This is a genomic window from Actinomadura chokoriensis, assembly GCF_039529475.1.
Taxonomy (GTDB): domain Bacteria; phylum Actinomycetota; class Actinomycetes; order Streptosporangiales; family Streptosporangiaceae; genus Spirillospora; species Spirillospora bangladeshensis.
Genome location: NZ_BAAAMW010000003.1, coordinates 1 through 57,397, shown reverse-complemented (window position 1 = coordinate 57,397; position 57,397 = coordinate 1). Strand labels below are relative to the sequence as shown.

The 57,397-nt window shown below is 68.9% G+C and carries 46 protein-coding genes and 2 pseudogenes; 18 read left to right on the top strand and 30 right to left on the bottom strand.

Annotated elements, in window-relative coordinates:
- Window positions 1–60 precede the first annotated feature (60 nt).
- On the top strand, window positions 61–1,692 hold the full coding sequence (locus ABFX46_RS08205; protein WP_346040747.1) for a glycoside hydrolase family 27 protein: 1,632 nt from the start codon (window positions 61–63) through the stop codon (window positions 1,690–1,692).
- Between the two features lie 220 nt (window positions 1,693–1,912).
- On the opposite strand, the gene ABFX46_RS08200 is transcribed toward ABFX46_RS08205, so the two are convergent.
- The 6 genes from ABFX46_RS08200 to ABFX46_RS08175 all read right to left on the bottom strand — a co-directional run bounded on the left by ABFX46_RS08200 (window position 1,913) and on the right by ABFX46_RS08175 (window position 7,131).
- Complete coding sequence (locus ABFX46_RS08200) at window positions 1,913–2,197, bottom strand: hypothetical protein (protein ID WP_346040746.1); 285 nt, start codon at window positions 2,195–2,197, stop codon at window positions 1,913–1,915.
- 162 nt (window positions 2,198–2,359) lie between these two features.
- Complete coding sequence (locus ABFX46_RS08195; protein ID WP_346040745.1) at window positions 2,360–3,595, bottom strand: McrC family protein; 1,236 nt, start codon at window positions 3,593–3,595, stop codon at window positions 2,360–2,362.
- Complete coding sequence (locus ABFX46_RS08190; protein WP_346040744.1) at window positions 3,592–4,617, bottom strand: McrB family protein; 1,026 nt, start codon at window positions 4,615–4,617, stop codon at window positions 3,592–3,594. Before ABFX46_RS08190 ends, ABFX46_RS08195 begins: the two co-directional genes overlap by 4 nt.
- A complete protein-coding gene (locus ABFX46_RS08185; RefSeq protein WP_346040743.1) occupies window positions 4,544–5,290 on the bottom strand; it encodes a DUF4357 domain-containing protein in 747 nt (248 codons plus the stop codon). Before ABFX46_RS08185 ends, ABFX46_RS08190 begins: the two co-directional genes overlap by 74 nt.
- Before the next feature lie 63 nt (window positions 5,291–5,353).
- Window positions 5,354–6,427 carry a thiamine-phosphate kinase gene (gene thiL / locus ABFX46_RS08180; RefSeq protein ID WP_346040742.1) on the bottom strand — a complete coding sequence of 358 codons (1,074 nt, stop codon included), beginning with the start codon at window positions 6,425–6,427 and terminating at the stop codon, window positions 5,354–5,356.
- 32 nt (window positions 6,428–6,459) lie between these two features.
- Window positions 6,460–7,131, bottom strand: a complete 672-nt coding sequence (locus ABFX46_RS08175; protein ID WP_346040741.1) for an HIT family protein — start codon at window positions 7,129–7,131, stop codon at window positions 6,460–6,462.
- A 156-nt stretch (window positions 7,132–7,287) separates the two neighbouring features.
- On the opposite strand from ABFX46_RS08175, the gene ABFX46_RS08170 reads away from it, so the two are divergent.
- Both ABFX46_RS08170 and ABFX46_RS08165 read left to right on the top strand, forming a co-directional pair.
- Complete coding sequence (locus ABFX46_RS08170) at window positions 7,288–8,055, top strand: hypothetical protein (RefSeq protein WP_346040740.1); 768 nt, start codon at window positions 7,288–7,290, stop codon at window positions 8,053–8,055.
- A complete protein-coding gene (locus ABFX46_RS08165) occupies window positions 8,048–8,677 on the top strand; it encodes a class I SAM-dependent methyltransferase (RefSeq protein WP_346040739.1) in 630 nt (209 codons plus the stop codon). The genes ABFX46_RS08170 and ABFX46_RS08165 overlap by 8 nt, the downstream gene beginning before the upstream one ends.
- A gap of 6 nt (window positions 8,678–8,683) precedes the next feature.
- Here the strand turns inward: ABFX46_RS08165 and ABFX46_RS08160 are convergent, their stop codons facing one another.
- The 9 genes from ABFX46_RS08160 to ABFX46_RS08120 all read right to left on the bottom strand — a co-directional run bounded on the left by ABFX46_RS08160 (window position 8,684) and on the right by ABFX46_RS08120 (window position 15,321).
- Window positions 8,684–9,193, bottom strand: coding sequence for an HIT family protein (locus ABFX46_RS08160; protein ID WP_346040738.1), 510 nt, complete (start codon window positions 9,191–9,193; stop codon window positions 8,684–8,686).
- Between the two features lie 260 nt (window positions 9,194–9,453).
- The gene (locus ABFX46_RS08155) at window positions 9,454–9,861 is read right to left on the bottom strand and encodes a hypothetical protein (RefSeq protein WP_346040737.1); all 408 of its coding nucleotides are present in this window, start codon (window positions 9,859–9,861) and stop codon (window positions 9,454–9,456) included.
- 174 nt (window positions 9,862–10,035) lie between these two features.
- Window positions 10,036–10,866: a hypothetical protein gene (locus ABFX46_RS08150; RefSeq protein WP_346040736.1), complete on the bottom strand. Its 831-nt coding sequence runs from the start codon at window positions 10,864–10,866 to the stop codon at window positions 10,036–10,038.
- Window positions 10,863–12,017, bottom strand: a complete 1,155-nt coding sequence (locus ABFX46_RS08145; protein ID WP_346040735.1) for an SMI1/KNR4 family protein — start codon at window positions 12,015–12,017, stop codon at window positions 10,863–10,865. The genes ABFX46_RS08150 and ABFX46_RS08145 overlap by 4 nt, the downstream gene beginning before the upstream one ends.
- 116 nt (window positions 12,018–12,133) lie before the next feature.
- Window positions 12,134–12,586: an ASCH domain-containing protein gene (locus ABFX46_RS08140; protein ID WP_346040734.1), complete on the bottom strand. Its 453-nt coding sequence runs from the start codon at window positions 12,584–12,586 to the stop codon at window positions 12,134–12,136.
- Window positions 12,587–12,758: 172 nt separating this feature from the next.
- Window positions 12,759–13,496, bottom strand: coding sequence for an NIPSNAP family protein (locus ABFX46_RS08135; protein ID WP_346040733.1), 738 nt, complete (start codon window positions 13,494–13,496; stop codon window positions 12,759–12,761).
- An 84-nt stretch (window positions 13,497–13,580) separates the two neighbouring features.
- Window positions 13,581–14,009, bottom strand: coding sequence for an Rrf2 family transcriptional regulator (locus ABFX46_RS08130; protein WP_346040732.1), 429 nt, complete (start codon window positions 14,007–14,009; stop codon window positions 13,581–13,583).
- Between the two features lie 320 nt (window positions 14,010–14,329).
- Window positions 14,330–14,524 carry a DUF397 domain-containing protein gene (locus tag ABFX46_RS08125; protein WP_346040731.1) on the bottom strand — a complete coding sequence of 65 codons (195 nt, stop codon included), beginning with the start codon at window positions 14,522–14,524 and terminating at the stop codon, window positions 14,330–14,332.
- A complete protein-coding gene (locus ABFX46_RS08120; protein ID WP_346040730.1) occupies window positions 14,515–15,321 on the bottom strand; it encodes a helix-turn-helix domain-containing protein in 807 nt (268 codons plus the stop codon). Before ABFX46_RS08120 ends, ABFX46_RS08125 begins: the two co-directional genes overlap by 10 nt.
- A 135-nt stretch (window positions 15,322–15,456) precedes the next feature.
- Here ABFX46_RS08120 and ABFX46_RS08115 point away from each other — a divergent pair, with 135 nt between their 5' ends.
- Entirely contained in the window at window positions 15,457–15,855 is a 399-nt protein-coding gene (locus ABFX46_RS08115; protein ID WP_346040729.1) for an ATP-binding protein, read from the top strand.
- Window positions 15,856–16,044: 189 nt separating this feature from the next.
- On the opposite strand, the gene ABFX46_RS08110 is transcribed toward ABFX46_RS08115, so the two are convergent.
- The 5 genes from ABFX46_RS08110 to ABFX46_RS08090 form a co-directional block, all read right to left on the bottom strand.
- Window positions 16,045–17,616 carry a protein kinase domain-containing protein gene (locus ABFX46_RS08110; RefSeq protein WP_346040728.1) on the bottom strand — a complete coding sequence of 524 codons (1,572 nt, stop codon included), beginning with the start codon at window positions 17,614–17,616 and terminating at the stop codon, window positions 16,045–16,047.
- Window positions 17,617–17,729: 113 nt separating this feature from the next.
- Window positions 17,730–20,885 (bottom strand): type I restriction endonuclease subunit R, encoded by a 3,156-nt coding sequence (locus tag ABFX46_RS08105; RefSeq protein ID WP_346040727.1) that lies wholly within the window; start codon window positions 20,883–20,885, stop codon window positions 17,730–17,732.
- Window positions 20,886–20,888: 3 nt separating this feature from the next.
- Window positions 20,889–22,193, bottom strand: a complete 1,305-nt coding sequence (locus tag ABFX46_RS08100) for a restriction endonuclease subunit S (protein WP_346040726.1) — start codon at window positions 22,191–22,193, stop codon at window positions 20,889–20,891.
- Window positions 22,190–24,193, bottom strand: a complete 2,004-nt coding sequence (locus ABFX46_RS08095) for a type I restriction-modification system subunit M (RefSeq protein ID WP_346040725.1) — start codon at window positions 24,191–24,193, stop codon at window positions 22,190–22,192. The genes ABFX46_RS08100 and ABFX46_RS08095 overlap by 4 nt, the downstream gene beginning before the upstream one ends.
- Window positions 24,194–24,272: 79 nt before the next feature.
- Entirely contained in the window at window positions 24,273–26,327 is a 2,055-nt protein-coding gene (locus ABFX46_RS08090) for an N-6 DNA methylase (RefSeq protein ID WP_346040724.1), read from the bottom strand.
- A gap of 131 nt (window positions 26,328–26,458) precedes the next feature.
- Between ABFX46_RS08090 and ABFX46_RS08085 the strand changes: the two genes are divergently transcribed.
- The 4 genes from ABFX46_RS08085 (at window position 26,459) to ABFX46_RS08070 (ending at window position 32,882) form a co-directional block, all read left to right on the top strand.
- The gene (locus ABFX46_RS08085) at window positions 26,459–27,391 is read left to right on the top strand and encodes an exonuclease domain-containing protein (RefSeq protein WP_346040723.1); all 933 of its coding nucleotides are present in this window, start codon (window positions 26,459–26,461) and stop codon (window positions 27,389–27,391) included.
- A gap of 131 nt (window positions 27,392–27,522) precedes the next feature.
- A complete protein-coding gene (locus ABFX46_RS08080) occupies window positions 27,523–28,005 on the top strand; it encodes a DUF4352 domain-containing protein (RefSeq protein WP_346040722.1) in 483 nt (160 codons plus the stop codon).
- A gap of 177 nt (window positions 28,006–28,182) precedes the next feature.
- The gene (locus ABFX46_RS08075; protein WP_346040721.1) at window positions 28,183–29,421 is read left to right on the top strand and encodes a metallophosphoesterase family protein; all 1,239 of its coding nucleotides are present in this window, start codon (window positions 28,183–28,185) and stop codon (window positions 29,419–29,421) included.
- A 5-nt stretch (window positions 29,422–29,426) separates the two neighbouring features.
- Complete coding sequence (locus ABFX46_RS08070; protein ID WP_346040720.1) at window positions 29,427–32,882, top strand: AAA family ATPase; 3,456 nt, start codon at window positions 29,427–29,429, stop codon at window positions 32,880–32,882.
- Here the strand turns inward: ABFX46_RS08070 and ABFX46_RS43445 are convergent.
- Window positions 32,794–33,246: a helix-turn-helix domain-containing protein gene (locus ABFX46_RS43445; RefSeq protein ID WP_428831231.1), complete on the bottom strand. Its 453-nt coding sequence runs from the start codon at window positions 33,244–33,246 to the stop codon at window positions 32,794–32,796. The genes ABFX46_RS08070 and ABFX46_RS43445 overlap by 89 nt on opposite strands.
- A 257-nt stretch (window positions 33,247–33,503) precedes the next feature.
- Here ABFX46_RS43445 and ABFX46_RS08065 point away from each other — a divergent pair, with 257 nt between their 5' ends.
- Together ABFX46_RS08065 and ABFX46_RS08060 are read left to right on the top strand one after the other, a co-directional pair.
- Window positions 33,504–34,697 (top strand): hypothetical protein, encoded by a 1,194-nt coding sequence (locus tag ABFX46_RS08065; protein WP_346040719.1) that lies wholly within the window; start codon window positions 33,504–33,506, stop codon window positions 34,695–34,697.
- A 221-nt stretch (window positions 34,698–34,918) separates the two neighbouring features.
- Window positions 34,919–36,337: a sensor histidine kinase gene (locus ABFX46_RS08060; protein WP_346040718.1), complete on the top strand. Its 1,419-nt coding sequence runs from the start codon at window positions 34,919–34,921 to the stop codon at window positions 36,335–36,337.
- Between the two features lie 33 nt (window positions 36,338–36,370).
- On the opposite strand, the gene ABFX46_RS08055 is transcribed toward ABFX46_RS08060, so the two are convergent.
- On the bottom strand, window positions 36,371–36,727 hold the full coding sequence (locus tag ABFX46_RS08055) for a response regulator transcription factor (protein WP_346040717.1): 357 nt from the start codon (window positions 36,725–36,727) through the stop codon (window positions 36,371–36,373).
- Window positions 36,728–36,780: 53 nt separating this feature from the next.
- Between ABFX46_RS08055 and ABFX46_RS08050 the strand changes: the two genes are divergently transcribed.
- Window positions 36,781–37,524 carry a response regulator transcription factor gene (locus ABFX46_RS08050; RefSeq protein WP_346040716.1) on the top strand — a complete coding sequence of 248 codons (744 nt, stop codon included), beginning with the start codon at window positions 36,781–36,783 and terminating at the stop codon, window positions 37,522–37,524.
- Here the strand turns inward: ABFX46_RS08050 and ABFX46_RS08045 are convergent.
- Window positions 37,451–38,257: a hypothetical protein gene (locus ABFX46_RS08045; protein WP_346040715.1), complete on the bottom strand. Its 807-nt coding sequence runs from the start codon at window positions 38,255–38,257 to the stop codon at window positions 37,451–37,453. The two genes, ABFX46_RS08050 and ABFX46_RS08045, sit on opposite strands and share 74 nt — an antisense overlap.
- Before the next feature lie 713 nt (window positions 38,258–38,970).
- On the opposite strand from ABFX46_RS08045, the gene ABFX46_RS08040 reads away from it, so the two are divergent.
- The 3 genes from ABFX46_RS08040 to ABFX46_RS08030 all read left to right on the top strand — a co-directional run bounded on the left by ABFX46_RS08040 (window position 38,971) and on the right by ABFX46_RS08030 (window position 42,667).
- The gene (locus ABFX46_RS08040; RefSeq protein WP_346040714.1) at window positions 38,971–39,867 is read left to right on the top strand and encodes a sigma-70 family RNA polymerase sigma factor; all 897 of its coding nucleotides are present in this window, start codon (window positions 38,971–38,973) and stop codon (window positions 39,865–39,867) included.
- A 233-nt stretch (window positions 39,868–40,100) separates the two neighbouring features.
- Window positions 40,101–41,468, top strand: coding sequence for a CpaE/TadZ family protein (locus tag ABFX46_RS08035; RefSeq protein ID WP_346040713.1), 1,368 nt, complete (start codon window positions 40,101–40,103; stop codon window positions 41,466–41,468).
- 41 nt (window positions 41,469–41,509) lie between these two features.
- Window positions 41,510–42,667 carry a hypothetical protein gene (locus ABFX46_RS08030; RefSeq protein WP_346040712.1) on the top strand — a complete coding sequence of 386 codons (1,158 nt, stop codon included), beginning with the start codon at window positions 41,510–41,512 and terminating at the stop codon, window positions 42,665–42,667.
- 16 nt (window positions 42,668–42,683) lie between these two features.
- Here the strand turns inward: ABFX46_RS08030 and ABFX46_RS08025 are convergent, their stop codons facing one another.
- Complete coding sequence (locus ABFX46_RS08025; protein ID WP_346040711.1) at window positions 42,684–43,151, bottom strand: hypothetical protein; 468 nt, start codon at window positions 43,149–43,151, stop codon at window positions 42,684–42,686.
- 605 nt (window positions 43,152–43,756) lie between these two features.
- Here ABFX46_RS08025 and ABFX46_RS08020 point away from each other — a divergent pair.
- On the top strand, window positions 43,757–45,676 hold the full coding sequence (locus ABFX46_RS08020; RefSeq protein ID WP_346040710.1) for a protein kinase domain-containing protein: 1,920 nt from the start codon (window positions 43,757–43,759) through the stop codon (window positions 45,674–45,676).
- 26 nt (window positions 45,677–45,702) lie between these two features.
- On the opposite strand, the gene ABFX46_RS08015 is transcribed toward ABFX46_RS08020, so the two are convergent.
- The 5 genes from ABFX46_RS08015 to ABFX46_RS07995 all read right to left on the bottom strand — a co-directional run bounded on the left by ABFX46_RS08015 (window position 45,703) and on the right by ABFX46_RS07995 (window position 53,646).
- Window positions 45,703–47,856 (bottom strand): transglutaminase TgpA family protein, encoded by a 2,154-nt coding sequence (locus ABFX46_RS08015; RefSeq protein ID WP_346041412.1) that lies wholly within the window; start codon window positions 47,854–47,856, stop codon window positions 45,703–45,705.
- Window positions 47,853–49,052 (bottom strand): DUF58 domain-containing protein, encoded by a 1,200-nt coding sequence (locus ABFX46_RS08010; protein WP_346040709.1) that lies wholly within the window; start codon window positions 49,050–49,052, stop codon window positions 47,853–47,855. Before ABFX46_RS08010 ends, ABFX46_RS08015 begins: the two co-directional genes overlap by 4 nt.
- 5 nt (window positions 49,053–49,057) lie before the next feature.
- Window positions 49,058–50,038 (bottom strand): AAA family ATPase, encoded by a 981-nt coding sequence (locus ABFX46_RS08005; RefSeq protein ID WP_346040708.1) that lies wholly within the window; start codon window positions 50,036–50,038, stop codon window positions 49,058–49,060.
- Between the two features lie 225 nt (window positions 50,039–50,263).
- Window positions 50,264–52,303: a fibronectin type III domain-containing protein gene (locus ABFX46_RS08000; RefSeq protein ID WP_346040707.1), complete on the bottom strand. Its 2,040-nt coding sequence runs from the start codon at window positions 52,301–52,303 to the stop codon at window positions 50,264–50,266.
- 503 nt (window positions 52,304–52,806) lie between these two features.
- On the bottom strand, window positions 52,807–53,646 hold the full coding sequence (locus ABFX46_RS07995; RefSeq protein ID WP_346040706.1) for a right-handed parallel beta-helix repeat-containing protein: 840 nt from the start codon (window positions 53,644–53,646) through the stop codon (window positions 52,807–52,809).
- A 254-nt stretch (window positions 53,647–53,900) separates the two neighbouring features.
- On the opposite strand from ABFX46_RS07995, the pseudogene ABFX46_RS43440 reads away from it, so the two are divergent.
- Window positions 53,901–54,578: pseudogene (locus ABFX46_RS43440) on the top strand (AraC family transcriptional regulator); the annotation flags it as partial.
- 191 nt (window positions 54,579–54,769) lie between these two features.
- Here the strand turns inward: ABFX46_RS43440 and ABFX46_RS43435 are convergent.
- Window positions 54,770–55,534: pseudogene (locus ABFX46_RS43435) on the bottom strand (MFS transporter); the annotation flags it as partial.
- 8 nt (window positions 55,535–55,542) lie between these two features.
- Here ABFX46_RS43435 and ABFX46_RS07985 point away from each other — a divergent pair.
- Both ABFX46_RS07985 and ABFX46_RS07980 read left to right on the top strand, forming a co-directional pair.
- Window positions 55,543–55,815 (top strand): hypothetical protein, encoded by a 273-nt coding sequence (locus ABFX46_RS07985; RefSeq protein WP_346041444.1) that lies wholly within the window; start codon window positions 55,543–55,545, stop codon window positions 55,813–55,815.
- Between the two features lie 978 nt (window positions 55,816–56,793).
- A complete protein-coding gene (locus tag ABFX46_RS07980) occupies window positions 56,794–57,189 on the top strand; it encodes a transposase (protein ID WP_346040705.1) in 396 nt (131 codons plus the stop codon).
- Window positions 57,190–57,397: the final 208 nt, after the last annotated feature.

Genomic DNA, 57,397 nt, shown 5'->3' with positions numbered 1-57,397 from the left:
GGTCACCCGACAGGACGATCCACCCAACGGAACGGGCCTCGACCACTGCGGAGCGAACCCATGAGCAGGAAACGAATCCGCGCGCTACTGACCACCGTGGCCACCGCCGCCGCGATGGCCGTCGCGCTCACCCCCGCCCCCCGAGCCCAGGCGCTGGACAACGGCGTTGGCCGCACCCCGCCGATGGGTTGGAACACCTGGAACTCCTTCGGCTGCAACATCAACGAGACACTGATCCACCAGGCCGCAGACGCGATCGTCAACTCCGGGATGCGCGACCTCGGATACCAGTACGTCGTGGTGGACGACTGCTGGTTCGACCCCAATCGCGACTCGTCCGGCAACCTGCGTGCCAATCCGTCGAGGTTCCCGAGCGGCATGAAGGCGCTCGGCGACTACCTGCACAACAGGGGCCTGAAGTTCGGCCTCTACGAAGTGCCCCTGGACCGCACCTGCGCCCAGTACTTCGGCTCCTATCCGGGCGCCACCGGCAGCCTCGGCCACGAGACCCAGGACGCGCGGCAGTTCGCCGCCTGGGGCGTCGACTACCTCAAATACGACTGGTGCTCTCCCACCGGCAGCATCGACGACCAGGTCCGCACTTTCGCGAAGATGCGCGACGCCCTGGCGTCCACGGGCCGGCCGATCCTCTACAGCATCAACCCGAACAGCATCCACGAGAAGACCGGCCCCCAGCGGAACTGGGGCGACGTCGCCAACATCTGGCGCACAACAGAGGACATCACCAACGTCTGGAACTCCGGCCAGACCAACGGCTACCCGATGGGCATCCAGAACATCGTCAACGTCAACGCGCCTCTCTCCGGCTACGCCAAGCCGGGGCAGTTCAACGACCCCGACATGATGGTGGTCGGGCGCGGTGGCATGACCGACACCGAGATGCGCAGCCATTTCGCCCTGTGGGCCATCATGGCCGCCCCCCTGATCGCGGGCAACGACGTACGGAACATGGACACCGCGACGGCCACGATCCTGAAGAACGAAAATCTGATAGCCATCAACCAAGACCCACTAGGCCGCCAAGCGACCCAGATCAGCAACGACGGCACCCGTCGCATCCTGGCCAAACAACTGAGCAACGGTGACGTCGCGGTCGCGCTCTTCAACCAGAGCGGCGGCACGACGACGATAAGCACCACCGCCTCGGCGATCGGCCTGTCCGGCACCTCCTTCAGCCTTCGCGACGCCTGGACGAACGCCGTCACCTCGACCACCGGCACCATTTTGGCGAGCGTCCCGTCCCATGGCACCGTCGTGTACCGGGTCAGCGGCGGAACGCCCACCCCCTCGTCCCAGATCAGAGGCGTGGGCTCGGGAAGATGCCTGGACGTCACCGAAGCGTCCCAGACCAACGGAACACGGGTCGAAATCTGGGACTGCAACGGCCAGAGCAACCAGCAGTGGACCGCCACCTCAGCCGGCGAACTGCGCGTCTACGGAAGCAAATGCCTAGACGTGAACAACAACGGCACAGCCGACGGCACCAGCGTGATCATCTGGGACTGCAACGGCCAGAACAACCAGAAGTGGCGCCTCAACACCGACGGAAGCATCACCGCAGTCGGCGCGAACAAGTGCCTGGACGTCCCCAACAACGCCACGTCCAACGGCACCTACCTCCAAATCTGGACCTGCAACAACGGCCCCAACCAACACTGGACCCGCCCCTAACCGCCCTCCCCTCGTCCCTCTCAGCCATGAACGGGCCCCTCCTCCAACGGAGGGGCCTTCGCCTGCGAGTTCCGAAAAAGAGGTGCGGAGCCCGATCCTGCTCCGCGCTGGCGCAGAGGGCTGCTCCACCGGTCTGATCGCCGCCCTCGCCTTCCCCGCCCCCACCCTGTCCAGTGAGGGGACGCCCAAGGCCGGCCCACCATCACGGCGACGCGTCCCGCTACAAGGTGACCGTCGAGGTGCTCGATGCCGAGACAAAGCAGCGCATCGGCGAGGCGACGGCCGCTGGCCCCTCCCCTCGCCTGCCGACTCCCCAGACGCCGCCCGGCACGGCGGCGAGATCGTGCACTTCGGCTGGCAACGCGACCATCTCCCAATTGCCGTCGCGGTAGCGGTACGCCGTTCGCGACGGCTCCGCGGCCTCCGCCGGCGCGACCCACGGGATTTTAGACGCGTTTACGGTTAAATCCGCCAGATCCGCGAACTCGCCCGGTGCCGCGATCAAGGTCCAAGCAGAGCCGTTCCAGTGCGCCAGGTGCTTCTGCGTGATGGCCCGGACATTGTCCGCAGCGACCGGGACGGCCTTGAGGAACCACTCAGGACTGGGCAGCGGCTTGGCGGAGGCACGCGGCGCGTCGTCGATCGTGGCCGTAAGGGACCCGTCGGGTCACCGGGTCCCTGAGAAGAGGGGGCTCTGCGTCGGCCGGGAGGTTCGTGGCAGGAGGCGTCCGGCTAGGGCGCGGACGTCGGAGAGAAGGCCGGCCGGGGCCTGGTCCAGGTCAAGGGTGTGCTGGTGGATGGTGATGCCGGTGTGCCGGACGCGGTGGGCGGCGTGTGGGGCGTTGCCTCTGGCGTAGACCAGGTGGCCGTCGGGAAGGCGGAGGGCGGTGCAGTAGGCGAGCATCTGGTACAGGTCGGCGTCGGGGAAACCCGCGGGTTTTTCGGCCTTGTACTTGGCGTCGGCCACGAGCTGCGGGGTTCCGTCATCGGTGTAGTGGACGAAGTCGGGCACGATCCGGATCGCGTGGCCCTCGTCCAGGTGATGTGGGGCTTGGAGCACGGAATAGCCGCTGCTCGCGCTGAGCGCTTCGCGCAGGGCGACCGTGACGAAGTCCTCGAAGATGCCCGCCATATCGAACAGGAAGCCGCTGACGGTGGTGTCTCCGGGCCGGTGCTCGACGGATGCGCCGCGGAGGACGAGTTCGGCGAGGCGCACCGCGGGCTGGTACCGGGCGTTCAACCGCGTGGGCCGCCACCTCGGTGGCTCGTGGCCCCGTCCGATGGGGGTGACGTCGGCCAGCCGGACACGCAGCCGCAGGAGCCGGCCGCGCATGTCCCTGGGAACGCGCGGCAGGCGGAGGAGCCGGTCGGTGGCGGTCCGCAGGAGCCGGTTCTCGGCGATGTCCGTCGTGTACTCGTCGTGGACGATCTCGACGGCGGGAAATTCGCCGTGGTGCCGCCGGATCTGGTCGGCTTCCCGCAGCCGCCCGCGCATGACCAGCGACGTCTCCTCGGTGGTGCGATACCCCTGAAGAAGCCCTTGGCGGAGGGCCCGGTCGGCCTGCCGCTCGAAAAGGCATGCGAGCGCGGGAAGGAGTTCGGGTTCCGTGTCGAGGGACGCGTCGTCGTCCCGCCAGGCCCTGGCGTCGAGCGCGTAGCCGAGCAGGAAGAGCAACCGGCGGATCGGCACTTTCGGGGTGATCCGAATAGTGAGGGTTTCGCCACCGGGTGCGGCCACGGTCGCGACTCCGACCTTGCCTGCGGCCTTCAACCGCCACCGTCCGGGAGCCTCCGGGTCCGGCACGGCCTCGACCACGCGTGCGGTGGCCAGGGCCCGGCCGAGGGCCGAGGACAAGGGCAGCGACAGTGCCGCCCCATGCTCGATGAGTTCGACGTCCGTCATGCCGGAGGTGGAGCGATCGCGTCGCGCAGGGACGCCAGGCCGTACTGCTGCTCGACCTTCACGTCGTCCCCGTAGTGGTACTCCTCCAGCAACGGAAGGATCTTGGTGCGCCAGGCGCGCTCCATCCCTCCCTCGCGGTAGACGCCCGGCTTCATCAGGTAGGACGGCCCGATCTGGAAGTCCGGGTCCGCGATCCGGCGGTTCAGTGCGTCCAGCAGATCGGCGGGTTCGGAGCCGTGCTCCTTGGCGGCGAGCCAGCGGCGCAGCATCCCCTTGGTCGGTTCGGTGCGCGGGGACAGTTCCACGAAGGCGAACCGGCGGCGCATCGCGGCGTCCACAAGGGCGATGGACCGGTCGGCGGTGTTCATTGTGCCGATGACGAACAGGTTGGGCGGCAGCGCGAAGTCGTCGCCGGAGTAGGTCAGCCGCACCGACTTGTTGCGGTACTCCAGCAGGAAGTACAGCTCGCCGAACACCTTAGCCAGGTTGGCCCGGTTGATCTCGTCGACGATCAGGAAATGGGGCACGTGGCGGTTCCCCTCGCTGGAGGCGAGGTCGGCGAGTTCGCGCAGCGGGCCGGCCGTCAGCCGGAACGCGACCTGCCGGGTCTCCGGGTCCTCCTGCGGCCGGAATCCCTCGAAGAAGTCCTCGTAGGCGTAGGACGGATGGAACTGCACCAGCTTGACCTGCTCAGGGCCGCCGCCGAGGAACTCAGCCAGCTTCTGCGCGAGGTAGGTCTTGCCAGTCCCGGGCGGCCCGTAGAAGATGAGCTGCCGCTCGTCCCAGAGCAGGTCGCGCACCTCGCGCAGCCAGGACGCATCGTGGACGAGCAGGTCCTTCGCGAGTTCGTCGCTCGGCTCCGGCAGCTCCAGCTCCCGCCGGGCGGTGATCGCGGCGATCTCCTCGCTCGCATCGCCCCCGTCGTCGGCTGCTTCGTCGGCGAGTTCCTCATTCCACCGGCCGCCGCAGGTTCGACCGGCCGTCCCCCGAGTCTGCCCGGACGGCCTCCCCGGTGATCTCACCCACGTACAGCCTGCCACCCGACAGGGTGCAAACGCCGTCGCCCGGCTTCATCCTGGACAGGAAGGCATGGAGGTCCTCCACCAGCCGCATCCGCTGGTTGTAGGACGAGGTGGACGAGTAGTCCTCCTCAACGAAACCGCGCAGCGCGTCCTTGCTCATCCCCTGTTTGACACCCTCGCGCCGCAGCCGTGTGGCCGCGAGGGTCACTCGTCCCTCTGGGAGCCACATCGCCTTGACGAGGTCGGCCCCGGTCACGTTCGACCCTCGAACCAGCCAAGTGCGCCGTGGGCCCCACGCCTCCTGAGCGATGAAGTCCCCGAGCGGGTGGCCGTCCGTGGTCTTCCAGGATCGGAAGCCGTTGGTGGCGTGGCCCATGACGACCTCGGCGGCGGATGATGGGGAGTTGCAGGTGATGTCCCTGGTCGCCTCCAGCCAGCCGGGCCATTTCGCGGACTGGACGAGGCTGCCATCGTTGATCAGCTGCTGGCGGAGCCCGTAAGAGGACGGGTGGCGTACGGCGAACGAGGGCACGCTCTCGGTACGTGCGGGGCAGCCGGCGAGCAACATGAACTTCTGGCTGCCGTTCGTCCCCCGCTCGGCCAGGAGCCGCCCGTGTGCCAGAGGCCCGCCGTGCGGAAGACGCAACTGGAACTCGGGGTACTCGTCAGCCATCGGACTCCCTTGTCCTCTGGGGTCAGTGCCGGGCGGGGCCAACGTACACCGCCCTGCGGTCGCTCAGGTGGCGTGACGCCAGGGGACCCCGGGAAGCTCTTCCTCTCGGCCGTCGGCGCGCCTCAGCCGTACTTCACGTTCCTCGGTGGCGTAGCCGATGTCGAAGAACTGAAGACCGGCGTTCGCGAAGATCTTGGAGAGCTGCGGCGCTGCGTCTTCCCCGACGGTGAAGACCAGTTGGAAATCCACCGAGTCGCCCAGGAGGACCGAGGTCAGATCACCATCGGTCAGCCGTGCGACCTCGGCCACGATGTCGGCGATGGGGAGCGCGCTCTCCTCGACCACGAAGCCGACGCCACTTGCGGCCGCCAGCGACTGAATGCCCGCCTTCAGGCCGTCCGAGGTGTCCTGGCAACTCGTGACCACACCGCTCGTGCTCAGGCAGCGCCCTTCCCGTACGAGCGCCTGCGGGCGCCGCCAAGCGGATATCAGCGCTTCCTCCTCGCCCGGCGGAAGTGTCGTCGTGCCGGGGCCGAGACCGCCGAAGTAGCGTTGGGCAGATGCCGCCACCCCCGTCGGCCCGGTGACGCAGAGGCGATCTCCCGCGCGGGCACCGGACCGCAGCAGTGATCCACCTCGCTCGACGATGCCCACGGCGGACGCGGACAGGATGATCCTCTCCGCGCTGCCGATATCGCCTCCGACGTTCGGCGCGCCCACCTGCCGGCAGGCATCGCGGATCCCTTCCATGAGGGCCGTGAAGTCATCATCCGGCAGTGACCGCGGATAGCGAACGACCGTCAGGAGTGCGATCGGAAGCGCACCCATGGCGGCGATATCGCTGAGATTGGCCATCGCCAGGTAGTAGCCGATGTCGTAGTTCGACAGGTAACCGAGTTCGTACAGTTGGAACTTCGGTCCGCGGACGTAGTCCGATCCGACGACGATCTCCATGGGCCCGTCGACTCCGAAGACCGCGCAGTCGTCCTGGGCGTCGGCGCCCGCGACGAGTTCGGCCTGGACTCCGTTTCTCAGCCGCTGCGACCATCCTGACTGCCCGCCGAACATGGGCGCGATGATGTCGGCCAGCCGCGTCGGCTCGTCGGAGGCGGTGCCGACGCTCTGCATGGAACCCATCCCATCCTCAACTTTCCGCGGGGTGTCAATGGCTAAGGTAGCGAAAGCCTCCAGTGTGCAGTCTCTTTCATTGTCGCTATTAGGACGTCTTTCCGGACGACGACTGCGTAGTCCCACTCCTGGTCTGCGATGCCCAAAAGTCTCCCGGCCACTGATCGGAGATATTGACGGGGCCTCGCCTGCACCGAAGCGTACACCTGGTGTTCGGTGGCGTCTCCGCAATAGAAGTATGGGAGATCGTCATGCCCGAACTGTTCTAGATCGGCGAGGTCGCCCATGGCCGTCGGTACCAGGCCGTCTCGGGCCATCAGCGCGTTGACCTCGGCGAATGGCAAGGGAAGCAGGTGGATATGAGCGTGGGTGACGCATGCGGACCCTTCCATCCGCATTGTGGAGCCATGCTCAAGAAAGACTGGTTCGCCGAAACTGGCCGCGTACGGTGGAACGATCTGCTTGAGTGCCGTCGCCACCTCTTCGGCGTGCCCGCACATCACAGCGCCAAAGCTGAAGTAGTGGTCGTTGGGCACCAGGAGCAGATGCCCCCGGGTCAGTGGCGACATATCCGCCATTAACGTGAGGGTGCTGCCTCGTCCGATGATCCGTCCCGGAGGAGATCCGCCGTAGATGCGATGGAAGGTGATGTCCTCGGCCCCGGCGAGTTCCTCACAGAAGTCGGACCCGACACAAGAGGCTCGTTCGCCCACGGATCACCTCGACCGCGATTCGGGCTGACACATTCGCCTTCTCTGACTGACCGAAATATGGTCAGCGAAGTTGGCAGTCATATTGTTACTCGTCCGAGGTATAGTTTGGCAAGCCCGTGGCGGGGCCGCGGTGTGGCGAGCGGGGATGAGCGGCAGATGAAGTTGTCGGCGGCGCGTGCCATAGACCGCTTAATCGTGCTGGCGGCGACGGTGACACTTGCCGGCAAGCAGTACGGCTTCCCTTCGGACGAGTTGTGGAGCGATGTCGAGCGCGAATACTCGTACGCCCTGGTCACCTTGATCCTTATCGCCGGCGTCTTCGGTGTCGCCGCCCCCTTCGAGTCGTGGTCTCGGCATCTTCACGTCGAGCGCCGTCTGGTCATGCGCAGGCATGTCCTCACCGCATTCGGGCAACTGATCGAAGTTTGCGCAGCCGTTGCGCCTGCGATCGCGGTGAGTGATCTGGGGTTGCACATCTGGCAGCGGAAACGCAATTACCGGCATCCGCTTCGCGGTGAGCTCACGCGGGCGGCCACGTACCGCCTCGGCGCGTCACCGGCGACTCGACGGATTCGGCCGACGCCGGGTGTCGGTGTTGTGGGGTTATGTTGGAAGCTTGATCAGGAAGTGAGCGTCGATGTGGCGAGGCTTGCCCGAGACCTTGTCGACGAGGACGCATTCGCCTCATTCCGGGCACAGCACGGCGCGGATGCCGTTATGGGGTTCAGTTGGGAGGAGTTCCAGCGTTACCGTCATCGCGGCGCGGTCTTCGCCACCCCGATCAGAAACGGTCGTTCCAGGTTCGTAGGCTGCGTCAGCTTCGATGTCTCACATGGCTACGATGGCCTCAATGTGCAGCGCATCTGGCATATTCTCAATTCATTGAGCTTCGTGGTGGGGGAGGATGGGTTCGAGAATGTCTGAGGCGGGCGAGATCACCCGTGAGACCTGTGGCTGCTATGACGCCAATGCAAACTCCTATGGCGAAGCCTCCGAGGACTACGACAGGTTTCCGGGACTGCGTGCGGAGGTCGTCGAGTTCGCGCGGCACGCTCCTCGCCACCTGCCCGTCCTGGACCTGGGATGCGGCGGTGGCCGGGACGCCCGGCTGCTGGCATCGCTCGGCCGCACGGTGATCGCAGGTGACTACGCCCCGGCCATGCTCGAATGGGCCCGGGACCGGTCGAGAGGGGAAGGGCGCACGCTCGGTTTCCTGCGGCTGAACGCCCTGGCACTGCCACTCCGGGACGCGTCGGTGGCCGGGGTGTGGGCTTCGGGGAGCCTGCTCCACATCCCATCGGCCGGGATGGCACGCGCGCTGGCCGAGGTCGGCCGCGTCCTGGCCCCGGCGGGCATCGCGGCGATAAGCATGCGGATCGGGGACGGCGAGGGCTGGAGGAAAGGCGGATCGCTGGACGGGCGGCGCTGGTTCACGTTCGTCGATCCGGACGCGTTCACGGGCTGCATGGAGGCGGCCGGTTTCTCCGGCGTTCGCGTCCGCTTCGCCGGCCGTGCGGGCTGGTTCATCGCCATCGGTACGCGATAGTTCGCGTCATTGCCAGGCGTCCGGGTCGGAGTTGGGAGCGGCGCGGCGTATGCCTCCGCGTGGGTCATCGACATCGCCATGGTGCCGGGGGATCAGATGGATGTGCAAATGATCGATGCTCCGTCCGGCCGCCTTCCCATCGTTGATACCGATCGTGTAGGCCTCGGGAAAGTACTTCTCGTCGATGAGGTCCCGTGCGGCGCACATCAGGGTGTAGGCGCTGAGGACCTCGTGATCGTCCAGATCGAAGAACGAGACGACATGCCTTCTGGGAACTATTTCGACATGCCCGGGATTGGCAGGGAAGTTATCGAAGCGCGCATAGAATAAGTCGTTCTCGCAGAGGATCTTGTTGAGTGACGGGTTGTCCGCCTGACAGAAGAGGCAGTCTGTGGCGATCTCGAGGGGCCGGGATCGGGGCCGGCCCTCCACGTGCCGACGGCGTCCCAGGAGGAGGGCGATCAGGTGTCGAAATCCCCTGCTCGGCCCTTCTCTCGACGTATGCCCGATGACCATGTGCTTCGAGTCTCCCCTATAGCCCAAATGTATGGGTATGCGACCGATCATTGATCAATTGCGCAGCGGGTGCGCGGTCGAGACTTCGCAGATCGTAGCGGCTGGTATCGCTGTCCGAAGGCGAACGGTCACAGGAGTCTTCGGGGTCACGGTAGATCCTGACAGTTGGCTATGTCACAAATGTCGTATCCGCCCACTAGAGCACGTTACGACTCTGGCGTTTCAGACTGCAAGCTTTCGGCGGGCGAAATTGACCGTTTTCAGGTGTTCGGTCGGTGACGGCAGGGTCGGCGCGATCGGCGTCTGACGTGGTCAGGGAGACCCCTCTTCTTGCTGAGGCGGCAGCGCTTTGCGCTCGAGCGATCTTGTGTCCGGGGTCGGCCGCCGGAGGCAGCGCCGTCGGCGGGGAGCACGGCACGCAGCCGTGCGGCGAAGGCGGGGTCCTGAGCGGCCGCCCGCTCAGTCGCCGCCGCCGCGTCCGACCGGGCGGCCTGCCCCGCGTCACCGGTGTTCTTCGCCTCGTTGATCCGCCGCTGGATCGCCGGATCGGCTACCAGCTCGCTGGAGATCACCTGCCATCCCCGAGCGATCATCTCGTCGGTGAGCCCGTCGATCTTGCGGGCCACCCGTCCGCCCTTCCGCGCCGCCCAGACGATGACGATTCCCACGGCGATTCCGAGATCTACGTGCCGGCCCCCACATGATCAACCAACATTGACCTTGCGTGTTGATCCACTTAAAAAGCCATGGAGGCGCACGACAATCGGATGGCCACATTCGGCGATCTTCGTTTACGGCGCGGGTGCCCGCGGGTCCACCAAGGAGCGGGGTGGAAGTTCGATTCATCCCGGATCGTCGGGCGGCGGGCACAGCAGGTCCTTCGGCTTCGTGCGGGGTTGGTTCCAGAGCTGGAGGAGGCAGCCGGACGGCTTCGTGTGGAAGCGGAGGCGGTAATCCCCGTGGCCTGCGGGGAGCGGCGGCAGCGGCAGTTCACGTCCGGCGAGCTCGCGGAGGACGGCGTAGCCGGTCTGGAACCGGCAGCTCAGCTCCACGATCCGGTCGTAAGTCCGGACGGGTTCCGGGGGTGTGGGAGAGATCGTCACGGCGAGGGGCAGATCTCCGTCGCGCACGGGCGGCCAGAACAGCGCCGCCCCGGGGACGGCGTCGATGGGGCCGGCCGACTCGGCGTAGGCGGGCACGGGAAGGATGTCTCCGAGCGAGCGAGTGCGGTCGAGGAGGACGAACTGGCCCGCCCGGACGCGGATGGCGAGGTCGAGGTGTTCCTCCGCCGCGGTGGTGCGCCGATCCGGGGCGAAGCCGGCGGGGACGCCGCCCGGGAAGCCGCGCGCGGCAACGAACTCGGCGAGTTCCTGCTCGGTCACGTGGAGCGCGCGTTCGGTGATGCCGGGGACGTCGCCCGGCTCGGGCCGCTCGTGGACGGTGACGGCGCAGAAGGAGCCGCCGGTGCCCGGTTCGGGGGCTTGCCACCGGGTGATGCGGACCATTCCGCATTTCCGGCAGGCGGTGCGGTTGACGTTGACGGTCTGCCCGGCCGCGTCGGTTTCGGTCTCGGTCACTTCCAGGCGGTTCTGGCCGGGGAAGTCGTGATCGTGTCCGCAGGCGCGGAGGATCTGCTCCATCGCGACGTCGTCCCGGTTCGGGAAGGGCATCATCGGCGGTCACCCCGCGGCCGGGACAGCAGGTTCCGACGGCGTTCGGGGGTGAGGGCGGCCGCCACGAGGGGGTCTGCGAGCAAGGCGACGGGTGCAATGTGGTCGGAGGTGCGTGGGCGCCAATGGGCGAACGCGGTGTCGATGTCCCGCCAGAGTACGTCGGGGTCGGTTCCGTGCTTCTCCACCGCGTCCCTGACCAGGGCGTCGAATTCGGGATTGCCGTACACAAGGCAGCGCTCGCCGCTGCGGAGGCGGGCCTGGTACTCGGCGACGAGCAGGTGAAGGTCCGGGCGGTCGCCGTTCATCGCCGACTGGAGTTGCGAGTTGCGCCCGAAGGTGGAGCATTCGACGTGCTGTGCGAACAGCAGTGGCAGGAATTCCTCGGTGAAAAGCGGATCCGTCAGGAATCCCTCGGGGACGAAGTCGGGGGACAGCAGCCGTCCGAGGGAGTGCCCGGATGGGCGGCCGAGGAAGAGCTGGAGCTGCGCACGCAGCACGGTGGCGCGTTCAAGGCCGAATTCCTCGGCCTTGGCCAGGACCGCGTCGGCGCCGTCGGCATCACCGGCGAGTGCCTCCAGGCGGGCTTGTTCGACCTTGGCCGCCCACGAGTCGCGGGTTTCGCCTTCCGGTTTGCGCATCTGGTGCAACTCGGCGTAGAGGCTCTCCATCAGCGCGGTGAAGGACGCGAACCGCTCGGGCGGTGCGGCCCTCCAGGAGAACAGGCTGTACGCGGCCCATTCGCCCGAGTCGTCGACGTCGCCGGGGTCCAGGAACAAGATCCCGGCGTCGGCCTCCCTGGAGATCAGCAGCCCGCGACTGAGGCAGGTGCCTTCCCGTTGGTCGTCATCGCAGAGCTCGGCCCAGCTGTCGTCCCAGTAGGGCTCGAGGTCGCGGAGCCACCCGATGTCGGACGTGTCGCGCATCCGCCACACGAAGATCCCGGCGTCGCGCCAGCCGTCGGTCGTCAGGAGGAACTCCCGGTAGGACGGCGGCAGCCGCGTGCCGATCCGTGCCTCGGCCGCCGCGACGGCCTCCTCGGTGGCAGGGGTGAAACCGAGCCAGCGAGTGCGCGCCACGTCCGGGTCGGGTTCGGTATCGACGCTCCGCACCCATTCGTCGCTCCAGCGCATCAGCCACGGTCGCCATTCCATAGAGGGGATTCTGACGACCGCCTCGGACATTCCCGGACCGCCACAGGCTCCAGTGCGGGTTTCGGGCCGCCGGACGGCCGCGATCACGCGGCCGTCCAAACCCGGCTCACCAGCGCCTACGGCCCTTCCTCCAGAGGCGCGGACGCGGGGGTCACGAGTGCGATTTCGATGGTCAGCACGCCGAGGGCTTCCTTCTCCGGGCCGTAGATGCGGCGGATGTTGGCGAGTTGCTGGTCACGTGGGCTGTCGGGGTTGACGTTGGACGGTCCTTCCGCGTCGATCACCTCCTCGAACGAGGAGTAGCGGGCAACCCTTTTGACCTGAGTCAAAACGTCGTCTCGGCCGCATATGAAGCGGATGTGGTCACCCGCCTTGAGTTTCCGCAGGTTGGGGTACTGCACGCGGATCTCGATGGTCTTGCGGCCGGCTGCGACCAAGTCGAAGTAGCGGCGGTAGAGGTTCATCTCCCGGGCTCGTACGCCCACCTCGGCCGGGGGTCGGGCTGTCATGACGCGGTCCAGTTCGTGGGTGGTGTAGCTGCGGTAGAAGTGTTCGGGGTCGGCGAGCATCTTGCCGACGAGCCAGACGAGTGCGTCGACGTAGGAGTCGGTCGTGCCCGGTCATTCGGTGATGTCCAGCATCCAGTCGCGTGCGCCGCGCGGAGGCGGCACTTTTCCTTTTCGGATGAGCGACTGGACAGCTTTGCGCCGGTGTCGGTCAGGCCCGTGGGATGTCGTGCGCTCACCGCAGCAGTGACCTCGGGGTGGGTGCCAGCCGGAGTAGCTGCGGCGAGCCGGACAGTCGCGTCGAAAGAGTCGGCAGCACCTCCCCGTGCCAGCGCTCCGAACGCTCCAACCGTCCCAGGTGATCGTCGATGCGGCCTTCGTCGGCGAACCGTGCGAACCACACGAAGACCTCTTCGCCTGTCCGTACCGGCAGCGCCGGGAAGGTATTCGGGGCGTGCTCGGATTGCAGGTAGGCGAGCGGCTCGCCGCCGGCCTCGACCACGACGGGCAGCAGACGCCGCTCGAAGAAGTCCGTGAACCCCTCGTCGAACGGGCCGTCGCCATGCCAGATCGTGGCGAGGACGACCGACGAGGGCAACGCGTCCGGCTCGCCCGTGGCCGGCCGGACACGAGCCGGCACCGGGAATCCGCCCAGCGCCGAGGCAGGCCGCAGCAGCATCACGTCATCGGAGTCGACCATCGTCGCGTTCGCCTCGTCGCGGTGTGCCCGCCAGACCGGGCCGCTGTAGAAGGTCTCCAGTGCCCGGGCGCGCAGCGGCATGTCCTCGAAACCGCGAAGCCAGACGAATCGGTCGGGATCGTCCAGGTCGCGGAACTGCCCCAGCACGGTCATGCCCGCCGCCTCCTGCGGCTCGACGAACTCCCGCTCGAACAGGTCGATCAGTGCGTCTCGCCGTCCCGGGGACAACGTGTACTGCCGTAGTTCGACGACCGGACACCGTAGGGACTCCATCAGTCCGACTCCCTTCTCGTTGTTGCAACATGTTTTGTTACATCAAAGCCACGAAAATGACCGTCCACTCACTGCGCCGTTCGGTCAGTTCAACAGCGTTTCGCGGAGGACGTCGGCGATCGATGTCTCCGCCAACTCCTGCCGCATGACCTGCTCCACCCGGCCGTAGACCCCGCTCAGCGCGGGCCTGATGCCCCGGCCGACCGGGCACTCCGGGTTGGGGTCGCGGCGGTGCATCCCGAACGGCGGCTCCGCTCCGACGGCGTCGTACACCTCCACCAGAGTGATCTCTTCCGGTGCACGGCTCAGACTCCAGCCCGCGCCGGCGCCACGGCGAACCTCGACCAGACCGGCCCGCCGCAGGTCACCGAGGCTGCGTCGGACGATCACCGGATTGGTGTTGACACTGGCCGCGACCTCGTCCGAGGTCAGCACCTCCCGGCCGCGACGCTGCGCCAGCGCCAGCCATGCCAGCACATGCGTCGCGATGGTCAATCGACTGTTCGCCGCCATCACCCCTCCAAGTTGTAACATTGTTTGTTACATCTACATCCATGGTCAAGCCGCTACAGCATCTGGAGGCAGCACCGTCGGCGTCCGAGTGCCTGCGGGACGCCTTCACTCCCGTTCGTCCGGTGAGGCAGGGGCGATCTCTCGCGTGGGCAGTTGCCGACAGACGTCGCGGATTCCCCTGGAGGGTGCCGTGACGGGAAGCGTTGACGACTGCGCCCGCGGACAGGCGCCGTGCGGGGGGTTGGGAGGCCGGAGGCTGGACACCCCACCGTGCCCCGACGAATCGGGGGCGGCCGCTGGAGTGGTCGGTGTTGGGGCGGTCAGTGGGTGTCGGCGGCGGACTGCACGGCGGTGCGCAGGGCCGCGCGGGTCAGCAGGAGGACGGGGCCGTCCGGGTCCTTGCTGTCCCGCACCGCCACCACCGACGCACCGGCCACGTCCGCCAGTTCGACGCAGTTGCCGCCGTTGGGACCGCTGTAGCTGCTCCTGCGCCACTCGGCAGTTGTCAGGTCCATCTCTCCTCGATGACCTTTCGGATCAGTTCACGCGACGCCGCCTGCGTAAGCGCCTGAGAACGGAGCTCGACCAGGGTTTTCGCGAGGTTGGACAGATCCGCCGGGTTGTCTGTGGTGATACCTCGGATTGCTGTCTCGATGTACGCGATCTCGCTCCGATCCTCCATCGTCGCAACCACGAAGGCGCCTAGGACGCCTTCGTGCTCACCACTAGACAACACTACTTGAACCGTGACGTTGGGCAACAAACTCAGCTCTAGAAGATGTTCGAGCTGTTCCCGCATCGTCTCCGGCGTCCCGACGAGGTTATGAAGCACGTGCTCGTCGAGCAGAAACAGGACCGTGGGCGGGGCTGGGTCCTCCCTGGTGAGGATGGCCTGGCGGCTGATACGAGCGTCGGCGGCTTCCTGGTTGCCGCGTAGCATTGCCAGGGCGTAGGCAGGTGTTTGGGCCAGCCCGGGGATTACGGAGTTTTCCCAGCTCACCAGCATGACCGCGTCCGACTCGATCTGTGGCCAGTCGAACCAGATCGGTACCGGGTGGCCGTCCTTGTTGAGGTCCTCCCACAGGCTGATGAGGGAGCCGCCCGCTTCCAGGTAGTCGTCCACGGCGATCACGAACGACCGTGTGGCGCGCTTCTTCCCATTCTCGATGCGGCTGACTTGGGGGCCGCTCACCTTCGTCAGATGAGCGATGGTCTCTTGCTTGATGTCCTTGGCCTCCCTCAGCCGGCGCATCTGGCGGCCGAAGGCGACGAGGGCTGGCGACTCGCGGGGGCGTTGGCGTCGCGGGGGCATGGTTCCTACCTCTCGGCGGAATCTGTCGAGTCCGGGGGCTGAGCTACCACCCTCTGCCACCTGCGGGCGGTAGGCACATAGTAGCCCGAAAATAGCGCACTGTGTGCTGTACGCCACACACAGTGAGGAGAGGTCATGGGGCAGGGCGCGGCGGAGAACGAGATGGTGGTGAAGCGGGACCCCAAGGTGGTCGCGGAGGTGCGGCGGTTCGTGCGGCTGGTCGCGGGCCAGTGGGGCATGGACGACTTCGTGCCGTGCCTGGTGGCCAGTGAGCTGGTCACCAACGCGCTCCAGCACGCGAAGTTGGAGACTGACGAGGACGTGGTCCTGCGGTTGAGCCGTACCGAAGACGACGCCCTGTGGATGGAGGTCCAGGACGCCGCCTACGACCTCCCGCAGATGCTGGCGGCCGACACGACGAGCGAGACGGGCCGGGGCCTGTTCATCGTCGACCAGTACGCCCGCTGCTGGGGCATCCGCGCCCTGGCCGAAAACGCTGGCAAAGTCGTCTTCGCGGTCATCGACCGCACTTGAAGACCGGCGGAGGGGCGTTCCTTCCCGTCCGCCCCTCCGCCACCTTTCGGAGGCATCTGACGACGCTCGTGCTGCGTGGGCTCGGGACCTCGACTACTGAATGTCGCGCGAGAAAACGCCCGTGACCGCGCCTCCGCGTGGAGGTTCAAGGCTCGTCGGACACGGCGGAATCCGCGTCCACCTGGCGGGCTAGGGCAACGTGGGGAGGCGGATGCGGGTGAGGATGTCGGCGATCTCGCGGGTGCGTTCGTCGTCGGGACCGTTGATGACGAGGTGGTCCTGATAGAGGGACTCGAAGACGTTCTCTGCGCCGGCCTTGTCACCCGCGGACAGCAGAAGCATGCCGATGCTGTGCCTGATGTCGAGCGCGAGTTCGCTGGCGTGGCTGTCGGCGTTGGCGACAGCTTCGAGGAGGCGCCGGAACTGGTCCAGCGCGACGGTGTTCTGGCCGAGGTTGGCGCGGCAGAGAGCTGCGTAGCGGCGGGATTCCAAGGCGCGATCGCTGGATGGCCCAGCCGTGCGGGCATAGGCGTCGGACAGCGCGTCGAACTCCGGCAGAGCTGTGCGCGAGTCTCCACCGAGATAGAGGATCAGCGCACGGTGGAAGCGGAGTTTGAGAAGGTCGGGGCTCTCGGAGCCCAGCATCTTGGCGGCCGGGCCGATGACGGCCTCAACGACGTCTGCGGCCTGCACGAACCGCTCGGAGCCGAGGAGTTGAGTGGAGCGCCTGAGAGCGTCGTCGATGGCGTTCCGGAGCTGGGTCGGCGGCGTGGTCGGTGCCTGCGGCACGGTCGGCGGCGCCGGGATGGGAGAAGGACGGCGCGTGCGGCGGCGCGGGGCGTTCGGCTGCCGGTAGAGGAGCGTCGGATCGGGCATCTCGCCGAGCCGCCGGCTCGTGGCGAGCGTTGGTGAGCCGGGGACGGGAAGGAACGGAAGTAGGCGGTCATAGACGGCGTAGGCGTCCGCCGGCCGCTGCTCGGGCTTCTTGGCGAGCAGGTCCAGAACCAGTTCCTCAAGTTCTGGCGGTACGTCCGGACGCAGTGTCCTGAGCCGCTGAGGCTCTCTGGTGGTGTGCTGCTTCCAGAGTTCGAACTGGCTGTTGCCGTCGAAGACGGGTGCCCCCGCCAGGAGTTCGTGCAGGACGCAGCCCAGCCCGTACAGGTCGCTCTGCGGCGTCACCTGGGCCGCGTTGACCTGCTCAGGGGACATGTAGCGGCTGGTGCCCATCGGTGCGCCGGTGACCGTGATCTTGGTGACGTCGCGGCGCAGGATCGCGGCGATGCCGAAGTCGAGGACCTTGACGGTGCCGTCATCGGTCACCAGGACGTTGTCCGGTTTCAGGTCCCGGTGGACGACTGGGATCGCATGCGCATGGGACAAGACGGTGGCGATCTGCGCGGCCGTCGCGGCGGCCCAGGCGATCGGCAGCGGATCGGCCGGGTCGATGTAGGAGCGCAGGTTCCTGCCCTGGATGTACTGCATCACCAGGTAGAGGCGGTCCGCGGAGTCGGCGTCCAGCACTGCGTCGTACACCTGGGGCACGCCGTGGTGCTGAATGCGGGCGGTAACGCGCGCCTCGCGGCGGAAACGTTCGGCCAGGTCGGCGATGTGCTCTGGTGCGAACAGCATGTCGGGACGGATGGCTTTGACGGCGACCTCGCGGTCCAGGACCGTGTCGTAGCCGCGCCAGATCATGCCCATGCCGCCGGACCCGATCTCCTCGATCAGTTCATAGCGGTCGGCAATGGTCCTGACCGGCATTCCTACTCCACGTGCGCTCGCCCTGATTCGCCGTGGTCAAGTCTCGCGAGGACGGAGATCGCCTGTCCAGCCGTCCTCCGAATCGCTCGGGGGACGGCTCGACGGACGAGCGTTCAGGCCACGCCGGCCTGTTCGCGCAGCAGCTGCCATGCCGCCCGGCGGGCACGGCTGTTGAGGGACGACTTGAATTCGGGGTCGGAGCCGAAGTACTTCTCGCCGAGGGTGGCGATGGTGTCGACGTGGTCCATCATCTTGTCCTCGAAGACCTTGTCGAAGACGACCCCGAAGTTCTCTTGGTCGTTGTTGGCGACCGCGGCCTGTTTGACCTTGGGGTCGGCCATCGCCTCCTCGAACGGCTGGATGATGTCCTCTTCGGTGAAGTCCGTGCCGAACTTGGCGTTGAACTTCTCGATCAGCTCTTCCAGCGGCGACTTCTCCGGCTCCTGGGCACCGCCGGCGCCCTCCCCGAATCCCTTGACCACGGCGGCGCCTTCGGGGGTGAGGCTGAGATCGTGCTCGCCGGTCTTCTCGACCCGCATGTGGCTGAGGTCGACCTCGCCGATGTCCACGCCGCCGTCAGCGCGTCGGGGAAGCCTATTGAGTAGGTGCCGCCCGTACAGGTGGAGGCGCTCCAACTCGGCGTCGCGGTACGGGACGATCTGCGAGAGGAACCCGTACTTGCGCACGTAGTCGTTGAGGTTCGCGCGGAAGTCCTCGGCGATCTCGTGGTCGTCGTCGTCCTCGCTGTCGATCAGCGCGGTGAAGCGCACGACGGCCGGGTTCAGCAGACGGTACAGCTCGGCGTGAAGCTTCTCCCAACGCGCGGTCGAGCCACCGGCCTTTTTCTCGGCTTCGAGGTAGGCGCGGGCGAACTCGTCCATCTCCGCATTGGCGAGGATCTGCGCCGACATGACCCGGCTCTGCGCCGTATAGAGGAGGTTCGGGTCCGAGGGGAGGGTCATCGCCTCCTCGTAGTACGGACGGAACGCCTCCTGGATGTCCTCGGCGTCGTTGACGAAGTCCACGACCGCCAGGTCTGTCTGGCTCTTGCGGTCGGCGGTCCGGTTGAGCCGGGACAGCGTCTGGACGGCGGAGATACCGGCCAGCTTCTTGTTCACGTACATCGTCGTCAGCAAGGGCTGGTCAAAGCCGGTTTGGTACTTCTCGGCGACAACGAGAATGCGGTACTCGGGCTTGCCGTGTCCGCCCGTCTGCGTGGTCAGGTCGTCGGCCCGTGTGTACGCGAACGCCTTGGGCAAGGCGCCCTCGGGCAGGCCACCGTTCTCCTTGGACTCGGTGATCTCTTCCTTCTCGTACGTGAGGGAGCCGGAGAAGGCCACCAGGACACCGATGCCGTATCCCATGTCCTCGATGTGCTGCTTGATCGCACGCGACATCTGCACGGCGCTCTTGCGGGAGGCCGTCACGACCATGGCCTTGGCCCGTCCGCCGAGCCGCCCCTGCGTGTGTGCCCGGAAGTGCTCCACGATGATCTTCGCGTGCTGGGCGACGGTCGAGGGATGCGTGATCGCGTACCGGGCGAGGAGGGTGTTCGCCTTGGACGGGTCGACCTCGCGGTCATCGGGGTTCTTGTTGACGAGCTTCCAGTACGTGTCGTACGTGACGTAGTTGCGCAGCGGATCGAGGATGAAGCCCTCCTCGATCGCCTGCCGCATCGAGTAGGTGTGGAACGGCCGGTACGTCGGTCTGCCGTCCACGGTGTCCTGCGTACCGAACAACTCCAGCGTCTTGCTCTTGGGCGTGGCCGTGAACGCGAAGTAGGACAGGTTGGACGCCTGCGAGCGCTGCGCGGCCCTGTGCTCCAACTTGGCCTCGATCGTCGTGGCGCCCTCGTCCTCGTCGTCGGCGTCCAGGCCCAGGTCGCGCAGCGCGGCCTTGACCGCTGTCGCCGCGTCCCCGGACTGGGAGGAGTGCGCCTCGTCCACGATGATCGCGAACCGGTGCCCGGCGATCTCGGTCGGGTTGCGCCGGAGGAAGTCGATGAGCGCCGGGAACGTCTGCAACGTCACCGTGATGATCTTCCCGGACGACTGGGACAGTGCCTTCGCGAGCTGCTCGGACTTGGCGCCGATCTTCTCGTCGATCTTCACCACGAGTCCGGCGGTCTGCTCGAACGCGCCGATCGTCTCCCGCAACTGGGCGTCCAGGTTCCGCCGGTCGGTGATGACGATGACCTTGTCGAAGACCGGTGTCCCCGGCTCCACCCCGTTCGCCACCGCCTCCGGGGCCAGGTCAGCCGCCTTGACGGACGTGTGCAGGGACGAGAGCCGGTGCGCCAGCCACGCGATGGTATTCGACTTGCCCGATCCGGCTGATGCCATCACCAAGTAGTTCTGACCGGCCCCATAGCTGGCGGCGTGCGCGGTCAGCTTCTTCACCACGTCCCACTGGTGGTAACGCGGGAAGATCAGCGTCTTGCTCGTGCGCCCGCCGGCGCTCTTGCTCTTCTGCTCGTGGACGAACCGCTGGAGCATGTCCAGCCAGGTGCCCGGCTCCCAGATCCGCGTCCACAGGTATGAGGTCGCGTAAGTCCCCGGTTCGATCGGTGCCGGATTGCCCGCGCCGCCAGGCTGCCCCGGCCCTTCGGAGCCGGTGTTGAACGGCAGGAACCGCGTCTTCTGCCCCCGCAACTGCGTCGCGACGAACACGAGGTCGGGATCGACGCAGAAGTTCGCCACCACGCGGTGCCGGAAGATCAGCTCGCTCGGGTCGCGGTCGCTGCGGTACTGCTCCTTGGCCTGCTCGACGCCCTGCCCGGTCAGCGGGTTCTTCAGCTCGGCCGTTGCGACCGGAATCCCGTTGACGAACAGCGCCAGGTCAAGCCGGTTCCCCTTGTCGGCCTGCTTGGTCGCGTACTCCAACTCACGGACGACCGTCAGCCGGTTGGCCCGGTACTCGTCCAAGACGGAGTCGTCCAGCACAAGGTTCGGCTTGAAGTACGCGAGGCGGATCAGGACCCCTTGATCCTTCACACCCTTGCGCAGGACGGTGAGCACCCCGTCCTCCGCAATCGCCTTGTCGAGCCGCTTGGCGAAACCGACCTGCGCGGCCTCGGTGCTACTCCCATAGAGCATGACGAGGCGTTCCCACTCGTCCCCCTGGGTGTCCCCGATGAACGTGAAGAGCTGCCGCGTGTCCAGCCCGAGCGTCGGCCGATAATCGCGCGGATCACCTTCCTGCCAGCCGCCCTTGAGCATCGCCGCGACGATCGCGTCCCCGAACGCCCTCTCGTCATGCACCGGACTCATGCCCTACTCCGTAACCCCACGACCGGACGCCGTAGAAACATCGAACTGCCCCGTAACCGCCGCCGTAATCAACGCCTGCCGTCGCTCCTGAACAAGGTCGATGGACCTGTCCAGCTTTGTTGCCAGTGTGCTTATCTGTTCCTGGATTCTTTCTACTTCAGCGGCGATTGCCCGCTGAACATCAGAATGGGGAATTGGAACTGGCGTGCCCGCTAGAAGTGGAACGCTTATGTTTTTTTGAGCACTTCCCCAACTGACGGCATCGAAATATTGTCTACATATGCTCGAATTGAGGAAGTGGCAATAATATTCAGGTGAATTTCCTGGAGAAAGTGAGGTAATGAGTTGAGTGAACGTCTGAGACCTGTCGAAACTGGGTGGCACCACTGCACTAACTCCGGCATTGCCGGTACGGACGGTCAAGATATCGCCCGCGTTGACATACTTCGTCCGATTGCGCTCGGCGAATATTGGTTCGATGTACAGGAGGTCCTCTGTTTCGAGTCCGTTCCTTTTGATGTTTGTTGATCTCAGCAAAGGGACTCCGGTGCTCGCGTAGGCGTGAGTTGCCGCCTCCGCAATCCCCACATCTATACGGGTCGCCACATTTTTCAGTCGCCCGATCTTAAACGATGTAGGAAAAGGTGAACCCTGATTTGAAGGTTCGATCGGCCTGTGTTCGAAGCCACGAAGCAGTATTGCGTCCATACTGGCATCTAGTTTTTCCTGGAGAGTGCTCCGGAGTTGGCGTTGCAGAGATACATGTCGGTCGATGCGGGCGGTCTCGGTGTCAAGGAAGTCGGCGATGCGCCGCTGCTCTTCACGGGGAGGTAGAGGTACGGGGAGGCGCTTGATGTCCCATTGGAAGAGATGAGGAACACCCATCCCTCCTTTGAGTAGGTTGATTGTTGCTTGAATAAGTCGGCTTTCAAGGAGGTGCTGCAGGAACGCGGGATCGATACCGAAGGGCCTAATGACTGCGATCGACCCGTTTACCGTAGCTGACCGGGGAAGGCTCCTGATAATGTTGACGATTCCGAGAGTGTTGCCATCCTTTGCGAGTAGAACGTCGCCCTTCTGGAGCTTCAGTTCAGGGGATTCCTCATACCTTTCTTTGGTTATGAAGTTGACGTTCTTGAAGTCAATTTTTTTAGTCTTAATGTTGGGTGTGGAGAGGAAGGCATATCCATCTGTCTGATATTCATCGGCTGTCAACGCCTTCCAGCCGATCCGGGCATTTACAGAGGCAACTCGGTCTACTCGCGTCGTTGACCAAGTCTCGGGGAGCACGGGAAGCTGAATATTCATTCGGTCACCTCGCTGAGGAGGGTCTGGATCTCGGCCTCCAGAGCTTTGAGTTCTGCGTCGATCTCCGAGAGGGGGCGCGGAGGTTTGTAGACGTAGAAGTGGCGGGTGAAGGGGATCTCGTAGCCGATCTTGGTTTTGGTGTGGTCTATCCAGGCGTCGGGGACGTGCGGGAGGACCTCGCGCTTGAGGTACTCCTCTACGTCCTCGTCCAGCGGGACGTTCTCGTAGTCGCGGAGGTCGGTGTCGGGTTCGATGACACCCTTGCGCACCATCTGAACCTCGCCTTCGGGGTCGCGGACGCCGATGGCGTCGCGGACGGCCTTGGCGAACGGGGCGCCTGGCGGCCACTGGAGGCCGGCATCGACGACCGCACCCATGAGGGCGTTCAGCATCTCCGGCTTGGTCGGCCACGTGGTGCCGAGGAGCGGGCGCACCGCATTGATGAGAGCTTCCGCGTAGCCGAGCTTCTGGACCTGCTTGGACGCCTCAAGCGCCGCCAGGGTCTCGTCCGTCAACTCGAAGCGGAGCTTGAGCGGACGTTCGACGGTGATGCGGCGGTAGCCGAAGTCCTGGTTGCGGAAGACCTTCACCTTGCCGTGCAGCGGGTGCTCGGGGTCGTCGGCGACCTCCAGGGCGTCGCCGTAGAGCTGGGTGATCTCGGCGATGTGGTCAGGGCGTCCCTCCTGGCCGTCGCCGATCTCCTTGCGCTTGTCGCCGAGGGACTTGCGCATCTTCTGCCAGTAGTCCCGGGCGTCCAGCAGGACGACCTTGCCCTCGTGGTCGGGGTGCTTGCGGTTGGTGACGATCCAGAAGTACGTCGAGATGCCGGTGTTGTAGAAGAGCTGGTCGGGCAGCGCGACGATCGCTTCGAGCCAGTCGTTCTCGATGATCCACTGACGAATGCGGGACTCGCCGGACTCGGCGGCGCCGGTGAACAGCGGGGAGCCGTTGAAGACGATCGCGATGCGGCTGCCGCCCGCCTCCCGCGGCTTCATCTTCGAGATCATGTGCTGGAGGAACAGGAACGAGCCGTCGTTGATGCGCGGCAGCCCGGCCCCGAAGCGTCCAGACTCGCCGAGCGTGTCGTGCTCGTGCTCGACCTCCTCCTTGACCTTCTTCCACTCGACGCCGAACGGCGGGTTGGCCAGCAGGTAGTCGAACTTGGCGGTGCGGTGGCCGTCGTCGCTGAAGGAGTTGCCGAACGCGATGTGGTCCGGGTCCTGGCCCTTGATCATCAGGTCGGACCGGCAGATCGCCCACGACTCGGGGTTGAGCTCCTGCCCGTACACCTCGACCGTCGCGTCCGGGTTGAGGGAGGTGATGTACTCCTGAGCCGTGCTGAGCATCCCGCCGGTGCCGCAGGCCGGGTCCAGCACTTTGCGGACGATGCCCGGGACGCTGAGCGCGTCCGCGTCCGGCGCGACCAGCAGGTTCACCATCAGCTTGATGACCTCGCGCGGCGTGAAATGCTCACCGGCCGTCTCATTGGAAAGCTCCGAGAAGCGCCGGATGAGGTCTTCGAAGAAGTACCCCATGGCGTGGTTGGACACGACCTCGGGACGGACGTCCAGGTCGGCGAAGCGTCCGACGACCTTGTAGAGCAGGTTCGCGCCGTCCAGCCGCTTGATCTGCTGGGCGAACTCGTACTTCTCCAGCACCTCCCGCGCGTTCGGGGAGAAGCCCGCGATGTACTTGGTGAGGTTCGTCGCCGCGTGCTCCGGGTCGTTAGCGATCTTCGCGAGGGTGTAGCCGGTGGTGTTGTAGAACGACTGGCCCGACGCGCGGCGGAGGAACCGGTCGGTGTCCATGTCCTTGCCCTCGAACCGCTTGACCGTCTCTTGGACGGCCGCCCGGGTCGGCTCCAGGACGGTCTCCAGTCGGCGAAGCACGGTGAACGGCAGGATGACCTTGCCGTAGTCCGACTGCTTGAAGTCTCCGCGCAGGAGGTCGGCGACCGACCAGGCGTGATTCACCAGTTCGGTGTGCTTGCTGTGGTTCAAGGGGTTCCCTTCCGGAAGTAACAGCCTGCGGAGCAGGGATTCTCAAGTTTGGGGCATGGACGGCGGCCTGCGCTGGGGCTCATGGCAACTCGGTCCCCGGGGGAAGCAGAGCACCGCTGCTGAGAGTGGTGGCGATGAGGTCGGCCGCCTCGTCCGCGCAGTTCGCGGCGTTCCGTGCGGTGCTGCGGAGTGCGTCGACCTTGCGGAACGCGTGGCCGTAAGCGGTCTGCTCGCCGATCGGGAGCAGCGGGACGCGCAGCCGGGACGCCACGAGCTGCTGCGTGGAGCTGCCGGTCGTCGCCTGGCTGATGTTGTCCCGCGCGCTGACGAACCCGGCGAGGAACCACGGATCAAGCCGCGCGGGGTCGGGCCGCAGCAGGAACACGCCGTTGCCGAGCAGGCATCCGGCGTCGTCCTCGCCGACCACGCGCGTCGCGACGCCCTGTGGGCCGACGATCTGCGTGACCAGGACGTCCCCCACCTCGATGACGACCGGATCGGCAAGGTGCACTTCGCGCGTGTCGCCGCTGGCGCGCGTCCCGCGGATCAGGTCGCGCGCCCGCAGGACGGGACGGTCCGCGAGATCGGGGGGCGGAAGGTCGTCCGAGGTGGCTCGCGTCCCACGGTGGACGGCGAGGGCGCCACCACGGGACAGGTCGGCGATCGTGGCGGTGCGCCAGGTGCGGCTCGTCTCTCCGGCCGAGGCAAGCGGTCCGATGTCGGTCGCGTCGGTGAGTGCGGCGATGCCGGCTTTGAGGCGCTCGATGAGCTGGGCGACGTCGCGCAGGGCCGAGTCCGGGGTGATCACCGGCGCCGTGCGGACGTGCCGGGCGGGGGACAGGTCGACGAGATCGTCCAGGAGGTCGATCGGCGGGACGGCTCGCGCGGTCCCCGGGATCTCGGTGAACTCGTCGGCCTCGGTGAACGCCTGCCAGGTACTGACGATCGTCTCGTGGAGGCGGGAGGAAGGGGCCTCGTCGGAGGCGTCCATCAGCAGGACCAGCTCGCTGCCGGGGCGGTCGGACTCGGGGCCGCGGAGTATCCACAGGTGAAGCCCGATGTGGTGCGGGACGGCGAGGCCCGCAGGGAGGGCGATGATCCCGCACAGCGCCCCCTGCCGGAGCAGATTGGCCCGGATTCGGCGGCCGGACGATCGTGACGCGGTCGCCGGCGGCAGCAGGAGCACCGCGTGGCCGCCCTCGGCCAGATGCGCCAGGGCGTGCTGGGCCCAGGCGAGTTCCGGTTCCGAGCGCGGCGGCACGCCGTAGGCCCACCGGGTGTCGAGCGCCAGGTCTTCGTGCCCCCACTCGCGGTCGCCGTAGGGCGGGTTGCACACCACGGCGTCCGCGTGCAGGCCGGGGAAGGCGTCGTCACGGAGGCTGTCGCCGGTCCGCACGTCCACCGACACTTGGGGTGCCGTTTCGGCGAGCCGGGCCCTGGCCTGGGACGCGGTGACGGGACGGTACTCCTGGCCGTGCACGTCCGCGCCGGGCTCAAGGGCGGCGGCGACCGCGGCGAGCAGGCGTCCGCTGCCGCAGGCCGGATCGAGGACGCTGCGGACGCGCGGGCCCCCGGTCGTCGCCAGCGCGGCCATCAGATCGGCGAGTACGTCCGGTGTCGGATGCGTCCCGCGGATGCCGATAGGCGCCTCGGTGTGCTCGTCGAGGACGTCGAAGACGGCGAGCGGGCCTTCCTGGTGCGTGACCTGTGCCGCGGCTCGGAGGAGTGCCGCGGGGATGTCGGTACGGCCTGGCTCGCCGGCCCCGGCCGACGCGACCGCTTCCGCGTGCAGCGCCGTCAGCTCGTCGTCGTTCACGGCCGCGATCGCGGCGCGCTTCCCGGCGTCCAGCCCGGCCAGGTGCGCGGTGAACAGGGCGACAGCCTCGGCTTCGCTCGGCGCGCGACCGCGCAGCCGGGCTCGCAGGTCGTCGCTGGACGACCGCGCGGGGAGGCGGCCCCGCGCACCGAGCCACGCCTCGATCTGCTGCCGGTCATAGCTCGGGCTGGCCTCGGTCCCGCCGCTGGGCTGCGGAAAGTCGGGGTGGCGCCGGCGCCAGTTGCTCACGGTCGCCCGCGTGACGCCGGCGAGCCGAGAGATCTCGGCGGCGGTCAGCTGTTCGCTCTGCGATGCCATCGGATCATCCTCATCAGCTTTCGGGAGCATCGCCACTGTACACCACTCAATGTCCTGAAAGCATTTGACAGTGCTTTCACGTCGTGCTCTCATGGTGATGCTTTCAATGGCACGGCGCGAGGAGCGGACGGATGAGCGGCTGGGTGGCGATCGACTTCGAGACGGCGAACTGCTTGCGGGGAAGCCCGTGCTCGGTAGGGCTCGTCAAGGTGAAGGGAGGGCGGATCGTCGAGGAGTGGTCGTCGTTCATCAAGCCCCCTGACGGCTACGACCACTTCGAAGCGCGCAACGTCGCAATCCACGGCATCACGGCGGACGACGTCAGGGGCGCCCCCGGCTGGCGGGAGACGCTGGAGGGCATCGTCCAGTTCGCCGGCGGCACCCCGCTCGTGGCGCACAACGCGGCCTTCGACATGGGAGTGCTCGCCGACGCGTGCTGGGCGAGCGGCCTGGCCGTCCCGGACCTCCGCTTCGCCTGCACGCTCGTCCTGGCGAGGCGGGTCTGGAACGGGCTGCTGTCGTACAAGCTCCCCGTGCTCGCCGACGCCCTGGGCATCGAACTGGCCCGCCACCACGACGCCGGCGACGACGCGCGAGCCGCGGCCCAGGTGATGCTCGCCGCGCTGCGGAGGCAGGGAACGGACTCGCTCGACCACCTCCTCGCCGTCCACAAGGTCCGGATGGGCTCCTTCCAGGGCGGCGTCCGCCAGGGGTGCGCCTACCGGGGAGGCGCACCGCGCGCGCCGTCCCCGGACGCCGACCCCGACGCCGACCCGGACAACCCGTTCTACGGGCTCACCGTCTGCTTCACCGGATCACTGCCCGGCATGACCAGGGCGGAGGCCGCCGAGCGGATCGCGGCCCTCGGGGCCCGGAAGGCCGGCGACGTCACCGGGTCCGTCGACCTGCTGGTGCTCGGCGGCGTCCAGCCCCACCAGCTCGCCCCCGGAGCGACCAAGACCGGAAAGCACCTCAAGGCGCAGAAGCTCCGCGACGCCGGTCACGACATCACCGTCATCGACCACGAAGAGTTCTTCGAACTGCTCGCGGCGGCCGAAGGCTGAACCGCGGCCCAGCGGGCCAGCGGCTCAGCGGCCTAGCGGCTCAGCGGGCCAGTGACCCCGCAGCCGCGCGACCCCATCTGATGGCGCGTCCGTGGAGGACGCGTCCGAACGCCACCATCAAGGAGCACGTCATGCGCAAGATCGTCATCGGCCTCGTCGCGGTCGCCGTCCTCTCCGCCGGCTGCGAGCTGGAGACGGACCCGGTCGCCGTCCAGTCGGCCGACCCGGGCACGTCCGCGGAGAAGAGCGGCGGCGCGGCCAAGAGCAAGAAGAAGACCTTCCCGATCAAGCTGACCGCCAAGCGGGCGCGCGCGAAGAAGAGCATCCTCAGCGACGGCGGCGCGCTGTCCTGCGCCAAGGTCACCGTCACCAACCAGACCAAGAAGCAGCTCGAGGTCAACCCGCTCTACTTCTCGATCACCGACAGCGACAGCACCAAGCACGACACCAGCACCGCCCTCGGCGACTACGAGGGGCAGATCGCCACCACGGAGCTCGCCCCGGGCGAGAAGGCGACCGGCCTGGTGTGCGCGAAGGGCAAGTTCCAGCCCAAGATCGTCGCGATGACCAACCCGCTGTTCGACGAGGCCGCCCGCGCGCAGGTCGCCTCCTGACCAGAAAAGGGGCGGCGGGCAGGCCGGGAGGCGCTGCATATTCGGCCCTGCCACCCCAAGACAGCTGTTTCGTCACTTTGTGCAGATACATCCCAACAGCGGGCTAGCGTTCCTTCCGTCCCCTCGCCACAGGACCACTGGACGCTGCGCTCCAGCTGCCACGCGAACGAGGAGACCATGAAGTTCCTGCATGCCGCCGATCTCCACATCGACAGCCCGTTACGCGGCCTCTCGGCCTACGAGGGCGCGCCCGAAGAGGATCTGCGCCTGGCCACTCGGCGGGCACTGGAGAACCTCGTCCGGCTCGCGATCGAGCTGCCGGTGGACGCCGTCCTCCTCGCCGGCGACGTCTACGACGGGGACTGGAAGGACTACCAGACCGGGCTCTACTTCAGCGGGCAAATGGCATGCCTCGGACGCGCCGGCATCCCCGTGTACATGGTCTCGGGGAACCACGACGCACAGAACCGCACGATGCGCTCACTCAGGCTCCCCGGCAACGTGCGCGTCTTCGCGACGCACAGGCCCGAGACCGTCCGGGACGAGAAGGCCGGGCTCGCCGTCCACGGGCAGGGGTTCGCCGAATGGGACCTCACCGACAACCTCGCCGCCGGATATCCGCAGCGAGACGGCGGCCTGTTCAACGTCGGCCTGCTGCACACGGGCCTGGATGGCGCTCACAGTGAGCACAAGCTGTACGCGCCCTGCTCCGTCGCGGACCTCGAAGCCCGCGGCTACGACTACTGGGCGCTCGGGCATGTCCACACCCGGCAGATCGTCCGGGAAGAGCCGTGGATCGTCTACCCCGGCAACATCCAGGGACGGCACGCCCGCGAGACCGGTCCGAAGGGCTGCACCGTCGTCACCGTGGACGGTGACCTCCGGGTCGAGTCGGTCGAGCACCACGACCTGGACACCGCCCGCTGGGAGCGCCTCGACGTCGACGTCACGGGGCGCGACGACATCGACCAGGTGCTCAGCCTCGTCGCGCAGCGCTTCCAGGAGATTCCGGAGGAGAGGCTGACCGCCGTCCGGGTCACCCTCACCGGCGCGACGTCCGCGCACGCCGCACTGTGGCGGGACCGCGAACGGATCCTCAACGAGCTGCGGGCGGCGGCCGGGCACCACCCCAACCTGTGGCTGGAGAAGGTCAAAGTCCGCACATCCAGCGAGGACGGCGGTGACTCGGGCGCGGGCGCCTCCGGCATCCTGACCGATCTTCGTCGCACCCTCTCCGCGCTCGGCACCGACCCCGACGGTCTCATGGCCAAGCTCTCCGGCCACCCGCTCATCGGAAGGATCCCGCCCGAGATCAAGGGTCCGGAGGGCATCGCCTCGACGGACCCGGCATGGATCGGGAGCCTGGCCGACGACGCCTACCAGCTCGTCGAGTCCCTGCTGCAGGAAGCGCGGTGACCGGCATGCGCATCGAACGCCTCGACCTCATCGCCTACGGCGCCTTCGACCGGCACAGCCTGGACGACCTGGGGCGGGCCGGCGTCCACCTGGTCTACGGGCCCAACGAAGCCGGCAAGTCCACGGCGCTGAGCGCGCTCGACCAGCTGCTGTACGGCATCCACCACAACTCCCGGTACGCCTTCCGGCACGGTACCCGGACGCGGCTGGGCGCCCGGCTGTCGGCGGCCGACGGGGTGGCCATGGAGATCGTCCGCCGGAAGAAGCGCAAGGACGACCTCGTGGACGGCGACGGTGACCCGCTCGGCGAGGAGGCCCTCGCCCGCTTCCTCGGCGGCGTCGACCGCAAGACGTTCATCACCGAGTTCGCTCTCAACAGCGACGAGCTGCGCAAGGGCGGGGAACTGCTCGCCTCAGGCGAGGGCGACATGGCCCAACTGCTCGCCGCCGCACGATCGGGCATGCGTCTCAAGGCCGTCCTCGACAAGATCGAGGCCCGGCAGCGCGAGCTGTTCCTGAGGCAGGGGAAGAAGCCCGCGATCAACGCCTCGCTGGACCGGCTGAAGGACCTCCGGCAGCGGTTGCGCGAGGTGACGCTCCGTCCTGAACAGTACCGGGAGGCCGAACAGTCCGCGGCCGAGGCGGAGCGGCGCCTCGCCCAGACCGAAGCCGGGTTGCGGGACGCGCGGCGGCTGCGGGAAGCCAAGCACCGACTCCAGGAGAACCTGCCCGCGCTGGCCCAATGCCGCGACCTCGAGAAGCAGATCGAGGAGATCGGCGCCGACGGGCCGGTCGCCCCCGACGACATCCGCGCGCAACTGCCCGAGCTGCTCAAGCAGCGGAGCGAGCACATCGCGGTGCGTGCGACGAATGCCGAACACCTTGAGCGGACCGAGCGGCAGCTCTCCGAAACCGGGCAGGACGACTCCCTCCTCCCGCATGCCACCGCGATCGGACGGCTCGCCAGGGACATCACGGCGGTCCTCGACGAGATGGACCGGCAGAACACGGGGTCCGACGAGGTCGCCGGCATGCGCGTCCAGGCCGAATCGCGGCTGCGCACCGTCCACGCGCAGGCGACGCTCGCCGACGAAAAGCTCTACCGGATCCCGGAAACCCTGCGCGGCGAGGGGCGGAAGCTTCGGGACGAGGGCCGGACGCTCCGCGAGACCCTCGAGCACGAGCGGGACGCGGTGAAGCGGTGCCGGGACAAGCATGAGCGCCTCGGCAAGGAGCTCAGTGCGCTCCCGGCGGGCGAGGACGTTTCGCAGTTGCACAACGCGCACGCGTCCATCCCCGCCGGCCTGGCAGAGAAGCTGGCCGACACCGAAGCCGACGAGAGGAAGCGGGACCGCCGGTTCCGCCAGGCCCGGAACCGGCTCGAACTGCCCGAACTGCCGCCCGACGGCGTCCTCGATCTCCGGCTGCCCGACCAGGAGCAGATCACCGAAGCCGTGCGGGCCTTCCGAGGACTTGAGGAGCGGCTCCGTGACCGCGACGGAGAACTCGACGGCGCGCAGCGGCGACTGGCGCAGTGCCGGCGCGACCTCCAGCGGCTCGCGACCGACGACGCGCCGCCGACCCACGACGAGCTACGGGCGCGGCGCGCCGAGCGTGACGGGCTGATCGCGGGATTCCCCGACGATCCGAGCGTCATGGACACGCTGCGTGAGGCCGTCCGGCGTGCAGACGACACCGCCGACCTGATGCTGCGGCATGCGGAGAGCGTCAACAAGCGGGCCGACCTCACGCGCGAGATCACCGACCTGGAAGACGCCGTCCCCGGTCATCAGGCGGCCGTGGACGAGGTGCTCGCCGACCAGGCGCTCGAGCAGCGGCACTGGGAATCGCTGTGGGAGGGGTACCCGGCCCCGGTGCCCGGCATCGACCAGGCGTCGAAGGTCCTGGACGACTTCGGCCGCCTCCAGACCGACGCGCGGGAACTTCAGGACGTCCGCATCGAGCTGGACGGCCTGCGTGAACGCCTCAACGCCCACACTGCCAGGCTCCAGCACCTGCTGCGCCTCGGCGACGAATCCCCGGCCGTCGCCAGTACGGGCCACGCCTCCGCGATGTTCGCGGAGATGGTGGAGACGGCGCGTGGACGCCTGCGCGAACACGAGCAGACCGTCCAGGAAAGGGCGGCCATAGAGCGCTCGCTGGAAAGCGCGGAGACCGACCTTGAAGAAGCGGAATCCGTGGAGGCCGATGCCGAGCGGGCTCTGGCCGTCCACGATGGGCAATGGCAGCGGTTCCTGAGCAGCGCGGGCCTCGCCGCCGACCGCGACTTCGACACCGCTCTCACCGACCTGGAATCCCTGCTCACCGTGGCGGCGGAGGTCGATGCGGCGGAGGCGGCGGAACGGAGGCTCCACCAGGGCGAGCAGCGGATCTCCGAGTTCGGGGACCTGGTGAAGGCCACGCTGACTGCCTGCGGCCGGAACGTGCCCGCGTCCGCCGCCGACTGGCAGCAGGCCGTCGAGACGCTGGAAAACGACCTGCAGAGGCAAACGGTCGACGCGCAGCAACGCAACAATCTGCTCGAACAGAAGGCGGAACTCGCCGATCGGGTAGGCGAGGCGGCGGCCGAATTGAACGGACTGGAAAGTCGTTTGCAGGACTTCTGCGCACGCCTCGGTCTCTCTTCGATCGCCGAACTGGAGGCCGCCGCAGAGCGCGCCACCGTCCTGCGGGAGAAGTCCGCCGCTCTCGTGAACGTCCGAAAGACCCTCCCCGCAGGGCAGGACCTGGTCGAGCTCCGCGAGCAGGCGGAGGAGACGTCCGCGGCGAAACTCGCCGAAGAACTGGGCGAACTCGACCAGGCAATCGACGACTTGGAGGCGGAGAGAGCCACCTGGGTGGAACAGCGCTTGGAGCGACGGCGGGTACTGGAGGGCCTCAACGGGGGCGGTGAAGCCGCCCGCGCCGAGTCCGACATCGCCCAGATCTGCGCCGACCTGGCCGAGGACGCCGAAGAGTACCTGCGCCTGGAGGCCGCGAAGATCGCCATCCATGCGTGCATGGAGGAGTACCGGGCCAACGACCAGGAACCCGTGCTCGCCCTGGCCTCCGGAATGTTCGCCCAGCTGACCCGCGGCGCCTACACCGGGCTTGAGATGTCCGACGAGGAGCCCCCGAGCATCCGCGCCAAGCCGTCCTCGGGAACGCCGCTGGCGCCCGCCGCACTCAGCGAAGGCACCCGCGACCAGCTTTACCTGGCGCTGCGCCTGGCCACCCTCGAACGCCATGCCGCAGCCGGCAACGCCCTCCCGATCGCCGTCGACGACATCTTCATGACCTTCGACGAACAGCGCACAGAGGCGGCCCTGCACGTCCTCGACAGCATGGCCGACCGGTTCCAGGTCATCGTCTTCACCCACCACGAACACGTCCTCCGCAGCGCCGCCAAGCAACTCCCCAAGGACCGCTGCCACATCCACCGCCTGCCCAGCCGGCCTTAAGGGCACGGCACGCAGTGCCGTAGTCTTCCGCCCCCGAACGCCGCCCCACCCGCCCGTTCACACCCCCCCGCAAGGAGAAACGCATGCAGGACCCCTCGCGGGCGGGGCGGCTGCCAAGGGGCGCACGAAGTGGAGCCAGAAGCTCCGTAACGACGATGCTCCTGATCCGGTAGTTGACCGTGTTGGGGTGCAGCCGCAACCGGGCGGCGGCGTCCTTCAGGGAGCCCCGGGCGTCGAGGTGGGCGCCGAGTGTCCCGATCGCCGTGGCCGCCTGGACCGGGCCGAGCCTGTCGAGGGTGTCGAACAGCCGCCCCTGCTCGGCGAGTTCCCCTGGGTCGGCGCCGGCGGGACGTTCCGATGTCATCCAGCTGACGATGTGCACGTCGTCGACGGCCAGGCCGAGCACGCGGGCCCGCGGTGTTTTCTTCGGGCCATTGCCGATTCCCAGCGGGTCGGCACGGTCCCTGATGCGTGGCGGACGCCGCGCCGCTCCGGCTCAGTCCGGGGCGAACGACAAATCAGAGAAAGAGGTGTCATATGGCGTCACGCCTTATGACCGTCCGTCCCCCAGGTAAAGGGACGACGACAATCCTGACTCTCCGCGAACCGGACGAGGGGGAAGTGCTCAAGCTGGGCACCGGCTGGTACCACCTCCGTGGAATCGACCAGGTCCGGCGCACTGGCAACGAAACCGCGGCCCGGTTCGCCAAGGCGGCGGCCAAGCAGTGCCGGAAGCTCGAGGGCCTGCTGGATTTCCTCCAGGTTCCTGCCGCTCAGGTGCTCGACGAGGCCCTCGTGCGCGTCGACCGCAACTCTCTGCGAGTCTTCGTGGGGTGCAAGGCCGCGAGAGCCGTCCATTTCTGGACGGTGATCGGGAACCTCCCCCCGAGGCGGCTCGAGGAGTTCGACGTGCTGAACACCGTTTCGGGGGGCTGCCTCTGGAGCTCTCAGGGAGTTCAGGTCACCACCGAGGACGACCATCCCTTCGATCTTGTCGGCCGGGCATCCAGTGCCGACCTGCAGACGAAGGTCAAGGAGATCCGGTGCGCCGACGGCCTCACGGGTTACGAGAGGGAGATCACCAGGCGCCTCGATCACAGTCTCGCCGCCCTTGTGCGGGGAGTTCGCGGTTCGGGGCTCCCGGAGCACAAGGTGACCCTGGATACCCCCATGGGGCACTACCTCCTCTACATCTGGGACGGCGCGCAGAAGGGACTCATCCCGCCCCGCCTTCGCGAGTACTGGGCTCTAAGCGTGCTCAATCACAGATCGGTGGTGGTCGAGTACAGTCGGGAACTGCTCAACGAGTTCCTGCGCGGCCGGTCCACCATTACCCAGAGCACGGAGTTGAGTTCGGCGACCGCCCAGATCCTGCAGTGGCTGTTCCAGAAGCATGTCCCTTCGCTGGAGGAGATCGTGAATCTCCTAACGAGGGACCCGGTCTGGCGCCTCCTGTTCGACTCCCTGGGACGTCCCCGGACGGTCCAGGAGGTCAATAGGTACGCGTACTCCGGGGCTATCCTCAGGAGGGCGTTGCCCGACGGTAAGAACAGGAGCTTCGTCTTGGAGGTCGGCGCCGACTCCGAGGGGAAGATCATCGACAACGTGCTGAGGGTGGCCAAGAAGCACCCGAAGAGGCCCTTCCACGCCATGGCGGTGCTGTCGGCGGAGACCTTCATCGCCTTCACCGAGGGAAGGGAGGGCGAGCCGCCCGGGATGTATCACAACGACCCGGGTAATCTTCTCGCCTTTGAAGACGGGAGGAAGATCACGATGGAGGAGCTGCTTCGGCGGCTCTACCCGTCTCTAAGGTGAGGTCATCCCGGTGACCTCGTAGCGTAACGATGCCCTGGTGGGTCGGCGATCGCCGTTCCATCAGGGCACTCTCTTGCGAGGATGCGCCGAGAGAAGATCCTGTTTCGGCGCTCGGTGATAGGTTTCTGGGTGGATGCCCTGCCTGTCGCGCGCGAGAGGGTCCCATGAACCCCACCGGTTCAGGCACGCCACGGCTTCCGCGGGCAATTCTCCTGCCCGCGGTGATCCTGGTCTCGGCGGTACCGCTGGGATACGGGCTGGCCGCCCTGCCGTTCCCGGTGTCGGCGGGTGCGTTGGCGGGGCTGCTGCTGTGCGACGCGCTGGTGCAGCGGAACCGGCGGCGGACCGCGGTCAACGCGGCCCTCACCGCGTTCCTGCCGGCGGGCGCGGGCCTGCTGGTCGCCGCCGCCGCGCTGGCCACCGGCAGCGCCGACGCGGCCCGGGTCGCGGTGCTGGCGATCGCCGCCGTCGTGGTGCACGGGCTCGTGAGCCGGGCGATCACGATCGACTCGCTGGCGGCGGTGTGCTGCGGTGTCGCCTACGCGCTGCTGACGCTGCGCGGCGTGCACACCGGGCAGCTGCTGTGGCTGCCTCTCGCGCTGATCCCGGTCGGTGTGCTGTACCTGCGCGCCTGGCTGTCAAGGCCGCGGCTCGGCTCGATCATCGACCAGTGCGGCGCCGCGATCGTGGCCGTCGACCCGGACGGCCGGATCGTCGTCTGGAACGCGGTGATGGCCGATCTGGTCGGAATGCCCCGGGAACACGCCATCGGCGGTCTCGCCACGGACTTCTTCCGGCTGGTCGCCGAGGACGGTGCCCCCGCGCCCCTGAGCACGGGGCTGCGCACCCAGGCCAGGCTGGCCACGTGCACGGGACGGCTGCTGCGGGTCGAGGTCACCTCCTCCAGCCCCGCGCAGGCAACGGCGTCCGGTGTGCTCACCGCGGTGTTCGTCGACCGGTCCGCGCAGGGCGAAGCCGATCGGACGCGGAACCTGCTGCTGAACTCCGTCCGCCATGAGCTGTTCGGATCGCTCACCACGATCCGCGGGCACGCCCAGCTGCTGGAGGCCGGGGTGACCGGGGCGGGCTCGCCGCAGGCGATACTGGACGCCACCGAGATCATGACCCGGGTCACTGAGGACCTGATCCGCACCGCCGGCACCGGGGCGGCAGCGGCGGTCCCCGCCGCGCGGACGGAGGTCGTCGATGTGCCGCCGCTGCTGCGCCGGACCCTGCGCAGCGTCCCGGCGGTGGCGGCCCGGACCGCGGTCGCGACGCCGCCGGACCTGGCCGTGCTCGGCGACCCCGTCCGGCTCCGGCAGTGCCTGCTGACCGTGTTCACCAACGCCGACAAGTACGCGCCGGACGGAGAGATCGCCATCACCGTGCGCACCCAGGGTGCGCAAGCGGTGATCAGCATCGCCGACAGCGGTCCCGGCCTCTCGCCGGGCGAGCGCCGCCGGGCCCTGGAGCCGTATTACCGGTCGCCCGCGACCCGGTCCCGCCCAGGTTCGGGGATGGGGCTGCACATCGCCAACGTGACGATGCGGGCCATGCGGGGCGGGATACGGCTCACCGCCGCGCCGTCGGGCGGGCTCGAAGTCGTCCTGTGGCTGCCGCTGGCCGCCGAACCTCGTTGATGGCGCGCCGCCCCCGCCCGAGCGGGGCGCCGGTCAGGGCGTGCGCAGGGCGGACAGCGCGGCGCGAAGGTCGGCGAGGTCGAACGGCTTGGCCAGGACGTGGGTGGCGCCCCCGCCGTAGGCGTCCACCGGAGCCCGGTCCGCGCTGATCATGAGAACCGGCAGCCGCGCCGTCCGCGGATCGGTGCGCACCTGGGCCAGCAGGTCGGCGCCGTCCATGTCCGGCAGCATGCGATCAAGGATCAGCAGCTCGGGCGGCGGAGGAAGCGCGAGGCGAGACCGACCCGCAGCGCCGTCCGCGGCCACGCTCACCTCGTGCCCGTCCATCACGAGAACCGTGCGCAGCAGTCCGGCGACTCCCACGTCATCGTCCACGATGAGCACTCGCATGGCGGCAGAACCTACCAGGACCGCCGCCCGGCGAACACGGATACGATCTGTTTGTGGCACGTGTCCTGATAGTTGACGATGATCCGAGATTCGTCAGGGCGATCGTGCGGCTGCTGCGCGGACGCAAATACGAAGTGGAGTCAGTGCACAACGGCGAGTCGGCCCTTCATGCGCTGCGCCGGGGCAACTTCGATGTCGCTCTGCTGGACGTCAACCTCCCCGACATCGACGGGCTGTCCCTGCTCCACCAGCTGCGCGACGAGGGCAACCGCACGCCGGTCATCCTGCTGACCGTGCACGGTCGGGCGCATGAGCAGGCGCTCGGCCTGCGGCTGGGCGGCGACGACTACATCCCGAAGCCATTCGACGCGGAGGTGCTGGTGGCCCGCATCCAGGCGTTGCTGCGGCGCACAGCGGGCGGCGGTCCGTCCTTCGGCCCGCCCACCGGCCCGGCCGAGCGGCCCCCGGGCGCCCGCGGCGACGTGCTGGAGTTGCCTGCGGTCCGGATCGACTTCACCGCCCGGCAGGTCTTCAAGGACGGTGCGGCCGTCAGGCTCGCCCCCATGGAGTACGCGGTGCTGGAATTTCTGGCAGTCAACCGCGGCCGGGCGGTCGCCAAGGAGGAGATCATGCTGCACGTGTGGGGGACCGAGCGGCGGACCTCACGGACGCTCGCCGAGCACATCTCCCGGCTGCGCCGCAAACTGGGCGACGACGTGATCGTCACGCAGACGGGGTTCGGGTATCTGATCCCGGCGGCTCCGACCTCGCTGGACTCCGCAACCACAACTCCGTGACCAGGGCATCCTCGCCCTCCAGCCGGCACCACATCTGCTCGCCGCGGGCCTGCATCGCGGCGCGCCAGCGGGCCACCCCCAGGTCGGGGCCGACCTGGTCGCCGTCGCGGCACGGCCAGGGCAGCCCGATCCGGCCGCGGATCTCCTCCAGGGCGGCCCGGCCGATACCCCCGGAGACCGAACGCACCGTGTGGACCGCGAAACCGTCCCGCTGCCGGACCGAGACCCGCTGGTGCAGCGGCGTGCCCATGAGCGCCTGGTGGGTTCGGGCGGTGTCCCGCACGATCCGGTCGGCGGTGCTCTCGCCGCACCCATCCTCTCCGAGGTCGATGCACACGTCGAAGAGCCCACGGATCGCCGAGCCGAGCAGCTCGGCATCGTCGGCCGAGTCGGCGCCGTCCTCGCCGCCGGATCCCTCGGCGGAGTGCTCCGACAGCAGCCCGGCCGCCACCGACGCGATGGTCAGCTCACCCGCCACCCGATGGGCGAGCCCTCGGGTGAACCGCTCGTGCCAGCCCGCCAGCCCCCCGCCACCGGAATCGTCGAGGAGCACCGCGACGGCCCGGCCCAGCGGGATCGCGGTGAACCGGCCGTGGGTGAACGGCAATTGCCACGTGAGCGCCTGCCCGGCCGCCACGAGCGCTTCCCCGCTGAGGCGCGGCGTGCCGCCCCGCACGTCTTCGACATCGCGCGGCTGGGTTCCGCCTCGGGCGCGCACGATCAGCGGCGGCATCGGCAACGGCCGTAACCCCTCAGACGGCCCGTGCGGCGGCCCGGTCGGCCACGGCCTGACCCGGCGCCGCCCGCAGCTCGGTGCCGCCCAGGACGGTGACACGGCCACTCTCGCCGGTGCGCAGCTCGTCGACGAACCCGGACAGGACGTGGCAAGGGGCGGCCGCGCGTCCATGGCGGGGTCGTAGACGGCGCAGCGGAACCAGTCGGCCCCGCTGGACTCGATGCTGGCGGTCACCGTCGTCCCGACCAGCGGGGACTCGCGCCCGAGCTCGCTCTAAAACCCTTCGCACCGGTGATCCTTCCATCCGCGCGGGTGCACTGCGTGCCCTGGCCGCTGCCCGCATCCTACGTACGTACGGTGCCGCTGACCTAGAGAGTCCGCTCCGCCGCGGGAACAGCAACGTCGTATCTGAACGCCCCGCGTCCGCGCATGTCACCGGCCGCGCACAGCGCCGTCACCAGCACTGCAACACGAGCACACCGATCGTTCAACATCGTGTCAACGCCTCTGCGGCGCGGCTGTTGCCCCCAGCACTGGAGCGCAGCGGCGCATACCCCTGCTGACCTTGGAGGGAGTCGCCCCGGGCGAATGCCGACGCGGTGCCCGGACACGCCCGCGGCGGTCGCCGCAGCCCTTCAACACCTCCGGCTCGGCAAGACGGTTCCCCGCGGACAGGCCATGCTGTCCGGAGGCAAAGAACGGAGGGCACGATGGACCGTATCTCCCGGCCGGTCAGCGGGCGGCCTGACGTCATGGGGTTCCACGACCGCAACGACCGGCTGTTCGCCCGGCGCCGGGAACTCCTGGAGCGGATCGATCGGCTGCGCGAGCGCGCCGCCACCGGCGAGTCCGGTGCGCTGCCGGAACTGGCGCTGCGCCGGGCCGAGCGCGAACTCGACGAGGTGACCGCGAAGCTCGTGCAGGGGAACTACGGCCTGGTGCGGCATTACGTCGCACTGTTCACCTCCAAGTCCTATGAACACTGTGAGGACTTCGAGAGCGCCGGCAAGGTCGGGTTGCTGTGGGCCATCTCGACCTACGACCCGGCCCGCGGCTCGTTCGCGAGTTGGGCGTTCAAGCCGATCCAGCGGGAGATCCTGCGCGCGGTCCGCGACGCCGACCACCCGAACCTCAACCCGGGCGACTTCGAGAAGCGCCCGATCATCCTCGCGGCCGAGCGCGCCCTGCTGGACGAGGCCGGCGTGGACGCCGCCCCGGACTTCGCCGCGATCGCCGAACGCGCCGGGGTGTCGGTCGCCCAGGTCCGGCGGGTGCTGGCGCCGCCGTGGCTCGACAGCATGCACGCGGGCGGCGCGGCACCGGACGAACAGGACGACTCTCGGGAGGAGTGGGTAGCCGACCCCGTCCCGTCCATTGAAGAGCAGGTCCTGCTCCAGTTCCAGTTGCGGGCCATCCGACACGAGGGGTTGCCTGCCCTCGATTCGCGTGAACGGTATGTCCTGACGCGACGGTTCGGCCTGGACGGCTGGCCGGAGCAGCCGTTCCGCGTCATCGGGGAGCAGCTCGGGCTGTCCCGGGAGGGGGTACGGCAGATCCACAACAAGGCTCTGACCAAACTGCACCAGCGCCTCAACGACGCGGTGTGAGACGCTGCGGGACGAGCCGACCGCTGCGCCGTCGAGGCGAACATCGCCGGGGCCGCCCAGCTGGTGCCCGATGCCGCTCCCCCGCTTCCGCGGTCCTCGGGGTGTTCAACGGCGACAGTGCCAGGGCGCGATACATCCACACCTCGCCATGGTGGCCGCAGCCGCCCTTGCCCACACAGTCGCAGCAGAGACCAACCGCCTGCACCGGTTGGCGGACAATCTGGGGACCAGAGATGGCAACTACGCCGAACCTCGTCGTGGCGGGGGCTCCGAGCGTCGCGGAGAAGCTGCGTGAGACCGGGAAGTTCACCGCCGTGTTCGACGCCGCCTCGGCGGCCGAACTTCGCACACTGTCCAGAAGCGGCCGGGTCGGCCAACCGGCCGCGTTCATGTTCGCGCCCGGGTTCAAAGAGGACCTTCCGGGCGCCGATGTGAGCGTGCTGGCCAACGGGCTGGCGGGCAACGGCTTCACCGTGCTGGTCCACGACCATTTCAAGCAACGGGGCGAGGTGTTCGACTCCGGGGTGTGCATCACCGGCAGCCGAGTGCGGCTGTCGGAACTGCTGACCATGCTCGGCGTCGCCCGCGAACCGGACGGGACGACGGCGGCCGAGCCCCCCGCGGTGCACCCGGCGGCCACGCCTCATGTCGCGAGCGCGGCCACGCCGTCCAGGCCCGCCCTCTCGCTTGCGGGACCGGCGCGACGACCGATGGAGGCCGAGACGCCGGAATCCGCCGGCCACCGCGGGCAGGTCATCGCCGTCACCGCGGCCAAGGGCGGGGTCGGCAAGACCAGCATGACGGTGAATCTGGCCGTGTACGCGGCCCGTCTGCTGCAGGCCGTGGGAAGGGCTGGCACTGTGGCCCTGGTGGACACCAATTTCCAGCAGGCCGACGTCGGGCGCTATCTGAGCCTGGACTCCCCGACGATTCTCGACGTGTTCCAGAACCCCGGGGCCCTGCACCCGCAAGCCCTGCGCGGCCACATGGCGCGCATCGCCGAGATAGACCTCTACGCGCTGCTCGGGCCGCCCGACATCGTGACCGCCGACCCGGCCGTGATCAACGCGACGCTGTACCAGCGGATCATCGCGGCGCTGCGGAACGCGTTCGACTTCGTGTTCGTCGACACGCCGGTGGCGGAGCTCTACCACACGACCTTCACCGAACTGGTCCTGCCACAGGCCGACGCGATACTCGTTCCGGTCGAGCCCAACCGGGTGACGCTGGAGGCCGCCCAGGCCTGGCTGCGGGCGATCACATTGCCGCAGCACACCCGGGACGGGGGCGTGGATCCGCGAAGGCTGTCGCTGGTGCTCAACCGGGCCCGCGGCGACGTGGACTGCGGCCCGGAGGACGTGATGGACCTGCTGCCCGGCTGGCGGTTCGTCGGGGTGGTCCCCGACGACGAGGAGTGGATGCAGGCGGTGAACAACCACCAGTTGGTCGGCATGCAGGTCGGCCCCGGACTGGCCGAGACGTTCCGCGAGATCCTCCAGGCCGTGACCGGCGAGACCGCGTTCGGCACGGCGACGCTCACCCCGCCGGGGAACGGCCGCGCGAATCTGTGGAAGAAGGTGCTCGGACTCAGCCGGGTCTGATCAGCACCGCCGACGAATCTCTCAGCGAAGGACCGACCATCATGGCAAGTGATCAGAGCTCCGATCAGGGCATGGACTTCTGGGCGTCCATCGGCGTCACCGAGGCGGACGGGGGCGGGCCGGCCCCCGAGCCGCGTCAGGCGCCGCAGGATGAACGGGTGGCCGCCAGGCGGAGCGCCTCCCGGACCAAGGCGCCCAGACCACCCAAGGCGCGCAGGGAGGCCGGCGAGGTCGGGGAAGCGGGAAAGGCAGGGGAGACCAGGAAATTCACGGAGGCCGGGGCGGCCGCCCCCGCCGCGAACGGCGTGCCCGCGGCGAACGGCGTGCCGCCGAAACCGACGTCCGTCCGGTCGGCGCCGCGGACGGCGCAGTGGCCGACCCCTCCCACGGCCGAGCCCGCTCCGTCCCCCCCGTCCTGGGATGCCGCCGAGCGGCTGCACGACTCGCTGCGCGGGCAGTTCACTGCGTGGCCGGCCGACGTCGTCGACGGGCCGCGGCGGGCGGCCGCGCTGAAAGCGCTGACCGGGCCGGCTCGGGGAGACGGAGGTCTGGCCGCCCAGGTGCACGACCTGCTGAACGGATGGCATCTCCTGGGGGAGCAGTGGCGCGACCCGGAGGTGGAGGAGATCCACATCCGGGGCACAGAGGTCATGATCTGCGGTCCGTTCGGCGTTCGGGAGATTCCCGGTTTCCCGAGCACCGGTGCCGCAAGACGGGCCGTCGACGCGGTCATCGGCTCCTTGGACGAGGTGGGCGCCGTGTTCACCGAGTCCGGCGGCTCCATCATCGTGAGCCGCCAGTACGTCGGGCCCACGGACGCGGCCGCGCTCGTCGCGGCCGGCGTCGCCGCCCCCCAGCAGATCTCCGAGGTCGAGCGGGCGCTGCGGAACATGGACGTCGTGACGCTGACAGGGCCGGCGGCTCCGGTCGTCCTGCGGGCCCTCGCTTCGCTCATCCCGCCGTGTAGCCGGATATTCATGGGCCCGTTCGCGGTGCTGCCCCAGGGGTGCGTCGCGGCGCCGAGCCCGCTGTGCGCCGACTACGCCGTCGGGGTCCGCCCGGGTGGGGAGACGGAGGAGATGGCGGCGGCCGGGCAACTCGGCGCCTTGATCGCCAACCCGCGGACGCCGTTCACCACCGGCGTCCGGTTCGCCGTCTCCGGTCGATTTGCGGCGCTCGGCAAGCTCACCGCTCGTTGACCGGGCGACGCGCCGGTCAGTCCCGCTCCCGGATCTCCAGTCGGCGCGCACGTGCCGCCGCCGCCAGCAGCGGACCCATGAGGCGGGTCGCAGGCGTCCGGCGTGCGGTCCCCGGCATGTCGTCCAGTTCGGTGAGCGGCCGCACACCGGCCGCGTCGTGCAACTCGAACCCGCGGACGGGATTCACCCACACCGTGCCCTTCTCGGTCTCCAGCACTGGGACCGACCGCTCTGCCGGGGCGGCGGCCAGTTCCCCCAGCGACCACCCGTGGCGCCGGGTGGCGTCCGCGAACGCGGCGACCTGCTCCAGCTCACGCCGCAGCCGCGGCATCTGGCCGGCGTCGAACGCGGCCGGGCGGGTGCCGAGCGCGGTGGCGTGGCCGCCGCCCAGCCGACCGGCGATCTCCGCGACCAGGTCGAGTACGCTGCGATGCAGGACGCCGACGTCCTGGTCGTCGACGGTGAGCACCAGCAAACCCAGCATCCCAGCCGGCTCGTCCGGCCCGTCCTGTGCTGGTCGCGATTCAGACAATGGCGCTTTCTCCACCTCGGTGGCAGTCTCGTTCGGACCCTAGTGCGGCACCAGGCAGCCGGCGGCCTCAAGGGTCAGCCTGTTCATGTCTCTCCGCTGTCGTGGTCCGTCCCCGGGGATCGGATGCTTACCATCCTGCCCCGAGGCGATCCGCATCCGCGCGATTCGCCGCTTGCCGAATCGGTGCGCCCCCGAACGGTCATGGCCATGGATTCGGTGCCGAACCCGCCTACCCTCCGGCCTGGCTTACGCCATGACCGGCGACTGGCCGACGGTCAGTGAAGGCAGGGGGACGGGAAGGGCGCCGCGCTGGACCTGCTGAACACCCGGATCCCCGCAAGAAGATGGGCCGCGCGCTGCGACCACCGACCTGCCCGGGTTGACGGCCATGCCCCGCTCGGCTGGGAGACGGCCGATACGCCGGTCTGATCTGCTCACCCTCCAGCGGCACAGATGAGGAGCGAACGAAGTCGTATTCTAGGGCGGTATGTCGGGCCGCGTCGCGATTTCCTGAAGGGCTCCAGAAACAGGGAAGCGAGAGAGGAGGAGTCTCTGACATGTCGAGCATGAAGGATGACGACGTCGTCACCCGCTTGGTTTCCGGTTATGACTTGCTTTCTGTGCTGCGTCGGGGCCAAACCGCCGTTGTTTACCGTGCGTTGCGGGACGGCACCGACGCGCCGGCGGCTCTCAAGGTGCTCCGGCGAAACCGATCGGGATCGGCCGCTCCGGTGGACGACGAGCAATGGGCCGTCACCCTCGGCCTCGGCGCACACTCGCACATCGTCGAGCTCTACGACGCGGGCATCACCACGACAGGCCGGCCCTATGTGGCGATGCAGTACTGTCCCGACGGGTCCTACGCCGACATCATGGCCGCCCGCGGACCGCTGCCGGTGAGTGAGGTCGTCCAGATGGGTACCGCGGTCGCGGCGGCGCTGACGGCGGCGCATGAGGCGGGCCTGGTGCACAGGGCTGTGACACCGGGCAACATACTGCGCGGCGAGGCCGGGGCCCTGCTGGCCGATTTCCCCGTGTGCCGCGCGCCGGAGGAGTTCTCGGACGCGCTGGGCGTCCGCGTGATCCGTCACGTTGCGCCCGAGATCCTGGAGGGATCCGCTCCGTCGCCGTCGTCCGACATCTATGCTCTCGCCTCCACCATGTGGACCCTGCTGGCCGGTTATTCACCTTTCGCAGACCCCGGTGGCGCAGAGCCCGACGTCGTCATCTACCGGGAACGGGCATTGCGGGACCCAGTGCCGATGATCCGGCGCGGCGACGTGCCGGACGCGTTCCAGAACGTCCTGTCGAGGGCCATGGCCCAGGACCCCGACCACCGGTTCGGCGACGGAGAGGAGTTCGCCCTGGCGCTGTCGGCGGCCGCGTGGTCGGCTGCGGCGGAACCGGCGCAAGCCGTCCTGCCCGGACCGGGGGCGACGGTGGGATGGGGCTTCTTCGAGGTGGCGCACCCCGAAGCGGAGTCCGCCGAACCGGCGCCTCCCGAACCGGCGCCCGAGCCCGGGGAGCCCTGGCTGGACGAGGAGTGGCTGACGTTTCCGGACCGGCACGCGCCGGATCCCGACCCGGACGGTGAGCCGCGGCCGCCGGAACGCCGTCCCGAACTCCTCATCGACGTGGACGAGGCGACCGTGCCGGAACCGGGCGAGGACGAGGACGATCGGGCCCAGTCGGCCGCGCCGGCTGCCGACGACGTCTCCCCGGTCCCCGCGTCCCAGCCTTTCACGGTGTCCGAGCCTCCGCAGTCCCCGGCGCCCGCGCCCCGGCCCCGCACATCGTCCGAGACCCCGCTCTTCCCGGCTTCCGGTCCGCAGCCGTTCGGCACGCCGGAGGAGGCTGCGGAGCCCGGCCCCCAGCCGTTCGGCACGTCCGAGACCCCGGAGCCCCAGGCCCCCGCGTTCTGGCCCCTCGCGGTGGAGGCGCCGCCCGAGCCCGATCACGTCCCCCTGCGGCACCATGAGGACGACGTCCCGCCCGGGCACCGCCTCCCGCCCGTCGGGCCCGCCCCTTCCCGGAGCCGCCACTCGGCGTACGCCTCCGCCGCGATCGGCGGAGCGGTGCTCGGTTTGATCCTTTACGCCGTCCTCGGGCTGCGCGGGGGGACGGCCCCGACCGATGGCGCGGCCAACATGTCCACGAAGACGGGTGCCTCGCCGAGCACGATGGTCACACCGCGTAAGGCGGGAGGCCACACCCCGCGGCAAGTCCGAATCGTCGACCGCCAGATCCTGGTGACGCTGACGTGGGAGGACGCCAGTGACGGCAGGGCCGCCCACTATGTGGTGGGAGGCCCCAGGGGGCGGACGCCCACCAGGTTGGCCGAGGCGGCGGCCGGTACCTCGAAGGTAGAGATCAGTGGGCTGAATCCGACCGTGGACTACTGCTTCGCCGTGGTCGCGGTCCTCACGATCGACCAGGTCGCCGCCACCAAGCCCGTCTGCACCGCGCGCGTCTCCTGACCTCTCGCGTCATCAGGCGGCCGCGGTCACCAGAACAGGGGACGAGGGTCGAGCCACCACAGCAGTCTGCGCAGCGGCGGCTGTGATGTGCGCAGCGTCCGGGAATAGGCGCGGGTGAGGTCGGTCGCCGCCGCCGCGTCCCCCGGACCGGCCGCCGGCCGCGGCCCGAAGCCGGCGGCGTTCACCTGCCCGGCGAGCCACTCCAACTCGGGATACCGGGCCGCGATGTCCCGAGCGGTGTAGGCCGCCGGGACGGGCCGTCCCGCCAGGCGAAGCGCGTCCAGCGCCTCCGCCCAGGCGCCCAGGATCCGCTCCGCGGCCGCACCTCGCCGCAGCCGTCTGCGGGTTCGGCGCCAGCGCAGCAGCGGCACGACGAGCACTGGCGACACGAGGATTCCCATTCCGGCGACCATGAGAATCGGCGCCCACAACCGGGTACCGCCATCGCCGCCCCGGGTGCCGTGTCCTGAGACGCCCGGTGCGGTCGGCTGCCCGGTCGAAGGCCGTGGGGACGGTCGACTGCTCGGCCTCGCGCTCGGTAGGGCCCCCTCGGGAGCGGCCCGCGAACCGGTGGTAGTCTGCCTGCCCGGGATGACGTCGAACGGCACCCAACCGACGTCCTTGAAGTAGATCTCACCCCAGGCGACCGCGTCCCCGGTGTGGATCCACCGGTGGCCGGAGCCGTCGGGCCTCCCCTCCTCGAATCCCACGACCACCCGGCTGGGCAGCCCGGCGACGCGTGCCAGGACGGCGAACGCGCTCGCGAACTGGTCGGCGGTGCCCGCCCCCCGCCGCCCCCCGCCCGGGGCAACCAGGAACGAGGCGAGGTTGGCGTATCCGTGGCCGCCCCGGGCCCGGACATCGAGAACGTAGTGGTTGCGCAGGTACTCGGCCAGCCGCGCCGCCTTGTGGTACGGGGCGCCCCTTCCGGCGACGAGCACAGCCAGGTCCCTGATGCGCGCGGGCGGCTCCGTGGTCAGCTCCCGATAGATCTCGAACGCCGGGTCGGTGGGCACCAGAGCGTCGGCCAGATCGGCTGACCGCCAGTCCGGCACCTCACCGGAGACCGTGTACCGGCACCCGGCGCTTTGCCCGCCGCGTGTCACCAGCGTGCCCGAGTTCGGGTCGTAGGCCACTGCGAGGCCCTGCACGCTGCGCGGGTACCCGGCGGTCGGCAGCCAGGGGCCGGGCATGTCCCCCACGGTGATGCTCGCGGTGTGCGCGGTGGCGCGCCGGGGCACCGGCTTCGGCGCCGGAAGCCGGGCGCCGGCCGGGCGGTAGGCCGCCTCGGGCAGCCAGGTCTGTCCGGTGAACTCCGCCAGCGTCACCCACCGGAGCTCGACGGGCCGGTCGGCGCGTACCCGCAGCAGCCGCTCGTTCGGCCACCGCCCCCAGGCCGGCAGGTAGCTCAGCGGGTTGACCGCCTCCTGCGAGGCCGTGGGCGGCCGTGCCGCCGACCGGGGATCGGGGGGGCGCCGCGACCAGTCCGCCATGATCGGCGGCCCGGCGAGCGCGACCAGCGCGGCGAGCGCGGCGGCCGAGGCCAGCGTCCGCATGACCGCGCGATTGCCGGGAAGCCTGAGCCGAGCACCGCCGGAGCCTGCGGGTGCCACGGTGCCCAGCAGCACCGCGGCGGAGGCGGCCAGGACGGCCACGGCGCCATAGCCCGGCCTGTCGGTCGGGCCGGCCAGCACCACCGCACCGGTCAGCAGGCCCACCGGGGGCAGTAGCGCGGTCAGCGGACGGGCCCCGCGCAACGCCGACGCCGACGCCGCACCGGCCAGCCACGTCGCCAGCAGAGGGAGCGTGAGGGTGTCCACGGTCGTCGGAGCCGGAGAAGTCGTCGTCAGGATGCGGGCGCCCGAATGCAGCAACGCGTCGGCCGCCCCGGGGATCACCCCCGGAACCGGCCCCGGCCGCCATGCCGCCACTGCCGTCACGCAGACCAGGGGCACCAGCAGCCCGCACAGAAGAGCACCAGCGGTGGACAGACGCGCAGTCAGACCCGCTGCGACGGCCACCGACAGCGCCGCCGCACATCCGAGCAGTGCGAGCACCGGTGCCGGCTCGTCGTAGCCGGGGGCGAACACCAGCGCCGAGGCGCCCACCGCCGCGATCAGCGACGTGTGCGCCGCGACGGTGCCGCCGCGGCCTCCCTGCACACCGGCGCCGGCCCTCATCGCCACTCGCGCACCCTGTCCCAGCGCCGGGCCAGGTCCCCGGCATCGGTGGCCCCCAGGACGAGCAGCCCCGGCACGGCGACATCGCGAGGGGTGCCGATCAAACCCGCGATGAGAGCGGAATAGCAGCTGCGCAGCTCTCCCAGCACCACCAGGTCCGCCGCCTCGGCGGCGGCGCTGATCAGGATGACGACGTCTGCGGCCGGGCGCAGCCGCAGCAGCCGGCACGCGGTGATCAGCTCGGGATGCGCGGAGCCCGCGGTGGCGGGCGGGCCCGCAGACGACTCGTCTCGGTCGCCCGGGCGGACGGGAGCGGCCGTCGCCGGTGTCATCTCGGCGAGCAGGTCGAGCATCGCGGTGGGGCCGGTCCTCCCGTCGGCGCGGCGCCCCCCGATCAGCTGAAGCTCGATGCCGAGCCCGGCCCGGCACGCCGCGACGAGGACCGACGCGGCGGCGGCTGCCACTTCGTCCAGCTTGCCGCGGCCGGTCACCCGCCGGTCCACCAGGACGACGATCCGGGGCCGCGAGGTGTCGACGTGCTCGCGCGTCATGAGCCGCCCCTGCCGCGCGGAGCTGCGCCAGTGCACCCGTCGCAGGTCGTCGCCCGGGACGTACTCCCGCAACCCATGGAAGGTCAGGCCGTCCGAGCCGGCGGCGTCCCGCCGCCCATCGGGGTCGGCGACCGCGCCGTTCGGGACCGCGCACATCGGGTGCACGGGCGGGTGCACGAGCACCCGCGTGGTCTCGCCGTGGCGGCGGACGCTGGTCGCCAAGCCCAGCGCGTCGATGCGACCGGCCTCCAGCGGGCCGATGTCGAACACGCCCCGGCGGTCGGCGCGCAATTCGTAGCCGACCCGGGCAGGGAGCGTCCGCAGTTCCGGCAGCGGCCGCCGGACGGGGCCGTCCGGACCGTCGACCCAATCCGCGGCCACCAGCACGCGGCGTGGCCTGAGGCCGCGCGTCTCGGCGGAGACATCGAGCGTCACCGTGATCATGTCGCCCTCACGCACCCGGGCGTCGGTCACCAGGCGCCGAACCCGGAACCGGGCGGGCCAGCCCGCCTGCACGATTCCGGCTGCGACGGCGAGCAGGGCCACGGCGCCGAGCAGCGCCAGCTCCCCATAGCCGAGGAGCAGGCCCACCGCCAGCAGGGCCACGCCGCTTCCGGCCACCAGCAGTCCCCGTTGGGTCGGCATGGCGTTCAGACGCGCTCGGCGGCCGCGTACGCCGCTCCGGGCTGCGGTGCTGGCGTCGCCTCCAGAATCTGGTCCAGCAGGGCTTCGCCGGTCAGATCACGCAGCGCCGCGTCGGAGGTCAGCACCAGCCGGTGCGCCAGCACCGGCCCGGCCAGCGTCTTGACGTCCTCGGGGAGCACGAACGGCCGCCCGTCGACGAGAGCATGTGCCTGCGCGGCGCGGATCAACGCGACCGTGGCGCGCGGGGACGCGCCCAGCCGCAGGCCGGGATGCGCCCGGGTCGCCTGCGCGATCTTGAGCACGTAGTCGTACACCGAGTCGTGGACGTACACCCGCTCGGCCAACTCGCCCATCAGGGAGATCCCCTTGGCGTTGGTCACCGGCTCCACCTCGTCCGCGGAGCGCCGCGCCGCGCCGCGCATCAGCGCCAGCTCCACGGCCGCGTCGGGATAGCCCAGTGACAGACGCACCATGAAGCGGTCGAGTTGCGCCTCGGGCAGCCGGTAGGTGCCGTCCATCTCCACCGGGTTCTGCGTCGCCACGACCAGGAACGGCCTCGGCACAGGGTGCCGCGTGCCGTCTACGGTGACGTGCCGCTCCTCCATCACCTCCAGCAGCGCGGACTGAGTCTTGGGGGACGCGCGGTTGATCTCGTCGGCGATCAGCACATTGGCGAACACCGGACCGGGATGGAACTCGAACTTGCCGGACGCCTGGTCGAAGACGGTGACGCCGGTGACGTCGGCGGGCAGCAGGTCGGGGGTGAACTGGATTCGCCGCCACGTACCGCTCATCATCGCGGCGATAGCGCGGGCCAGGGTCGTCTTGCCCACTCCGGGCACGTCCTCAAAGAGGATGTGCCCTTCGTTGAACAGCGCGGTGAGCGCCAATCGCACGACGTTCGGCTTACCGAGGACGACCGTTTCGATGGCGGTCGCGATCCGATCTGCCTCGTCGGATGCGATGGCTGCCTCGTTCGGATTCAACGGTTTGAAAGTGTCGTTCACTGATTTCCAACTCTGGCGTTCAAATCGTCCTGCTGCTCGCGGGGGCGTCCAATGTCGTTCCGATGACCGGCCGGCCCGCCGTCATGTGCCGTCCGGGCACGGTGGGGCCGTCCGGGGTCACCCGGGCCCGCCACCGTAGGATGGCGGGCCGATCGCCGCCGTCGACCATCGATCAGGTGCTGCGGACGGTGGCGCGGGCTCTGCTCAGTCGACCGGGGTCACGATGACGACGGGTGGGGGACTGCCGGGGGTAGGGGCCGGGGTTGGAGCCGGTGGAGTCCCGGGCTCGGGGATGATGACGTCGACGGTTTCGGGGTTGCGGGTTTCGGGGCTGTCGGTGCCGGGTCCGGGGGTACCGGGTCCGGGAGTGCGAGAGCCTCCGGGCCGGGGGGTGCTCGGTGCGGAGATCCGTACGCTGTTGCTCGGGGCACTGGCGCCGCTGCTGGCTCCGGAGCCGGTACGGGCGACGACGGTGAACGTCCAGGACCCCTCGGGCATGTCACTGATCGTCATCCGCACCGTGGGCCGCCCGTCGATGTAGACGACCGGTGAGGTACCCCAGGTGCGTGTGGGGTAGCCCGCGCCGCCCGCTCGGTTGGTCGCGGTGATGACGTACTGGTCCGCCCCGGTGACCTGGTCCCAGCGCAGTTCGACAGAACCGTCCGCCTGTACCTTCGCGCTGACCCCGGTTGGGGGGTCGGGGCGTGCCGCCGCCGGTGCGACCTGCTCTGACTGGGCGAATGGGCCGGCCCCGAAGCTGTTGAACGCGGTCACCCGGAAGCGGTACGCACGGCCGTTGGTCAACCCTGTGACCGTGGTATTCAGCAGGCCGCCGGTTACCGTGCGCTCACCGCCGTTCCACGTCACCCGGTAGCCGTCGACGGGATCGTCCGGCGAGTATGCCGCCTCCCACGACAGCGCGACCTGCCTGTCACCGGCCAACGCGGTCACAGGCACCGGCGCCCCTGGGGGCTCACCGACCTTCGGTGCCGGGGGCGCGGGGGGCGTCTCCGGCCCGGGCCCGGACGAGTGCGGCGGTCCGGAGGGCGACTGCGCCGGTCCTGGGGGCGACTGCACCAGTCCGGACGGCGACTGCGGCGGCGAGGAGGGAGTGTTGCGATCGTCGGGCGGCTCGGGGGCGCTACTCTTTTTCCCCTCGCCACCGATGGTGGACGGCCCCTCCGCCTTGTCGACGAGCCTGACCTGATGCCGCGGTGTGACGGCGGCGGCGCCGCCGCCGTCGGGATCGTTGATGAACAGGTTGGTGCCATGAACCTGCAGTTCCAGGTCGGCGCCGCCGCGGCTGCCGGCACCGGGGATGGTAATTACGCTCACCTGGGCGCCGCCGGGCTTGTACACCCGCACTCGCCGTCCCTCGGCGTCGGGTACGTAGAGCCGTCCGGAGAAGGGCACCGCCGGGCTCTGGACCCGGCTGTGCACCGACGTCTTCTGCGCCTTGCTGCCGCCGGTCAGCACATTGTCGATCGTCACTACGGCACGCGCGGTCGGCACGGTGACGGCGGCGAGCGGCCCCTCCGTGCGATCGGGCGCGGTCGCATCGGTCAGCGTCACAGGTGAGGTGATCACACGGGTGTCCTCCCCGTCCACCACGACCAGCCGGCCGCCCTTGCGGTCGGCCGCCAACGCGCCCTTGTCGAGCACGGTGAATGCCAGATCACTACCAGGCCTGGCGACCGGCACCGTGTGGGTCACCTTCGGTACGTCCCCGCTCAGGCGGACGCCGATGGCCGTCCCCTGCCCCGGTGAGGCGAACCACAGCTCCCCCTTGGCGTCGAACTCCCCGCCGACCAGCGGGCCGGGCAGGCGCAGCCCGCGCCCCGCCGGTTGCAGGGTGGCCGGGTCGAGCTTGCGGATCTCCCCGTTCGCCCGGTCGATGAGGAGAGCGTTCTCGTCGTTGAGGGCGATATGGAAGCTGCTCCGCGTGCCCACGTCCAGTCGGCCGGAGAAGCCCAGGGATGTCAGATCCACCGAGGTGACCTGGCCGGTGGCGAGGTCACGCAGGATCAGATACCGGTCGTTCTGCGAGACGGCCACCCGGTGTCCGCGTGAGTCCGCCACGGGTTGGCGCAGATCGACCTGGCCGGTCTGCGCGTTGACCCGGCTGACCTGTGCCTTATCGCTGCTCCACAGCCAGCTGCCGCCCTCGAAGACCTCGGCGGCTCGGCCGAGGGCACCGACCCCGAACACGGTCCCCAGCAATGCGAGCGCCAGCACCCCCGCCATGCCCCCCGACAGACTGCTGCGGATGCCGAGTCTGACTGCGACGAGTCGATCCCTCACGGTGGTCCTTCCGAATCGCCGGTCCCGTCACCACGTCGGGCTCGCGAAACCGACCATCGGTGTTCATGATGCAGCCCTTGCCCCGGCGGACGACCTGAACAAGATGAGGTTACCTGAGCAACACAGATACGTTCATGTACGCCTGATAACATTTTTCCGGAATGACTCACCATGGTCGGTCGACCACTTTCTGTGTCGTTCCGGAAAAACTACTGGAGAGTATTGTCGGCCGGGGGAGTCCCCCGAGACGGGCCGCGTCTGCCTGCGCGCGGGCTTGCCGCCTGCAGGGAACTCGGCAACGTCCATGCAGGCGGTCTACGAGGAGGCCACCTGCATGGACGTGGGCCCCCGGCGGCCTGCTACCGGGGCTCCTGGGAGCTGCCCGGCGCCGGAATTCCACCGGCAGGCGGCGACGGGCTCATTGACTGGCCCGGTCGCCGGGAGGGTCAGATTTTGCGGTTGCCGCCGCCGTCCTTGACGCCTGCCGGGCTGCAGGTGCCCCATTCCAACCCCACCGTGCCCCCGGACCTGCCCCCGGACAGGACCTTGACCTGGTTGGGCGTGTTGAAACGGTACTTGTTGTTCTTGAGGACGTTGCCCGTGCTGCACTCCTCCATGCCGTACGGCGGGAGCATGCCCCACTCGCTGAGCAGCGCGTACCTGCCCGAGTTAATGAACGTGTTGCGCTCGACGGTGTTGTTGTGGGCGGCGTCGCGGAGGCGGACCGGGTCACCGGTGACGTCGAGGAACTTGTTGTTCTCGACGAGGGAGTCAGACGTCCGGACTAGGTAGACGCCGTGCATCCTTCCGGCGTTGGTGAGGTTGGTGAACGTGTTCCCGGTAACCGTGATGTCAGTGGAGTCCTTGACGTGGACGCCCGCCCAGGCCTTGGGGCCGGTCATGTTCTTGAAGGTGTTTCCGGAGATGGTGATGTTGTCGGAGTTCTTGATGAAAATGCCATTCTGGTAATCTTTGAACGTCCGGCCGCTGATCTCTACGCCGCTCTCGTTGTAGAGGCAAATCCGGTAGACTCCCTTCTCGGCGCCTCTGCACTCGTAGTCGGGGGCCGGGTCGGTGGGCTCGGCCGGGTCGGTGGGCTCAGGGTCGCCGGGAACGAAGGCGATCAAGTCGTTGGTGGGATCGGGGTCGTCGGCGGTGAAGCCGAGAGCGAAGACGAGAATGTTGTCGGTGGGATCGGGGTCGGCGGCGGCGGAGCCGGGAACGAGGAAGATCGCGCCACCGGCGAGAGCGGCGGCGGTCGTGGTGGCCAAGAGGAATCGGCGCATCGGGTCCGTCCTGGGATCGAGGGGGCGCAGATGGTCTTCGGAGCAACTGAGCTTTGCTCTCCGATCTCACTGTCCTTCGCCGGGTAGCTTTGGCAACGGCGGAGTTGGTGGACGTGTGCTGCCTACCGGGACGCCATCCGGGACGCGCGGGAATAGGCCGTCGTCTTGTAGCTGCTTCAGCTCACGTGGCGAACATCGTGGATGTCTCACGGGTAGACGACGTCGGCACCTCCTCGCCGGAATCGGCGTGGGAGATGTCGCGGATGGACCATGTCCGGCTGCCGGCGGGCGCGGTGCTCACCGAACCGCCGGGGCCGCTGTGGGCATTGGTGTTGGAGGGCGAGTTCACGCTTGAAGTGGCGTTCGAGGCGCAGACGCTCGCCGAGGGGGACGCCGTCCTCATCGACGCCCGCACCGCTCACCGGCTCACCGCGTCGGAGCGGCATGAAGAGTCCACGTTGGTTGTAGCAGACCTGCGCATGGCCGTCCCGGTCCGTCGGCTGTCCAGCCCGCTGGTGGTCCGCGGCTTCGGCACCCGGCATGCCGGCGTCATGGCGCTCGTCACGCAGTGCCCGCTCGAACGTGCGTGCCGACCGACCCTGTTCGCCGCCAGCTACGGCAACCTGATCGGCGCGGCGATGACCACCTCTTGGCAGGAGGACAAGGGCGGCGACGCCGGACCTCCCGACGAGGCCGTCACCGCGGTGGTGGCCGCCGTGACCGCCCGCCCGGCCGATCCCTGGACCGTCGAGGGGATGGCCCGCCTGGTCCACCTGTCTCGTTCCGCCCTGGGCGAGCGGTTCCGCCGCGCACTCGGCTGCGGACCCGCGGAGGTGCTCCGGCAGATCCGGATGCGGGAGGCGCGCCAGTTGCTCGCCGACCCCTCGCGTCCGGTGGAGTACATTGCGTCCGCCGTCGGGTACGGCTCCGCCGCTGCCTTCAGCCGGGCGTTCTCGTCCCACCACGGTGTCGCGCCGCAGGTCTGGCGGGAGCCGTCACCCGCGCGGGACGCGCAGCGTAGCGAAAAGCAGCCCGGCCGCCGCGGCCAACCCCGTGCCGAGCAGGAAGGCCGCTTGCACGCCGCGTCCAGGAGCGCGCCTCCTGACGCCGACCCGAGCGTGATCGCCACCTGGAACGCGGTGACCTGCAACGACAGGGCCGACTCGGCACGCTCGGGCTCGACGCGGGTCACCCAGAGCTGGGTGGCGACCAGGACCATGTTGAAGGCCAGGCCCCACATGACGACCCCCGCGGCCAGCACCGGCAGGGACGGCGCGGTCGCGGTGACCAGCAGGCCGCCGGCCAGCAGCAGCGGGGCCGCGGCGATCACAGCGCGCAGCCGTCCCGCGAGCCGCCCGGCGGTGAGGTTGCCCGCCAACCCGCCAATGCCCCAGGCCAGCAGCAGCCATACCGTGGCGCCCGCGTCGATGTCCTCGATCGCGACCCGGATGTAGGGGTAGGCGGCGAAGTTGCCGAACGCGACAAGGACCACGCCCAGCACCCCGGCCATCAGCCACCGGTTGGCGAGCGCCGCCCGCAGCATCGCCAGTCCGGCGGCCGGGTGAGGGGGAACCGGCGGCAACGTCAGGGCCACGGCGAGGGCGGCGACAATGCCGAGGGCCGCCGCGACGCCGAACACCAACCGCCAGCCGACCGCGTCCCCGAGCAGAGAGGCCAACGGGACGCCGGCGATCGTCGCGAGGGTGACGCCCAGCGCGATGGACGTTGAGACCACGCTGTCGCGTCCCGGCACGGCGCGGGTTCCGGCGCCGAACGCGAACGACCAGTATCCGGAGAGGGCGATGCCGAGGATGAGCCGGCCGATGAGCAGGACGGCGAAACCGGGGGCGACCGCCACCGCCAGATTCGAGACGGCCGCCGCGACCAGCAGGGACCGTGCGCCGGTCGGTCCGCGGCAGCAGCACCGCGATGCTGGGGGCGGTGATCGCGCCCGCGACCGCGGTCGCCGCGACCGCCAGACCGGCGGTGCCCTCGCTGACCCCGAGGTCGCTGGCCATCGTGGGCAGCACGCTCGCCGGCAGAAACTCGCTACCGACGAGAACCGCGATCCCAGCAGCGAGCGCGATGATCGGTGACCAGTTCGTCGCGTCGCCGGACCGTGCTGGGGACTCGGGCTGCGGAAAGTCGCTGGACGGCGGCGAGGACTGAGGCGTTGACATGCCCTCCAGCCTCGCCTCCTCCGCGGCGCCGCAGTTGATCGCGTGACGCGCACAGTTGACCGTCTGACCGGTCTGTGACCGGCCAGGCTCTCGGTGGAGTCGTGGTCGCCGCGGGGGGGATGACGATGGTGCGGTCGTGCCCTGCGGTTGCGAAGATGTCCGAGCCGAGACGCCAGATCACGGCCTCACGAATGTGGCTGCTGGGAATCCGTTCGCCGGAGATGGCACCAGGTGAGCTTTCGTCCAGTCTCCACAGGCCGATCGTGCGGTCGCTGAAGCAGGAGAGCAGCATCGTGTGGCCTTCAATGCCGGTCCAGGCGTAGAGGTGGGCGGCGTCGTCCAGCGGCGTCCGGGCTCAACCGTTCGGGCCGGCTCCGAAGCCGTATGCGGCGCTCGCGAACGTGGTACTGGGGCAATGCAAGACTCGTGGGTACACGTTGGTCGGCTCTGGACCAACGGCGAACCGGGGTCTCGCGCTCGACGCCGCTCTTCGTGAGGCCTGGCACGGCTCCAGCGACGACGAGTTCGACCGGATCGTCGAACTCGGCCCGCAGGAAACCAGCACCCTCGTCGGCGGCGAACGAGCAGCCCTCGTCGGCGGCGCCGGGGGGTCGTCCGCGACGACAGTTGGATCGAGGTCTTCCAGGCGGCGAGCGGCACCGTCGCCATCGTGCAGGCCTCCGGTGGAGACTATTCGGAAGCGCTGGCCAGAGCGCTTGAGTACCCGACTGCACAGGACGAAGACGGAGACACACTGAACGTGCGCAGTGGCGCGCTTGCCATCTTCAGTGCCGCGGTCGATGGTGCCGGTCCGCATTCCGTACCCCTGCTCGCGGCTCAACCCGGACCAGCGCTGGCCGTCCACGGCCCGCCGTCTCGCGGTATGGACCCGTGTCAACGACGAGCAGTTCGCGGTGCTCAGGATCCTGATGGACTCCCGCCGGTCCCTAGGCGAGGACCACACCGTATGGTCTCCCAGCTGTATCAGCAGCTGCTGGAGCTCATCCCCGGCGGGGCCAAGAAGAGCCTGTCGGCCGCCCAAGCCAAGGCCCTGCTCGCCAAAGTCCGTCCCCCCGCCGCCGTCGGCAAGGCGCGACGCCGGGTCGCTGCGGAACTGATCGGCGACCTGGAACCCATCTACCGGCGTTCCAAGGACGCCGACAAGGAACTGAAGGAACTGGTCGCAGCCACCGACACCACCCTGATGGATTTGCACGGTATCGGTCCCTCAGGCGCGGCACGCCTGCTGGTCGAGGTCGGCGACATCGCCCGGTTCCCCAGCCGGGCGAATTTTGCCTCCTGGAACGGCGCGGCCCCGATTGACACGTCCTTCGGCTACCAGGTTCGGCACCGGCTGTCGTGAGCCGGCAACCGGCAGATCAATCGGGTCCTGCACATCATGGCCACCGTCCAACTCCGCAACCCCACTCAGGGGCGGGCCTCCTAGCCTCGGGCTTTCACCGGGCGGCGGGTCGGGAGTGACCGTTTAGACAAGAAAAGTGCCCCCGAGCTGGGAGGATAGGGCTTGTCGAGAGTCTTGTCCGCACCAGTCCGAAAGCACTTTTCACGTG

Bases quoted from the DNA above. Each gene is read 5' to 3' on its own strand.
- ABFX46_RS08205 (WP_346040747.1), top strand. From the start codon at position 61: ATGAGCAGGAAACGAATCCGCGCGCTACTGACCACCGTGGCCACCGCC.
- ABFX46_RS08195 (WP_346040745.1), bottom strand. From the start codon at position 3,595: ATGACGGACGTCGAACTCATCGAGCATGGGGCGGCACTGTCGCTGCCC.
- ABFX46_RS08185 (WP_346040743.1), bottom strand. From the start codon at position 5,290: ATGGCTGACGAGTACCCCGAGTTCCAGTTGCGTCTTCCGCACGGCGGG.
- thiL (WP_346040742.1), bottom strand. From the start codon at position 6,427: ATGGGTTCCATGCAGAGCGTCGGCACCGCCTCCGACGAGCCGACGCGG.
- ABFX46_RS08170 (WP_346040740.1), top strand. From the start codon at position 7,288: ATGAAGTTGTCGGCGGCGCGTGCCATAGACCGCTTAATCGTGCTGGCG.
- ABFX46_RS08165 (WP_346040739.1), top strand. From the start codon at position 8,048: ATGTCTGAGGCGGGCGAGATCACCCGTGAGACCTGTGGCTGCTATGAC.
- ABFX46_RS08160 (WP_346040738.1), bottom strand. From the start codon at position 9,193: ATGGTCATCGGGCATACGTCGAGAGAAGGGCCGAGCAGGGGATTTCGA.
- ABFX46_RS08150 (WP_346040736.1), bottom strand. From the start codon at position 10,866: ATGATGCCCTTCCCGAACCGGGACGACGTCGCGATGGAGCAGATCCTC.
- ABFX46_RS08145 (WP_346040735.1), bottom strand. From the start codon at position 12,017: ATGGAATGGCGACCGTGGCTGATGCGCTGGAGCGACGAATGGGTGCGG.
- ABFX46_RS08140 (WP_346040734.1), bottom strand. From the start codon at position 12,586: ATGCTCGCCGACCCCGAACACTTCTACCGCAGCTACACCACCCACGAA.
- ABFX46_RS08135 (WP_346040733.1), bottom strand. From the start codon at position 13,496: ATGGAGTCCCTACGGTGTCCGGTCGTCGAACTACGGCAGTACACGTTG.
- ABFX46_RS08130 (WP_346040732.1), bottom strand. From the start codon at position 14,009: ATGGCGGCGAACAGTCGATTGACCATCGCGACGCATGTGCTGGCATGG.
- ABFX46_RS08125 (WP_346040731.1), bottom strand. From the start codon at position 14,524: ATGGACCTGACAACTGCCGAGTGGCGCAGGAGCAGCTACAGCGGTCCC.
- ABFX46_RS08120 (WP_346040730.1), bottom strand. From the start codon at position 15,321: ATGCCCCCGCGACGCCAACGCCCCCGCGAGTCGCCAGCCCTCGTCGCC.
- ABFX46_RS08115 (WP_346040729.1), top strand. From the start codon at position 15,457: ATGGGGCAGGGCGCGGCGGAGAACGAGATGGTGGTGAAGCGGGACCCC.
- ABFX46_RS08110 (WP_346040728.1), bottom strand. From the start codon at position 17,616: ATGCCGGTCAGGACCATTGCCGACCGCTATGAACTGATCGAGGAGATC.
- ABFX46_RS08105 (WP_346040727.1), bottom strand. From the start codon at position 20,885: ATGAGTCCGGTGCATGACGAGAGGGCGTTCGGGGACGCGATCGTCGCG.
- ABFX46_RS08100 (WP_346040726.1), bottom strand. From the start codon at position 22,193: ATGAATATTCAGCTTCCCGTGCTCCCCGAGACTTGGTCAACGACGCGA.
- ABFX46_RS08090 (WP_346040724.1), bottom strand. From the start codon at position 26,327: ATGGCATCGCAGAGCGAACAGCTGACCGCCGCCGAGATCTCTCGGCTC.
- ABFX46_RS08085 (WP_346040723.1), top strand. From the start codon at position 26,459: ATGAGCGGCTGGGTGGCGATCGACTTCGAGACGGCGAACTGCTTGCGG.
- ABFX46_RS08080 (WP_346040722.1), top strand. From the start codon at position 27,523: ATGCGCAAGATCGTCATCGGCCTCGTCGCGGTCGCCGTCCTCTCCGCC.
- ABFX46_RS08075 (WP_346040721.1), top strand. From the start codon at position 28,183: ATGAAGTTCCTGCATGCCGCCGATCTCCACATCGACAGCCCGTTACGC.
- ABFX46_RS08070 (WP_346040720.1), top strand. From the start codon at position 29,427: ATGCGCATCGAACGCCTCGACCTCATCGCCTACGGCGCCTTCGACCGG.
- ABFX46_RS43445 (WP_428831231.1), bottom strand. From the start codon at position 33,246: ATGACATCGGAACGTCCCGCCGGCGCCGACCCAGGGGAACTCGCCGAG.
- ABFX46_RS08055 (WP_346040717.1), bottom strand. From the start codon at position 36,727: ATGCGAGTGCTCATCGTGGACGATGACGTGGGAGTCGCCGGACTGCTG.
- ABFX46_RS08045 (WP_346040715.1), bottom strand. From the start codon at position 38,257: ATGCCGCCGCTGATCGTGCGCGCCCGAGGCGGAACCCAGCCGCGCGAT.
- ABFX46_RS08040 (WP_346040714.1), top strand. From the start codon at position 38,971: ATGGACCGTATCTCCCGGCCGGTCAGCGGGCGGCCTGACGTCATGGGG.
- ABFX46_RS08035 (WP_346040713.1), top strand. From the start codon at position 40,101: ATGGCAACTACGCCGAACCTCGTCGTGGCGGGGGCTCCGAGCGTCGCG.
- ABFX46_RS08030 (WP_346040712.1), top strand. From the start codon at position 41,510: ATGGCAAGTGATCAGAGCTCCGATCAGGGCATGGACTTCTGGGCGTCC.
- ABFX46_RS08025 (WP_346040711.1), bottom strand. From the start codon at position 43,151: ATGCTGGGTTTGCTGGTGCTCACCGTCGACGACCAGGACGTCGGCGTC.
- ABFX46_RS08020 (WP_346040710.1), top strand. From the start codon at position 43,757: ATGTCGAGCATGAAGGATGACGACGTCGTCACCCGCTTGGTTTCCGGT.
- ABFX46_RS08015 (WP_346041412.1), bottom strand. From the start codon at position 47,856: ATGAGGGCCGGCGCCGGTGTGCAGGGAGGCCGCGGCGGCACCGTCGCG.
- ABFX46_RS08010 (WP_346040709.1), bottom strand. From the start codon at position 49,052: ATGCCGACCCAACGGGGACTGCTGGTGGCCGGAAGCGGCGTGGCCCTG.
- ABFX46_RS08000 (WP_346040707.1), bottom strand. From the start codon at position 52,303: ATGGCGGGGGTGCTGGCGCTCGCATTGCTGGGGACCGTGTTCGGGGTC.
- ABFX46_RS07995 (WP_346040706.1), bottom strand. From the start codon at position 53,646: ATGCGCCGATTCCTCTTGGCCACCACGACCGCCGCCGCTCTCGCCGGT.
- ABFX46_RS07980 (WP_346040705.1), top strand. From the start codon at position 56,794: ATGGTCTCCCAGCTGTATCAGCAGCTGCTGGAGCTCATCCCCGGCGGG.